Origin of the sequence: Mesorhizobium sp. LNJC405B00, assembly GCF_000502615.1 — a bacterium.
Classification (GTDB): Bacteria; Pseudomonadota; Alphaproteobacteria; order Rhizobiales; family Rhizobiaceae; genus Mesorhizobium.
The window spans coordinates 1-55880 of the sequence record NZ_AYWC01000006.1; the positions used below are offsets into that span (position 1 = coordinate 1).

54 protein-coding genes, 3 tRNA genes and 2 pseudogenes (1 of these 59 running past the window's edge) are annotated in these 55880 nt (G+C 62.5%); 26 read left to right on the plus strand and 33 right to left on the minus strand.

The window, feature by feature from the left end; genetic code table 11:
• A partial coding sequence (locus X756_RS152455) for a GTP-binding protein (protein ID WP_023729782.1) occupies nt 1-611 on the minus strand: 611 nt, incomplete at its 3' end.
• 313 nt (nt 612-924) lie between these two features.
• Here X756_RS152455 and X756_RS152450 point away from each other — a divergent pair.
• Nucleotides 925-1812: a DMT family transporter gene (locus tag X756_RS152450; protein ID WP_023729783.1), complete on the plus strand. Its 888-nt coding sequence runs from the start codon at nt 925-927 to the stop codon at nt 1810-1812.
• 65 nt (nt 1813-1877) lie between these two features.
• Here the strand turns inward: X756_RS152450 and X756_RS152445 are convergent, their stop codons facing one another.
• Complete coding sequence (locus tag X756_RS152445; RefSeq protein WP_023667446.1) at nt 1878-2135, minus strand: GlsB/YeaQ/YmgE family stress response membrane protein; 258 nt, start codon at nt 2133-2135, stop codon at nt 1878-1880.
• 131 nt (nt 2136-2266) lie between these two features.
• Between X756_RS152445 and X756_RS152440 the strand changes: the two genes are divergently transcribed.
• Nucleotides 2267-2743, plus strand: a complete 477-nt coding sequence (locus X756_RS152440; protein ID WP_023681465.1) for a YidB family protein — start codon at nt 2267-2269, stop codon at nt 2741-2743.
• Here X756_RS152440 and X756_RS152435 read toward each other — a convergent pair.
• On the minus strand, nt 2740-3627 hold the full coding sequence (locus X756_RS152435; RefSeq protein WP_023729784.1) for a helix-turn-helix transcriptional regulator: 888 nt from the start codon (nt 3625-3627) through the stop codon (nt 2740-2742). The genes X756_RS152440 and X756_RS152435 overlap by 4 nt on opposite strands.
• Nucleotides 3628-3725: 98 nt before the next feature.
• Between X756_RS152435 and X756_RS152430 the strand changes: the two genes are divergently transcribed.
• Nucleotides 3726-4115 (plus strand): VOC family protein, encoded by a 390-nt coding sequence (locus X756_RS152430; protein ID WP_023688409.1) that lies wholly within the window; start codon nt 3726-3728, stop codon nt 4113-4115.
• A gap of 16 nt (nt 4116-4131) precedes the next feature.
• Here X756_RS152430 and X756_RS152425 read toward each other — a convergent pair.
• Together X756_RS152425 and X756_RS152420 are read right to left on the minus strand one after the other, a co-directional pair.
• Nucleotides 4132-4205: transfer RNA gene (locus tag X756_RS152425), tRNA-Gly, on the minus strand.
• 28 nt (nt 4206-4233) lie between these two features.
• Nucleotides 4234-4318 (minus strand) — tRNA-Tyr (locus X756_RS152420).
• A gap of 210 nt (nt 4319-4528) precedes the next feature.
• On the opposite strand from X756_RS152420, the gene X756_RS152415 reads away from it, so the two are divergent.
• Entirely contained in the window at nt 4529-5380 is an 852-nt protein-coding gene (locus tag X756_RS152415; protein ID WP_023729785.1) for an RNA methyltransferase, read from the plus strand.
• A gap of 52 nt (nt 5381-5432) precedes the next feature.
• On the opposite strand, the gene X756_RS152410 is transcribed toward X756_RS152415, so the two are convergent.
• The 3 genes and pseudogenes from X756_RS152410 to gcl form a co-directional block, all read right to left on the minus strand.
• On the minus strand, nt 5433-6320 hold the full coding sequence (locus X756_RS152410) for a 2-hydroxy-3-oxopropionate reductase (RefSeq protein ID WP_023729786.1): 888 nt from the start codon (nt 6318-6320) through the stop codon (nt 5433-5435).
• A gap of 159 nt (nt 6321-6479) precedes the next feature.
• On the minus strand, nt 6480-7277 hold the full coding sequence (gene otnI / locus X756_RS152405; protein WP_023729787.1) for a 2-oxo-tetronate isomerase: 798 nt from the start codon (nt 7275-7277) through the stop codon (nt 6480-6482).
• Nucleotides 7278-7445: 168 nt separating this feature from the next.
• Nucleotides 7446-9235 (minus strand): annotated as a pseudogene (gcl, locus tag X756_RS01000000165450) (glyoxylate carboligase).
• A 204-nt stretch (nt 9236-9439) separates the two neighbouring features.
• Between gcl and bhcR the strand changes: the two are divergent.
• Together bhcR and X756_RS152395 are read left to right on the plus strand one after the other, a co-directional pair.
• Nucleotides 9440-10258, plus strand: coding sequence for an HTH-type transcriptional regulator BhcR (gene bhcR / locus X756_RS152400; RefSeq protein WP_023729788.1), 819 nt, complete (start codon nt 9440-9442; stop codon nt 10256-10258).
• A complete protein-coding gene (locus tag X756_RS152395; RefSeq protein WP_023729789.1) occupies nt 10258-10668 on the plus strand; it encodes a hypothetical protein in 411 nt (136 codons plus the stop codon). Before bhcR ends, X756_RS152395 begins: the two co-directional genes overlap by 1 nt.
• A gap of 76 nt (nt 10669-10744) precedes the next feature.
• On the opposite strand, the gene X756_RS152390 is transcribed toward X756_RS152395, so the two are convergent.
• Nucleotides 10745-11053: a BA14K family protein gene (locus tag X756_RS152390; RefSeq protein WP_023667455.1), complete on the minus strand. Its 309-nt coding sequence runs from the start codon at nt 11051-11053 to the stop codon at nt 10745-10747.
• Between X756_RS152390 and X756_RS1000000168740 the strand changes: the two genes are divergently transcribed.
• The gene (locus tag X756_RS1000000168740) at nt 11046-11189 is read left to right on the plus strand and encodes a hypothetical protein (protein WP_156941363.1); all 144 of its coding nucleotides are present in this window, start codon (nt 11046-11048) and stop codon (nt 11187-11189) included. The two genes, X756_RS152390 and X756_RS1000000168740, sit on opposite strands and share 8 nt — an antisense overlap.
• 67 nt (nt 11190-11256) lie before the next feature.
• Here X756_RS1000000168740 and X756_RS152385 read toward each other — a convergent pair whose 3' ends face one another.
• Together X756_RS152385 and X756_RS1000000167400 are read right to left on the minus strand one after the other, a co-directional pair.
• Nucleotides 11257-11466, minus strand: coding sequence for a hypothetical protein (locus X756_RS152385; protein WP_023729791.1), 210 nt, complete (start codon nt 11464-11466; stop codon nt 11257-11259).
• A gap of 128 nt (nt 11467-11594) precedes the next feature.
• Nucleotides 11595-11762, minus strand: coding sequence for a hypothetical protein (locus X756_RS1000000167400; protein ID WP_023729792.1), 168 nt, complete (start codon nt 11760-11762; stop codon nt 11595-11597).
• A 158-nt stretch (nt 11763-11920) separates the two neighbouring features.
• Between X756_RS1000000167400 and X756_RS152380 the strand changes: the two genes are divergently transcribed.
• Nucleotides 11921-11996, plus strand: a tRNA-Thr gene (locus tag X756_RS152380).
• A 127-nt stretch (nt 11997-12123) separates the two neighbouring features.
• On the opposite strand, the gene X756_RS152375 is transcribed toward X756_RS152380, so the two are convergent.
• The 4 genes from X756_RS152375 to X756_RS152360 all read right to left on the minus strand — a co-directional run bounded on the left by X756_RS152375 (nt 12124) and on the right by X756_RS152360 (nt 16134).
• The gene (locus X756_RS152375) at nt 12124-12675 is read right to left on the minus strand and encodes a DUF2569 family protein (protein ID WP_023729793.1); all 552 of its coding nucleotides are present in this window, start codon (nt 12673-12675) and stop codon (nt 12124-12126) included.
• A gap of 143 nt (nt 12676-12818) precedes the next feature.
• Nucleotides 12819-13508 (minus strand): TetR/AcrR family transcriptional regulator, encoded by a 690-nt coding sequence (locus tag X756_RS152370; RefSeq protein ID WP_023729794.1) that lies wholly within the window; start codon nt 13506-13508, stop codon nt 12819-12821.
• A 66-nt stretch (nt 13509-13574) separates the two neighbouring features.
• Nucleotides 13575-15002, minus strand: coding sequence for an amidase (locus X756_RS152365; protein WP_023729795.1), 1428 nt, complete (start codon nt 15000-15002; stop codon nt 13575-13577).
• A gap of 97 nt (nt 15003-15099) precedes the next feature.
• Nucleotides 15100-16134 (minus strand): extracellular solute-binding protein, encoded by a 1035-nt coding sequence (locus X756_RS152360; protein ID WP_023667462.1) that lies wholly within the window; start codon nt 16132-16134, stop codon nt 15100-15102.
• A gap of 285 nt (nt 16135-16419) precedes the next feature.
• On the opposite strand from X756_RS152360, the gene X756_RS152355 reads away from it, so the two are divergent.
• The 3 genes from X756_RS152355 (at nt 16420) to X756_RS152345 (ending at nt 22417) form a co-directional block, all read left to right on the plus strand.
• A complete protein-coding gene (locus X756_RS152355; RefSeq protein WP_156941364.1) occupies nt 16420-19395 on the plus strand; it encodes a caspase family protein in 2976 nt (991 codons plus the stop codon).
• A 445-nt stretch (nt 19396-19840) separates the two neighbouring features.
• The gene (locus tag X756_RS152350) at nt 19841-20608 is read left to right on the plus strand and encodes an NAD kinase (RefSeq protein WP_023729798.1); all 768 of its coding nucleotides are present in this window, start codon (nt 19841-19843) and stop codon (nt 20606-20608) included.
• 192 nt (nt 20609-20800) lie between these two features.
• Nucleotides 20801-22417, plus strand: a complete 1617-nt coding sequence (locus X756_RS152345; protein WP_031238396.1) for a DEAD/DEAH box helicase — start codon at nt 20801-20803, stop codon at nt 22415-22417.
• A 167-nt stretch (nt 22418-22584) separates the two neighbouring features.
• On the opposite strand, the gene X756_RS152340 is transcribed toward X756_RS152345, so the two are convergent.
• Nucleotides 22585-23478 carry a LysR family transcriptional regulator gene (locus X756_RS152340; RefSeq protein WP_023729800.1) on the minus strand — a complete coding sequence of 298 codons (894 nt, stop codon included), beginning with the start codon at nt 23476-23478 and terminating at the stop codon, nt 22585-22587.
• A 119-nt stretch (nt 23479-23597) separates the two neighbouring features.
• Between X756_RS152340 and X756_RS1000000169835 the strand changes: the two genes are divergently transcribed.
• The 3 genes from X756_RS1000000169835 to X756_RS152335 are packed head-to-tail and all read left to right on the plus strand — an operon-like array spanning nt 23598 to nt 24801.
• The gene (locus X756_RS1000000169835) at nt 23598-24164 is read left to right on the plus strand and encodes an NmrA family NAD(P)-binding protein (protein ID WP_245264501.1); all 567 of its coding nucleotides are present in this window, start codon (nt 23598-23600) and stop codon (nt 24162-24164) included.
• On the plus strand, nt 24146-24484 hold the full coding sequence (locus tag X756_RS1000000169840) for a hypothetical protein (protein WP_245264502.1): 339 nt from the start codon (nt 24146-24148) through the stop codon (nt 24482-24484). Before X756_RS1000000169835 ends, X756_RS1000000169840 begins: the two co-directional genes overlap by 19 nt.
• 47 nt (nt 24485-24531) lie before the next feature.
• Nucleotides 24532-24801 carry a DUF2798 domain-containing protein gene (locus X756_RS152335; RefSeq protein WP_023729801.1) on the plus strand — a complete coding sequence of 90 codons (270 nt, stop codon included), beginning with the start codon at nt 24532-24534 and terminating at the stop codon, nt 24799-24801.
• A 237-nt stretch (nt 24802-25038) separates the two neighbouring features.
• Here X756_RS152335 and X756_RS152330 read toward each other — a convergent pair whose 3' ends face one another.
• The 4 genes from X756_RS152330 to X756_RS152315 form a co-directional block, all read right to left on the minus strand.
• On the minus strand, nt 25039-25647 hold the full coding sequence (locus tag X756_RS152330; protein ID WP_023702468.1) for a hypothetical protein: 609 nt from the start codon (nt 25645-25647) through the stop codon (nt 25039-25041).
• A 237-nt stretch (nt 25648-25884) separates the two neighbouring features.
• On the minus strand, nt 25885-26535 hold the full coding sequence (locus tag X756_RS152325) for an OmpA family lipoprotein (protein WP_023667470.1): 651 nt from the start codon (nt 26533-26535) through the stop codon (nt 25885-25887).
• A gap of 151 nt (nt 26536-26686) precedes the next feature.
• Nucleotides 26687-27055: a GFA family protein gene (locus tag X756_RS152320; protein WP_023729802.1), complete on the minus strand. Its 369-nt coding sequence runs from the start codon at nt 27053-27055 to the stop codon at nt 26687-26689.
• Between the two features lie 147 nt (nt 27056-27202).
• The gene (locus X756_RS152315; RefSeq protein ID WP_023729803.1) at nt 27203-28093 is read right to left on the minus strand and encodes a LysR family transcriptional regulator; all 891 of its coding nucleotides are present in this window, start codon (nt 28091-28093) and stop codon (nt 27203-27205) included.
• Between the two features lie 103 nt (nt 28094-28196).
• Between X756_RS152315 and X756_RS152310 the strand changes: the two genes are divergently transcribed.
• Nucleotides 28197-29066 carry an NmrA/HSCARG family protein gene (locus tag X756_RS152310; RefSeq protein WP_023729804.1) on the plus strand — a complete coding sequence of 290 codons (870 nt, stop codon included), beginning with the start codon at nt 28197-28199 and terminating at the stop codon, nt 29064-29066.
• 47 nt (nt 29067-29113) lie between these two features.
• On the opposite strand, the gene X756_RS152305 is transcribed toward X756_RS152310, so the two are convergent.
• From X756_RS152305 to X756_RS152285, 5 genes are all read right to left on the minus strand, one after another.
• Nucleotides 29114-29512, minus strand: a complete 399-nt coding sequence (locus tag X756_RS152305) for a hypothetical protein (RefSeq protein ID WP_023729805.1) — start codon at nt 29510-29512, stop codon at nt 29114-29116.
• A gap of 287 nt (nt 29513-29799) precedes the next feature.
• Entirely contained in the window at nt 29800-30219 is a 420-nt protein-coding gene (locus tag X756_RS152300; RefSeq protein ID WP_023667475.1) for a GFA family protein, read from the minus strand.
• A gap of 106 nt (nt 30220-30325) precedes the next feature.
• Nucleotides 30326-31457 (minus strand): peptide chain release factor 2 gene (gene prfB / locus X756_RS152295; protein ID WP_155922402.1). Its coding sequence is split into 2 segments (ribosomal slippage): nt 30326-31390 and nt 31392-31457, totalling 1131 coding nucleotides; the frame shifts between segments, so codons are not numbered across the junction.
• Nucleotides 31458-31587: 130 nt separating this feature from the next.
• A complete protein-coding gene (locus X756_RS152290; protein WP_023667477.1) occupies nt 31588-34044 on the minus strand; it encodes a penicillin-binding protein 1A in 2457 nt (818 codons plus the stop codon).
• 213 nt (nt 34045-34257) lie between these two features.
• Complete coding sequence (locus X756_RS152285; RefSeq protein WP_023688387.1) at nt 34258-35517, minus strand: N-acetylmuramoyl-L-alanine amidase; 1260 nt, start codon at nt 35515-35517, stop codon at nt 34258-34260.
• A gap of 647 nt (nt 35518-36164) precedes the next feature.
• On the opposite strand from X756_RS152285, the gene X756_RS152280 reads away from it, so the two are divergent.
• Nucleotides 36165-39080 carry a ribonuclease E/G gene (locus X756_RS152280; RefSeq protein ID WP_023729806.1) on the plus strand — a complete coding sequence of 972 codons (2916 nt, stop codon included), beginning with the start codon at nt 36165-36167 and terminating at the stop codon, nt 39078-39080.
• A 93-nt stretch (nt 39081-39173) separates the two neighbouring features.
• Here the strand turns inward: X756_RS152280 and X756_RS152275 are convergent, their stop codons facing one another.
• Nucleotides 39174-40103 carry a glutaminase gene (locus X756_RS152275; protein ID WP_023702472.1) on the minus strand — a complete coding sequence of 310 codons (930 nt, stop codon included), beginning with the start codon at nt 40101-40103 and terminating at the stop codon, nt 39174-39176.
• 11 nt (nt 40104-40114) lie between these two features.
• Nucleotides 40115-41273: pseudogene (locus X756_RS01000000165460) on the minus strand (aminotransferase class I/II-fold pyridoxal phosphate-dependent enzyme).
• A 144-nt stretch (nt 41274-41417) separates the two neighbouring features.
• Between X756_RS01000000165460 and X756_RS152270 the strand changes: the two are divergent.
• From X756_RS152270 to aat, 6 genes are all read left to right on the plus strand, one after another.
• Nucleotides 41418-42830, plus strand: a complete 1413-nt coding sequence (locus X756_RS152270) for a M48 family metalloprotease (RefSeq protein WP_023691221.1) — start codon at nt 41418-41420, stop codon at nt 42828-42830.
• Nucleotides 42831-42888: 58 nt separating this feature from the next.
• Nucleotides 42889-43692 carry a DsbA family protein gene (locus X756_RS152265; protein ID WP_023667484.1) on the plus strand — a complete coding sequence of 268 codons (804 nt, stop codon included), beginning with the start codon at nt 42889-42891 and terminating at the stop codon, nt 43690-43692.
• A gap of 147 nt (nt 43693-43839) precedes the next feature.
• The gene (gene aroQ / locus X756_RS152260; RefSeq protein WP_023667485.1) at nt 43840-44274 is read left to right on the plus strand and encodes a type II 3-dehydroquinate dehydratase; all 435 of its coding nucleotides are present in this window, start codon (nt 43840-43842) and stop codon (nt 44272-44274) included.
• A gap of 26 nt (nt 44275-44300) precedes the next feature.
• Nucleotides 44301-44765, plus strand: coding sequence for an acetyl-CoA carboxylase biotin carboxyl carrier protein (gene accB, locus X756_RS152255; RefSeq protein WP_023681496.1), 465 nt, complete (start codon nt 44301-44303; stop codon nt 44763-44765).
• A gap of 10 nt (nt 44766-44775) precedes the next feature.
• Nucleotides 44776-46119 carry an acetyl-CoA carboxylase biotin carboxylase subunit gene (gene accC, locus X756_RS152250; protein ID WP_023681497.1) on the plus strand — a complete coding sequence of 448 codons (1344 nt, stop codon included), beginning with the start codon at nt 44776-44778 and terminating at the stop codon, nt 46117-46119.
• Between the two features lie 27 nt (nt 46120-46146).
• Nucleotides 46147-46764, plus strand: a complete 618-nt coding sequence (aat, locus tag X756_RS152245; protein ID WP_023681498.1) for a leucyl/phenylalanyl-tRNA--protein transferase — start codon at nt 46147-46149, stop codon at nt 46762-46764.
• A 42-nt stretch (nt 46765-46806) separates the two neighbouring features.
• Here the strand turns inward: aat and X756_RS152240 are convergent, their stop codons facing one another.
• The 3 genes from X756_RS152240 to X756_RS152230 all read right to left on the minus strand — a co-directional run bounded on the left by X756_RS152240 (nt 46807) and on the right by X756_RS152230 (nt 48331).
• On the minus strand, nt 46807-47190 hold the full coding sequence (locus tag X756_RS152240) for a hypothetical protein (RefSeq protein WP_023667489.1): 384 nt from the start codon (nt 47188-47190) through the stop codon (nt 46807-46809).
• Between the two features lie 75 nt (nt 47191-47265).
• A complete protein-coding gene (locus tag X756_RS152235) occupies nt 47266-47817 on the minus strand; it encodes a DUF2155 domain-containing protein (protein WP_023681499.1) in 552 nt (183 codons plus the stop codon).
• 115 nt (nt 47818-47932) lie between these two features.
• Nucleotides 47933-48331 carry an NADH:ubiquinone oxidoreductase subunit NDUFA12 gene (locus X756_RS152230; RefSeq protein ID WP_023667491.1) on the minus strand — a complete coding sequence of 133 codons (399 nt, stop codon included), beginning with the start codon at nt 48329-48331 and terminating at the stop codon, nt 47933-47935.
• A gap of 322 nt (nt 48332-48653) precedes the next feature.
• Here X756_RS152230 and panB point away from each other — a divergent pair, with 322 nt between their 5' ends.
• From panB to X756_RS152210, 4 genes are all read left to right on the plus strand, one after another.
• Nucleotides 48654-49484: a 3-methyl-2-oxobutanoate hydroxymethyltransferase gene (panB, locus tag X756_RS152225; protein WP_023715792.1), complete on the plus strand. Its 831-nt coding sequence runs from the start codon at nt 48654-48656 to the stop codon at nt 49482-49484.
• Nucleotides 49485-49495: 11 nt separating this feature from the next.
• Nucleotides 49496-50353: a pantoate--beta-alanine ligase gene (gene panC / locus X756_RS152220; RefSeq protein ID WP_023715793.1), complete on the plus strand. Its 858-nt coding sequence runs from the start codon at nt 49496-49498 to the stop codon at nt 50351-50353.
• Between the two features lie 224 nt (nt 50354-50577).
• On the plus strand, nt 50578-51738 hold the full coding sequence (locus X756_RS152215; protein ID WP_023715794.1) for a helix-turn-helix transcriptional regulator: 1161 nt from the start codon (nt 50578-50580) through the stop codon (nt 51736-51738).
• A gap of 182 nt (nt 51739-51920) precedes the next feature.
• The gene (locus X756_RS152210; RefSeq protein WP_023729807.1) at nt 51921-53321 is read left to right on the plus strand and encodes a glycosyltransferase family 39 protein; all 1401 of its coding nucleotides are present in this window, start codon (nt 51921-51923) and stop codon (nt 53319-53321) included.
• Between the two features lie 16 nt (nt 53322-53337).
• On the opposite strand, the gene X756_RS152205 is transcribed toward X756_RS152210, so the two are convergent.
• The 3 genes from X756_RS152205 to X756_RS152195 form a co-directional block, all read right to left on the minus strand.
• Complete coding sequence (locus X756_RS152205; protein ID WP_023729808.1) at nt 53338-53826, minus strand: GNAT family N-acetyltransferase; 489 nt, start codon at nt 53824-53826, stop codon at nt 53338-53340.
• Nucleotides 53827-53830: 4 nt separating this feature from the next.
• Nucleotides 53831-55330, minus strand: a complete 1500-nt coding sequence (gene gatB / locus X756_RS152200) for an Asp-tRNA(Asn)/Glu-tRNA(Gln) amidotransferase subunit GatB (protein ID WP_023729809.1) — start codon at nt 55328-55330, stop codon at nt 53831-53833.
• 202 nt (nt 55331-55532) lie between these two features.
• Nucleotides 55533-55880: the 3' portion of a CBS domain-containing protein gene (locus X756_RS152195; protein ID WP_023667498.1), read on the minus strand. The gene runs 84 nt beyond the window's last position; only the last 348 of its 432 coding nucleotides appear in the window; its start codon lies beyond the right edge, outside the window; the stop codon is at nt 55533-55535.

The window sequence follows — 55880 nt, forward strand, 5'->3', positions numbered from 1 at the left end:
AGCGGACGAACCGGCGTCGGGATGTAAGCATCGACCGCAGCCATCAGCTCGCGGATCGCGTCTTCGCCGATGGTCTTGTTGGAATCTTCCAGAGCAGCCAGCGCCGAACCCTTGACGATCGGAATGTCGTCGCCGGGGAACTCGTTCTTCGACAGAAGCTCGCGAACCTCGAGCTCGACCAGTTCGAGCAGCTCGGCATCGTCGACCTGGTCGACCTTGTTCAGGAACACCACGATCGACGGCACGCCGACCTGACGGGCAAGCAGGATGTGCTCGCGGGTCTGCGGCATCGGGCCGTCGGCGGCCGACACGACCAGGATCGCGCCGTCCATCTGCGCGGCGCCCGTGATCATGTTCTTCACATAGTCGGCGTGGCCGGGGCAGTCGACATGGGCGTAGTGGCGCGCTGCCGTCTCGTATTCGACGTGCGCCGTCGAAATCGTGATGCCGCGGGCCTTCTCTTCGGGCGCCGCATCGATCTGGTCGTAGCGCTTGTACTCGCCAAAATACTTCGTGATCGCCGCCGTCAGCGACGTCTTGCCATGATCGACGTGGCCAATCGTGCCAATGTTCACATGAGGCTTGTTACGCTCGAATTTACCTTTTGCCATAGTCTCTTTCCTTGGACGGCCTTGACCTTCAGTTCAGTCGAATGCGGGGCGATTAGCGACTACGGCCGAAAAACACAAGTGCCTTGTGGCCGGGTGCGCTGTCCACTCGGTCTCAACCGATGATCCGATTGCGGGGATGTGGCGCTGATATAGGAACGCGCGAGCGGAAATGAAATGGGGGCTGCGGGCTCCAGCACCTGTTTGCTATTCCCGCCCATGTCCTGTCCCGCCCATGTCCTGGCCTTTGCCTGCCGGATTTGCAGCCGGCGCCTGGCCCATTGCCGCTGCGGCGGCGGTCTGATTTGGTTGCCCCATGCAATTCATACCGACCTCCATACGCGGCCCGCTGTTCATGATCGTTTCGACGGGGTCGTACCTCGTCAACGACACGATGATGAAGCTCGCCACAGCGGGATTGCCGTCCTATGAAGTGCTGTTCCTGCGCGGGGTCGCGGCCACGCTATGGGGCATGCCGCTGCTGTTCCTGCTGGGCTATCGCAGGCAGATCCCTTTGATCTTCGACAAACGCGTGCTGCGCCGCAACCTGCTCGAGCTGGCGGCCATCCTTTGCTACGTCGTGGCGCTGGCCAACATGCAGATCGCCGATTCGACCGCGCTCGGGCAGATCACCCCGCTTTTGATGCTGGTCGGCTCCTCCATCCTGTTCGGCGAACGGATCGGCGGCGTGCGCATGGCGCTGATCGGGCTCGGCTTCATCGGTGCGCTTATGGTGGCCCAGCCGACCATGCAGGGCATCTCGGTCTATGCGTTGCTGGCGCTCGGCAACGCGGCATTGGCGGCGGCACGCGATCTTGCCGGCAGGCGGGTCGCGGCCGAGGTGCCGGGCATGGTCGTCGCCATTTCCGCCGTCGTGGTGGTGCTGATCGGCGCGGGCGCCGCGCATCTCGTTTCCGAGCGCTGGGTGATGCCGGAAGCCCGGCACCTGCTGCTCATGGCCGGCGCCGGATTCTTCCTGATCTTCGGCCATTTCTTCATCTTCATGGCCTATCGCGTCGGTCCGACCGGCATCGTGGCGCCGTTCTACTACTGTTTCACCGTCTGGGCGGTCATCTCAGGCGTGCTGGTGTTCGGGCAGTTCCCGAATGCCCTGGCGGTCTGCGGCATCCTGCTGGTGGTCGCGAGCGGGCTGACCATCGTCTCGCTCGATGAACGCAAACGAAGGCTGACCGTCGTCGCCTGACCTTCAAGTCAACGCGTCGAAGCAGGTTCGGCCGGCCTGCGGTCAACCAGTCGGCAGACTGGCGCCTAAAGCGTTCGCTTGCCGGAGAACTGGTGATAGGCCCACAGCACGACCACCGCGCCGATGACGGCGACGATCAGGCTCCAGATGTTGAGGCCGGTCACACCCGTGGCGCCAAAGGCGCTGAAGATCAGCCCTCCGACGATGGCGCCGACAATGCCGAGCACGATATCCATGATCAGGCCCTGGCCGGTCTTGTTGACGATCTTGCTGCCGATAAAGCCGGCGATGACGCCGAGGATGATCCAGCTGATAATGCCCATTTTTCCTCTCCATTCCCCCGCCGGCCGATCATGGTCACATGATTGTCAAAAGCTCAAGCCAACTTGAATTTCCGCCCGCATGCTCCATTGTAGCCGGCGGGACGGGCTTGGTCGTTATGGAGGATTGACCTATGGGACTTTTTGACAACGCCGTACCTGGCGGCAACATCACCAAACCGCTGATGATCGCGCTCGGCGCGCTGCTGGTGGGAAAGATGCTGAGCGGCAGAAGCGCCGAACAGACGAGTGCCGAAGAGACGGGCGAGCCCGCCCAGCCTCAAACGCCAGCCCCCACCGGAACCACGGCCTCAGGGGATGGCGGCCTGCTTGGCGGACTGGGCGGACTGCTCGACAAGCTCAAGACTGCCGGCCAAGGCAATGTCGCTGACTCCTGGGTCGGCACCGGACAGAACCAGCCGATCAACGCCAATGATCTCGGCAAGGCGATCGGCCCGCAGGTCATTCGAGAGATCGCGCAAAGGACCGGACTGGACGAGCAGGAGTTGCTCAAGCAATTGTCCACAGCCCTGCCCGGCATTGTCGACAGACTGACGCCGAACGGACAGGTGCCGCAGCAACACCAGGTCGCGTCCGCCTTCAACAGCTAGACTTCTGCGCCTGCATCACGCGCAAACACGCCCGGCACCGCCTTGCGGCTGTCGGGCGTTGCTGCGACCAGCGCCGCGAACCGCCTGGCAGTCGACGCATCGACCGGCGTGTAGACGGAAACCGAGAAATCACTGTCGCGGCCGCCCGGCTGCAGCGTGGCGAAATCGAACGACATCGCGCCGGCGACAGGGTGCCGGATGGATTTCCGCCAGATCGGTGGCTCGGCGATGTCGCGGCTGTTCCAGCACGTGGCGAACGCTTCGCTTGCCGCTTCCAGTGACGAAACCAGCGCAGCCAGCACCGGATCGCGAGTCATGGCGACAGTGGCAAGCCGGAACTGCGCCGCCGCCGAGCGCGAAACCTCCGGCCAGTCGACAAAGCGCTGCCGCCATTCCAGGTCGAGAAACAGCCGGGCGAGCAGGCTGCCGGACCACTCATCATCCGTCTCGAAATCCCCAAGCAGCACCGCCGCCGGATGGTTACAGGCGACGACCTGCCAGTAGCGATTGACGACATATGCCGGGTGCGGCGCCAGCCCGTCGAGCAGGCTGAGCAACGGCGCGCTGGGCAGGCCTTGCGCGCCGAGCCGGTTTCGCCAATCGAGATTGGGCCGCGCCAATTGGAAGAGATAGGCCTGCTCCGACCGGCTCAGTCTCAGCACCCGCGCCAGCGAGCGAAGCACCTGCGGCGACGCGTTCACCTCCCGTCCCTGCTCGAGCCAGGTGTACCAGGTGGTGCTGATCCCCGCCTCGGCGGCGACCTCTTCGCGCCTGAGGCCCGGCGCCCGGCGGCGGCCATTGGCGCCATCGATCCGCGGCAAGCGGTCCCGCCGCTCGCGCAGGAAGCGGGCAAGCTCATCGTGCCGCGGGCCGTCGTATGGCATGCAGTCACCTCCGATACCAGTATAAGCTATAGTCTTGTACTACTTTAAAGGAAAGCTAGGTTGCGGGCGATCGAACATCAGCCCACGGGACTTCGACAATGAATGCGCTCAATGAAATCCGTCAGATCGACTACACCGTCATCTTCGCCCGCGACATGGCCGCCATGCGGCACTTCTACGGGGATGTGATGGAATTTGATCTGCAGCGCGAACTCGGCGACAGGTGGATCGAATATCGGGTCGGCCCGAACACGCTGGCCTTGACCAGCCTCGGCATGATGTTCAACGACACGCCGCAGCAGCGGGATGCGCTGTCGCTTCAGCTGGCATTCCGGGTGGCGCCGGAGATGGTCGCTGCTTGCGCCGAGGCGCTTCAGGCCAAGGGCGTGCAGCCGGTCCTGCCGCTCACCGACCAGGAATGGGGCCACAGGACAGTGTTCTTCCGCGATCCGGACGGCAACGTTGTCGAGATATTCGCTGAGATCTGATGCGGAGTGGGGAGTTTGGAGCGGGTAGCGGGAATCGAACCCGCATATTCAGCTTGGAAGGCTGCTGCTCTACCACTGAGCTATACCCGCATCGTCCTCAAGGTTCGCGGGCTGGCAGTGGTGGAGAGGGTTGGATTCGAACCAACGTAAGCTAAGCTAACGGATTTACAGTCCGTCCCCTTTAACCACTCGGGCACCTCTCCAGCCTGCCGTCGAAGCCTTGCAACGAGGCATTCTCGCCGATCAGGTCGAAACCAGGGTTTTGTCCGAAATCAGCGAAGCGCCTTATGGCGGCAAGGCCAGTGGGTGTCAACCGCACCCCAAGGCAAAATGCGCTGATTTTGACAGCTCACCCGGCAAGCCGGCTTTCTGCCTGTATCCATGGCCCGGCGACGCGGCTATAGAAGCCGGCCATGAGCAATGACAACACGCCCAAGACCGCCAAAGACACCCACTACGCCAAGCTGCGCCGCGCCCATCGCGACGAGAAGGCCGGCGGCGCGCCTGCCTTCCGGCCGCGCCAGCCGGTGCCGCCGGGCGAGAACGCCGCCGACGGGCTGGTGCGGCTTTATGGCCTGCACACGGTGCGCGCCGCGCTCGACAATCCGCGCCGGCGGATCAGAAAGATGTTGGTGACGCGCAATGCCGCCGAGCGGCTGGCGATCGCCGACCTCGCCGCTTTGCCGTTCAAGGCCGAACTGGTCGAGCCGAAGGACATCGACAAGATCACCGGTTCGGACGCCGTCCACCAGGGCGTGCTGATCGAGGCCGAGCCGCTGAAGCCCAAGCGCCTTGACGCGCTCGGCGATACCAAACTGGTGCTGGTGCTCGACCAGGTCACCGACCCGCACAATGTCGGCGCCATCCTGCGCTCGGCGGTCGCCTTCGGCGCCGGTGCGCTGATCACCACGGCCCGCCACAGCCCGCAGGAATCCGGCGTGCTGGCCAAATCCGCCTCCGGCGCGCTGGAACATATCGACCAGATCGAGGTGAAGAACCTCGCCGACGCGCTGGAACAGCTGCACGAAGCCGGCTTCCAGACCATCGGCCTCGATTCGGACGGGCCGGCCGAACTCGAAACGGGTTTTTCAGGCGAGAAGATCGCGCTGGTGCTTGGCGCCGAAGGCAAGGGCCTGCGCCAGAAGACGCGCGAGACGGTGACCACGCTCGCCCGCCTTGACATGCCCGGCGCCATCCGCTCGCTCAACGTGTCGAATGCGGCGGCGGTGAGCCTTTATGCGGCACGGAAATTCCTTGGAGGGTGAATGGTGAAATAGTGAATGGAAAAGCGTTCTTACCGCCACTATTCACCATTCACTATTCACCCACTTCATGCCCCGCCATCCGCTCCAGCGCACGAACCAGCGCTGAGTGATCCTCTTTTGCCCCGTCATTCGCCGAGCATGAGTTGAACAGCTGCTGCGTCGTCGACGTATTGGGCAGCGAGACACCGAGTGCCTTGGCGCCTTCCAGCGCCAGATTGAGATCCTTCTGGTGCAGTTCGATGCGAAAACCCGGCGCGAAGGTGCGCTTGACCATGCGCTCGCCATGCACTTCGAGGATGCGCGAAGCCGCCAGCCCGCCCATCAGCGCCTGCCTGACCTTGGCCGGGTCGGCGCCGGCCTTCGAGGCAAAGACCAGCGCCTCGGCGACCGCCTCGATGGTCAGCGCGACGACGATCTGGTTGGCGACCTTGGTGGTCTGGCCGACGCCGTTCGGCCCGACAAGCGTGATGTTCTTGCCCATCTTTTCGAAGACGGGTTTTGCGCGCTCAAAGGCTCTTTCCTCGCCGCCGACCATGATGGTCAGCGACGCCGCCTTGGCGCCGACCTCGCCGCCCGACACCGGCGCATCGAGATAGTCGCAGCCGAGATCGTTGATTTTCTTGGCGAAGACCTTGGTCTCGATCGGCGAGATCGAGCTCATGTCGATGACCAGCTTGCCTTTGGCGAGGCCGGCGGCAAGGCCGTTGTCGCCAAACAGGACGTCGGCCACTTGCGGCGTGTCGGGGACCATCAGGATGATGATGTCGGCGGCCTTCGCCACGGCGGTATGGCCGCTGACGGTCTCCAGTCCCTTAGCGACGAGATCGGCCGGCGGCTTCGAACGGTGGTCGCTGGCGATGACGGTGTAGCCGGCATCGAGCAGATGCCCCGCCATCGGCGCGCCCATGATGCCGAGGCCGATGAAGCCGATGGTTTCCATAGTTTTTCTCCAAATGACTGCGTGAAACGCCCCCTCATCCGACCGCTACGCGGCCACCTTCTCCCCGTTGGGGAGAAGAGGCTGACGCCAACCTCGGCGATCTCTTCTCCCCAACGGGGAGAAGGTGGCCCGAAGGGCCGGATGAGGGGGCTGCGACGACTAAGCCGCAGCACTCCCCTGCCCGTTGAACTCCCGGAACCACCCCAGCCCAGCCTCAGTCCCCGCCTTCGGCTTGTACTCAGCCCCCACCCAGCCGGCATACCCAATCCGGTCGATATGCTCGTACAGAAACGGATAATTGATCTCGCCCGTCCCCGGCTCGTGACGGCCGGGATTGTCCGCAAGCTGGATATGCGCGATGCGGCCGAGGTTGGCCTCGATGGTACGGGCGAGATCCCCCTCCATGATCTGCATGTGATAGATGTCGTATTGCAGGAACAGGTTCTTCGAGCCGACGCGCTCGATCAGCGCCAGCGCCTGCTCCGAATAGTTCAGGAAGAAGCCCGGGATGTCACGCGTGTTGATCGGCTCGATCAAAAGCCGGATGCCGGCCTGCTCCAGTTTCTCGGCCGCAAACGCCAGGTTCTCGGCAAAGGTGTTTTCCAGCACCGAACGATCCGCGCCCTGCGGTGCGATGCCGGCGAGGCAATTGACCTGCTCGCAGCCCAGCGCATGGGCATAGCTGATCGCCTTGGCGATGCCTTGCCGGAATTCCGGCACGCGGTCGGGCAAAACGGCGATGCCGCGCTCGCCCTTGCCCCAGTCGCCGGCCGGCAGGTTGAAAAGCACCTGGTTCAGGCCGTTCTTCTTCAGCCGCGCCGCAACGATCTCGGGCGCATGATCATAGGGGCCGATATATTCGACGCCCTTGAAGCCGGCGCGGGCGGCGGCATCGAAACGGTCGAGGAAATCGTGCTCGCCAAAGAGCATCGACAGATTGGCTGAAAAACGCGGCATTCTTTTTCTCCATCTTCTGCTTGGCCCTAGGCGTGTTGAGATTCAGGTCAGGCAGAGTCGAAAACGGTGACTTTCGAGAACCGGAGCGGAACGTACTTTCTGTACGTGAGCACCGGAAGCGCAGGAAGGCGCCGTTTGTAGGCCTGTCTCACCTGAATATCGGCGCGCCTAATCGAGCAACACAATCGCCGTCGGCGCATCCTCATGGCTTTCGGCAAGGTCCTCGAATTCGGTGATCTTGTCGATTTCCGTGCCCATGGAAATGTTGGTGACGCGCTCGAGGATGAATTCGAGCACCACCGGCACCTGGTATTCCTTCATCAGCCGCTGCGCTTCCTTGAACGCGCCGGCGAACTCTTCCGGTTTGCGCACCCGGACCGCCTTGCAGCCCATCGCTTCTGCGACCGCGACATGGTCGACGCCGTAGCCGGCCTCCGGATCGTTGGCGCGGTTGACGTTCTCGAAGGCCAGGCTCACCTCGAAATCCATCGCAAAACCGCGCTGCGCCTGGCGGATCAGGCCGAGATAGGCATTGTTCACGACGACATGGATATACGGCAGTTTGTGCTGTGCGCCGGCCGCCAGTTCCTCGATCATGAACTGGAAGTCGTAGTCGCCCGACAGCGCCACGATGGTGCGATCCGGATCGGCGGCGCGCACGCCAAGCGCTGCCGGCAGCGTCCAGCCGAGCGGGCCGGCCTGGCCGCAATTGATCCAGTTGCGCGGCTTGTAGACATGCAGGAACTGCGCCCCGGCGATCTGCGAGAGGCCGATCGTGGTGACGTAGGTGGTGTCACGGCCGAACGCCTTGTTCATCTCCTCATAGACGCGCTGCGGCTTCAGCGGCACCTGCTCGAAATGCGTCTTGCGCTTCATCGTCTTCTTGCGGGTCTGGNGGTCTGGCATTCCTTCGCCCAGCCCGACCAGTCGCGCAGCTTTCCTGCCGTCTTCCATTCGGTGGCGACGTCGAGCAGCATCTTTAATGCCGCACCGGCGTCCGAGACGACGCCGAGATCCGGCGCGAACACCCGGCCGATCTGGGTCGGTTCGATGTCGACATGGATGAATTTCTTGCCCTTGGTGTAGACATCGACCGAACCGGTGTGGCGGTTGGCCCAGCGATTGCCGATGCCAAAGACGAAATCGGCTTCCAACATCGTCGCATTGCCATAGCGATGCGAGGTCTGCAGCCCGCACATGCCGGCCATCAGCCGGTGGTCGTCGGGGATCGCGCCCCAGCCCATTAGCGTCGGGATGACCGGCACGCCCGTTATCTCGGCGAATTCGATCAACAGATCCGACGCATCGGCGTTGATGATGCCGCCGCCGGCGACGATCAGCGGCTTTTCCGCGGCATTGAGCATCGCCAAGGCCTTTTCGGCCTGGGCGCGCGACATTGCCGGCTTGAACGGGACCAGCGGTTCATAGGCATCGATATCGAATTCGATCTCGGCCACTTGCACGTCGACCGGCAGGTCGATGAGCACCGGGCCCGGTCGCGACGAGCGCATCAGGTGAAATGCCTTCTGCAGCGCCATCGGCACGAGATAGGGCTCCATGACCGTGACCGCCAATTTGGCGACGGGTGCGGCTATGGCGGCGATATCGACCGCCTGGAAATCCTCCTTGTTGAGCCGTGCCCGCGGCGCCTGACCAGTGATGCACAGGATCGGGATGGAGTCCGCCGCCGCCGAATAGAGCCCGGTGACCATGTCGGTGCCGGCCGGGCCCGACGTGCCGATGCACAGCCCGATATTGCCTGATTTGGCTCTCGTGTAGCCTTCGGCCATATGCGAGGCCGCCTCGACATGGCGCGCCAGGATGTGGCGGATCGAGCCCCTCGCCTTCAGCGCCGAATAGAACGGATTGATCGCCGCGCCCGGCACGCCGAAGCCGCAGGAAACGCCTTCCTTTTCGAGAACGAGAACCGCTGCATCGACAGCGCGCATCCTGGCCATGTCCAGCCTCCTCAAGATTGTTGGTTGGTTGACAATGCCAGTGTCGTTTTCATTTTTCAATTTTTTCAGAATAATTTTTCATTTCGAGAAAACCGCTTCTATACACTGATTCGCCTGGCTTCTTCGTTTTCCATAAATCCGGCCATCAAAATCGATGAAAAAGTTTTTCATTGCGATTTCGGCGAAACCGGCGACAATGCCGCCATGGAAACCAGCGAAAAACGCCAGCGCGGCCGGCCGCGCGCTTTCAACGGTCCGTCCGAGGCCGGTTCTGTACAGTCGCTGGACCGGGCCTTGCGCATCCTGGCCATCGTCGCTGAAGGCAGTGGCCTGTCGCTGAGCGAGATTTCGGCGCGTAGCGAGCTCGCGGCGTCCACCGCCTACCGCATGCTGACGACGCTGCAGAACCACGGCATGGTCGAGTTCGATACATCGGACCAGCTGTGGTCGATCGGCGTCGAGACCTACCGCATGGGTGCCGCCTTCCTGCGCCGCCGCAAGCTTGTCGACCGGGCCCGCGTGGTCATGCAGGAATTGATGGAGAAGACCGGTGAAACCGCCAATCTCGGCGTCGCCGAGGACGATTGCGTCGTTTTCGTCAGCCAGGTCGAGACCCATCAGGCGATCCGCGCCTTCTTCCGCCCGGGCACGCGCAGTTCCTTCCATGCCTCGGGCATCGGCAAGGCGGTGCTGGCGCAGCTCGAGCCGGAACGCGTCGCCGCCATCCTGCGCAAGTCGGGCCTGCAGCGCTTCACCGACAAGACACTGTCCGACATTTCGGCCCTCGCTCATGACCTCGCTGTCATCAAGCACCGCGGCTGGTCGGTCGATGACGAGGAGCGGCATCCCGGCATGCGCTGCGTGGCCGCCGCCATCTTCAACGAATTCGGCGAGCCGATCGGCGGTATTTCCGTGTCCGGCCCGACGGTGCGGGTGACGCCGGAGCGGCTGGACGAGATCGGGCCGCTGGTGCGTGATGCCGCAGTTGAGGTGACCAAGATGATCGGCGGGATCCGGTCATAATGAGGAAAACGCTTGCGCTTTTGCTCACCGCTTCACTGTGCGGATGCGTGGCGACAGCGCCCGAGCCCGAGCCTGTCCCTCAGCAAGTCAACGAGATTCCGATCTCGCTTGCTTTGGAGGAGACAATCACGATCGGCATTCGTCAGCATTTGCAGGATCCTGCGTTCGCCAAATTCGGCACGATGCGTGCCGGCGAGCGAACGCTCGACGGCCGCCGCGAAATCCTGGTCTGCGGCCATGTCGCTGCAAAGACGTCGTCCGGTGGTCATACAACAGACCAACCGTTCGCCGCCAAGATCTATCCGGATGAAGGAAGCAGCTTCGAACTCATCGCCATGGGGGATCAATCGCAGAATGCGAGTGTTGCCAGCATCTGCCGTGCAGCGGGATTGCCGATCTCCAAACCGTAGCCCGCACCGCGGCGCGCTCAAATCAGGAAGGAGGGGCTGCGTACAGCCCCTCCTTTCCGTGTGGGCGTGCCTCCTCTTAAAGGCGGCAATAGTGGCGGTAGCCGTCATAGCCGACATAGGTGTCGGAGTACGGATCGTAACTGGCGTAGCGGTTGGCGCAGCGGCGGACGTGCCAGGAGCCACCCTCGTCGTCGACATAGACGGTGCGGGGCTGCTGGTTGAGCAGGCTGCCGAGCACGAACCCGCCGACGCCGGCGGCGATGCCGATGCCGATTTCGCGGTTGTGGTGATGGCTGTGGGCGGCCGACGGCTGGACGGTGCCGACCAGCGAGGTGGCGGCGACGGTGCTGGCGATGAGGGCAGAAGCGATTTTGCGCGTGAACATGACGATCTCCTTGTTTCGTTGCGAGAGGCGATCCATCCGCCTCTTGATCATCTGTCGTTTCGGCGCGGAAAAAGGTTCGAAAGAAATTTGGGATTTTCTTGAAGGCTGGAATCAGCCGATGGAAACCATGATCTGATCGATCGAGAGCTCAACGCAAAAAAGGGCGGCTGAAGCCGCCCTTTCCGCGAGGCAGGTCGTCTCGCTCAAAGGAAGATGATCACCTTCCCGTGGTGATGATGATGCTTGTGGTGATGATGCTTGTGGTGATGGTTCCACCACCACCAGGGCTTGTCGTGGTGCTTGTGATGGTGGTGATGATGGCCGTGAGCGGAGGACGACTGGACGGTACCGGCGAGCGCGCCGTTGGCGAGGAAGATGGCGACCAGGCCCGAAGTAAGAGTGCGCTTCAACATGATGATCTCCTTGATCGAGGCGATCATTCGCCTCTGGAGATCAGTTGCGGTGACGTGGTGAAAGGTTCGAAGGCTTTGGGTGAATTGTGAATAGTCAATGGTCCGAAAGGCGTTTGCCCATTCACCATTCATCCCATCCCAGTCACATGCCGCAGCCAAAACGCCATCGCGATAAAACCGACGATGGCGGCGATGCCGGTCCAGTCGACATTGGCGGCCTTCACGTCCCTGATGAGCTTCACCGCAAGCAGCCAGGCAATGACGACAAGCGGCAGGATGATGACAAGTCTGATCATGCGACACCCCGTTCGATGCGTTTGCACCTGAGAGATATGTAGGGATCGCATTGGCGGTTTTCAGCATGGCGGCCCGCCCACCTCGGCGGCGTCCATCAGCGATCGAAAACGGAGTTTTGTCTTTACTGGCGCACCAAATATGCTAACCGGAGCGCCGTGCCCTTGTAGCTCAGCTGGTAGAGCAGCGGTTTTGTAAACCGAAGGTCGGCGGTTCGATTCCGTCCGGGGGCACCACCCCTTCGCTCTTCGAGCTTCGGGTGGCAGGCCACCCAAAGCTCGTTAGACGAAGGAGGACTGCCGACGGTTCTATTCGGCGGAGCTGGCAGCACGACATCAGGCCAACTCGCAGCCGTCGGACCTTCTAGGAAAATGTCGCGGCCTGTATGGCCGCCGTATCGCCGAACGTGTTTCTCACCCTGACCGACCTGTATACATAGGCGGCCCAGATCCCTGTGACTATGAAGGATGCCAAAGGTGTAACCAGAGCCCCTCCGGCAAGCAAACGGTTTACCGGGACACCAAGCACAATCGATATCCAAACTGCGTCCAGTATGAACAAGAGAGGGATCGCAAACCACAGACATATGAACAGCTGCGGGAAGCGGTGGCTTCGCCGCAGCATCGAAACAAGCACGACCAGCTGAAGCACCAGAAATGCCAGATTGAGGGCTGCCTCGCCATAGATGGCCAAGGCCCCGTTGGGCACTGTAACAAGCTGTTGGTAGGTTTTGACCAGACTGGCCATATCGACAAGTGTGCGCAACGGCGAAAGGGACAGACTGATCGCCAGCAGGATCAGCCAGCCGCCGAACCCCACGAGGTCATCTGGGCTCTGTGAGGATTTGCGCGACGACCGGACGGCGAAGAAAACCGGCACACCAATCAGCAACAGAAGTATCAGCCATTGCCACATCTACCCACCCTCGAATGCATCCTTAGGTTGTTTAAATCGCACCTCTGGATTGTGCAAGCATTTTTACAGAGATCAAGGCATCGTAGAGATTTTCGGGTTTAGGTTTGCAGAGGACGCTTTCCGTCGCTCGCAATGGCCGCATCTCACCCCAGGTAAAAATGCCGCGGAAAGGCTTGGTGCAGCAGGAGCAGCATGGTCTTGCGCAGCACGTCGGTGTCGCGGCTGGACGGGTTGAGATGGTCCCAATACCAGGCGCCGTGAACCAGATAATTCAGGCTCTCCGACAGCGTGTCTATGTCGACGCCGGTGTAACCGCCGCTGCGCGAAATCTCGATCAGCAGTTCGCGCGCTTCGGCCGTGTAGGCGAGATCGCTCGGCAGGCCGATTTCATTGTAGATCTGCATGCTCTTGCGGTCGCTGGAAAAGACGACGAAGACCGAAACCCATTTTGGATGCTGCCGGGCAAAGCGCTGCGCGCAATCGACCGCGCCCAAGACCCGCTCGACCGGCGACAGGCCGGGCGCCCGCACCAGCGTCAGCCACAGCGCGTCATATTGGTCGCTGAGATATTGCAGGACGGCCCGGAACAGGTTCTCCTTGCTGCGAAAATGAAAGACCACCAGTGCGTTGGACGAGCCGACATGCCCGGCAATGCGCTGCATGGTGACGCTGGCCAGCCCCTCCTCCGCGATGAGCTCGATGGTGGCGTCGATGATGCGCTGGACGCTCGCTTCGCCGCGCTCGCGCCGGCGGTCCTTGGGCGCGGCGTCGTTCGCCGCACCCTTGGCCGCCTTGCTTTTTCCCGCATCCGGAGTGGCTATGCGTTGCGCCATTGTCAGGCCTTTCCCCGGCAGCCGAAACATCCCGCCGCTGCCTTGGCATGCCGGCGCCCTGCGGACTCACAGCGCCGGGCGTGTCCCGGCATTCGTGTACCACTGACCACGAGCCGTCTCATAGGCCATACCCGCCCGGAACACGTCAGCGTCGCTATAGGTGCGGCCGACAATCTGGATGCCTGTCGGCACGCCGTTGGCGGCGCGGCCCGACGGGATCGACAGAACCGGGCAGCGGCTCAGCATGTTGAACGGCGTCGTCATCACCCAGCCCAGCGACGGGTTCACCTCTCGTCCATTGATCTCGACCTTGCCTTTGGTCTGATCGAATTCCGCCGGCACTGCGGGAAGCGCATTGGTCGGGCAGATCAGCACATCGTATTTTTCCAGCAACGGCCCCAGCGTCTGGTACATCCTGGCCGCCACGTCCAAAGTTGCGACAAAGTCCGTGGCCTTCGACTTCTGGCCGTCCTGCGCAAACTGCCTGGCATAGCTGGTCATGTCCTTGCCGTGCTTGGCGAGCAGCGGCGACAGCGAGGCGCCGAAGAGATGTTCGAGATAGGCCATGCCGGCCTTGAGCACCTCGTCGCCCCAGCCGAGGTCCACCTCCTCGACGGTGGCGCCGAGCGAGCGGAACACATCGCAGGCAGCGAGCGTGTTCTTGCGCACGTCCGCATCCACCTCGAAGGACCCGAGATCCATGGAGAATGCGATCTTCCAACCCTTGATCGGCTTGTAGTCGAGCGGCAGGCGCAGTTTCGGGCGCAGCGTGGCGATGTCGAGCGGGCTCGGCCCGGCCATGACGTTCTGCAGCAGGATCGCATCCCCGACGTTTCGGGCCAAGGGCCCGGTGTGGCAGTAGAAATCGAGATTGAACGGCGGCTCATCGGGATTGCGGCCGTAAGGCGGCTTGAAGCCGACCAGGCCGCAGGCCGAGGCAGGGATGCGGATTGAGCCCGCTATGTCCGAGCCGGTTGCGATCGACGACGTGCCGGAGGCCAGCGTTGCCGCCGAACCGCCCGACGAACCGCCCGGCGTGAAATCCGGGTTCCAGGGGTTGCGCGTGACGCCCCAGCGCTTCGACCAGGTATAGCCGGCGCAGCTGAATTCGGGCGTCGCGGTGCGGGCGTGCACGATACCACCCGCCTTCATGACACGCTCGTTCATCGTCGAGGTATGGCCGCCAATGGCATCCTTCGACAGCAGCGAGCCATGCGAGGTCGGCTTGCCCTTGATGTAGCTCTCATCCTTGATGCCGATCGGCAGGCCCTCGAGCGCGCCGGTCCTGGCGCCTCTGGCGTATTTCGCCTCGGCTTTTCCGGCGAGATCCATCGCCTCGTCGAAATGCGTGAAGGTGAGGCAGTTGATCGTCGCCTTGGTTGCCTCGGCGCGGCGGATGGTGGCCTGCATCAGTTCCAGAGGCGACAGTTTCTTCGCCTTGAACAGCCGCAACGCCTCGCTGGCCGGCATGTAGCAAAGGTCGAGATCGGACATAAAAAATCTCCCGCGGCGGCTTTACGGCATCTGGCATTGGGGATGGCCGAGCCGCGATGCGCGGCCCGATGTTGGTCAGCTTCGGCCGGCGGCGCTGCTATTTCTGCAGATCGGTCCAGATCCTGGTGTAGAGCGCCTGGACGTCTGCGGGACAGGCCGACATGAATTGGCCCTTGTCGGCAAATTCGGCCGGAACATCCACTTCGGGCGCGCCCTTCATATCGGCCGGCAGGAAGGGCTCGGAGCCCTTGATGCCATTGGCGTAGTGCGCGAAGGCCGAGATCATCGCTGCATTCCTGGGGTCCATGATGAAATTCTGGAAGAGCTTGGCGTTCTCGACGTTCTTGGCATCCTTGAGCACCGCGACATTGTCCATCCAGATTGGAAAGCCCTCCTTGGGATAGCCGTAGACGATCTTGTCGTTCTCCAGCCGCTCGCGCAGCGATATGCCGTTCCAGTTGACGCCGGCGGCAATGTCGCCCCTGCCGAGACCGTCGACGGCCGCATAGTCGAGCGACAGCCATTTCGCTTTCGCCTCGATGAGCTTGTCATGCACCTTCTTCAAAAGCACCTTGTCGTCGGTGCAGTACTTACCGCCCTCATAGGCAATGGCGAGGAACATGATGTCTCCCATTTCGGGCACGACATTGATCTTGCCCACGAGTTCCGGCGGCGGATCGAGGAAAATCGCCGAGGTGTTCGGATCGCCCGCATAGACCGATTTGTTGACCGAGATGCCGGTCGTGCCCCATTGCCACGGCACCGAATATTTGCGGCCGGGGTCGAACGGCACGTCGACCCATCTCGGATCGACGTTTCTAAAGTTCTCCATCGTGTTGGGATCGGTTTCCAAGAGCAGGCCTTCGCTGATCCAGATCGGCATCACGCTGGCCGATGGAACGACGATGTCATAGCCGGAAGCGCCCTGGCGGACCTTGGCCAGAGCCGTATCGTTGGAGTCGTAGTCGGTGACGGTAACCTTGACCTTGTAGCTTTCCTCGAACTTCTTGATCAGGTCCGGGCTGGTGTAGTTGCCCCAATTGTAGATTTGGAGTTCGCCCTCGGCGCGGGCAATGCCGGTCATCGCCAGCAGCGACAGGCCGAGCGCCGTGGCGGTCGATTTCAACTGCATGCTTGTGTCTCCCATTGTTGGGACCGGCGGGATTGCGCCTCGAGTCCCTAAGTTCCCTTCGTCCTGGTGATCATTCACCGGCGAATGCCGGCTGACCAACTCGGTATCTCGGGCAACGGTATTAATTACTAAACATACAGTCAATATCTTTTAGCGACACAACTGCATCATCGGCACCGGCAGTGCGCCGGCGAAGCCGACATGATATGGTCAAGGTTGGGCCATTGATGAATTGGGGCAAGCCGTGGCGTGAGCGCCGCAGCCTGCAGGGCTTGGATCACGGTCATGCGCCTTTTTCTGGCGGTCGTGCTGCTGATGACCATGGCGCTCTTCTCCGCTGCGCGCGGCGAAGAGCGGATAGCGCTGGTTGTCGCCAATCCGGCCTCTGAGGGCTCACCGGCAATCGCCAACGCCGACCTCAGTGCCGAACTCGTTGCAGCGACACTACGATCGCTTGGCTTCACCGTCCGGCAGGTGTCGGATGGCGACCGCGCCGATGTCGCGCGCGCCATGCATGATTTCGCCCAATCCCTGGCCAATCCGGACTCCGTCGGCATCTTCTACTATGTCGGCCACACCGCGCAGGCCAACGGCAGGAACTATTTACTGACGCGCGGCACCCGGATCGATTCAAAGGAAACGGTCGACCAGACGGCATTGCCCCTCGATCTGTTCATGCAGGCGCTCGAGGCAACCCCGACATTGAAGGTGGTTCTGCTCGACAATCCCGGCGATGGCCACAACCCTACTTCCGGCGTGATGCAGGGTCTGGCGGCGGTCGATCCCCTCACCCACGCCATCGTCGCTCTGTCGGCCAAACCCGGAACCGTTGCACTGGACGAAGCCCGCCCCGTCACCGTATTTGCCGATGCGCTCACCGCTGCGCTGGTCAAGCGCGGCGCGGACATAGCCATCATCCTCGCCTCGGTCAGGCAAACCACTATCGACAAAACGTCAGGCGCCCAGTGGCCATGGATGGCATATGGCCGCTCGGCAGACGCTGCCTTTGTGCTGACGCCGGACCAGGTGGCCGGCGCGTCACCGGCGCTGCCGCTTGTACCGGAACCGGCACCGCCGGCGATGGCGAGCGGCGGCTACATCTCCGGGAGTGGCGGTTGGGAGCCTGATGGCAGCGACTACGCCGATGGCAGCGGTCAGGAGCCCTACCCCATGGACGTTGCCCCGGGCTCCGGCAGTCCCGATGCCGCGATGGGCGACAGCGCCAAGGAGGCGGCGCTCTACGAGGAATACAAACGCCAGGAACAGCAGCGCCAATTGCAGGAAGAGCAGGCTCGGCAACGATACGAAGAGGAAAAGCAACGTCTTGAAGACGCAGCTGCGGCCGCTGCCCAGAACAATCTCGGCGGGACCTATCCGCAGGATGGCGGAGCCACCGGCGCCGAACCGCCCCCCGATAAGGCAGGGATCCCCCCTGAGGACGGCATGACATCGGCCCCGCCACCCGCGACCGGCGCCGAAAGTCCGCCGGAGGCGCAGGCGCCACCGAAACCAGCGCCGCCGCCCATCGACCAGGCGCAAAGCCCTCCTTCCGGCGGCGCCCTTCCACAACCCGAGACGGGCGCTGTCGAGGTGGTGCGCCATCCAACCATCGATGCGCCGGATGAGATTGTCGCCGGCGAGACGGTGACCGTTTCGATCGCCCTTACCGAAGAGCAATTCACGCCCGAAGTGAAGGTGAAGGCAGCGCCGGGCTCGTCGGTGACGGAAGATGGCGCCCTGGCCATGGCGATGCCGGCGGGAACCGAGCAATGGCCGATCGATATCGATCTGTTCGCCTCCGGCTTCGATCTCGCTGACGGCGGCAAATGGAGCCGACGGACGACGCTCTACCGCCAGGGCGACAGCGACTTCGTCCGCTTCGACGTCAAGGCGCGGCCGATCGCCAAGGACAGCAAGCCGGCCCAGTTCATCGCGCGCATCTACAGCGCCGGGAGGTTCCTGGGATCGGCATCGCGGTCGGTTATCATTCGCCGCACCGCGCCTGTCGAGGCAGCCGCTCTGAGCGCCACAGCCGAACGCTCCGCAGCACCTGCCATGCTGATGCTGGCCGCAGCGGCGCCGCAGCCGGCGGTAACTGGCAATGTGACGCTCGGCGGCGCAGCCGGCGATGACGTCCCCGATCTCGACGTGACCATCCTCTATGACGATCCGAGCGGGCTGGGTTCGGGGCAGATCATCATCCATTCGCCGCATCTGGCCGGTCCGGTGACCGATACGTTCTCGACGCCACCTGAGATGGCGGCATGGCTGGACTCCGAATACCGCCGCCTGCTGCAGCTCGGATTGAGCCTGCGCGGCGCCGTTTCGCTGCAGCAGCCTGCCGCAAGCAGCGATACGGGGGCGCAAAAGCGCTTTGTCACGCTCGCCGCCGAAGGTTTTGGCGATGCGCTCTACCGCGACTATGTGCCGAAACCGTTCAAGGACGTGTTCTGGTCGCTGCGCGGCAAAGGCGAACTCCATTCGATCCAGATCACCTCGAACAGCCCGACGCTGCCCTGGGAATTGATCCGCCCGCGCAGCGTCGACGGCGCTATAGCCGACGGTTTTCTCGGCATGGGCTACCGGCTGGCCCGCTGGGCTCCGCGCAGCAGTGCCTCACAGGTCGACAACCCGCTCGACCGCATGACCTTCACCGGCGTCGCGGCCGTCGCGCCCTCCTATGTCGACAAGCGCTCGCTGCGCTTTCAGCAGGACGAGATCGCGGCACTGAGCAAGCTTGCCGGCTACCGCCGCTTCGATGGCGATTTCATCTCTTTCGAGAAACTGGTCGGCGAAGTCTCGACCGGTTTCATTCATTTCTCCGGCCATGGCGAGGTCAACCAGCCGAGCAGCGGCCGGCCGGTCTTTGCCATCGATCTCGTCGATCAGTCGCTCGACCCCGATACATGGGCCGCGCTGGTCGCGACCGCGCATGGCAAGGGCAATCCGTTCTACTTCTTCAACGCCTGCGACACCGGCCGTTCGCAGATGCTCGGCGGCTTCGTGCAGGGCTGGGGTCCGGCAGTGCTGGCGGGCGGCGCTTCCGGCTTCATCGGCGGCATGTGGCCACTGACCGACCGCGCGGCAGCGGCCTTCTCGACCGATTTCTATGGCGGCATCAGCACGCGGATCAAGGACGGGCCGGTCTATCTGGCCGAGATCCTGCAGGATGTCCGCAGAGAATTCTACCAGACCGGCGATCCGACCTATCTCGCCTACACATTCTACGGCAACGCCAATCTGAGGATTATCGCGCAGTAGGCGACGGATCGTCGTTGGCAGATTGGCTTCAGCCTACAACGCGTTTTGCGGGCATGGCACGCCGGCGTCGCCGCAGCGTGAGGCCATCGGCCTGGAGCTCATGTCTTCGGACTGCCGCACAAGCTCCGCAAAGAGAAGGGCGAAACTTCCCATCACAAGGAAGACGATAATCAGGCGTGTCACCGGCAATAGACAGGTCTCGACTGGCTAGCCCCCCAGCCACCCATCCTCTGTCGGCTAACATGATCGATCAGGCTTTACGAGTGTTTAAGCTCGCTCTTAACCATCACATTCGCCGTTCCGGCGACATGAAGCGCGAGCCGCCGATTTCGTTTCGCCGCGGCCGCAACTGCGCCGGACGATGCCTCCCTTTGCAGATGCGCTTGCCCATGCTACCCCACGCAACCGCCGCCGACCGCCATCGGCCGACCGCCATCGGAATGTCATGAGCAAAGCCAATCTCGCCTTCGTCTCCTCCGACACTGCCGATGCCAAGGCGGCGATGGAGAGCCTGTCGGCCCGCTATGGCCAGGCATCCTTCGACGACGCCCAGGTGGTGGTGGCGCTGGGTGGCGACGGCTTCCTGCTGCAGACCTTGCGCGACACGATGAGCACGGGAAAGAAGGTCTACGGCATGAACCGTGGCACCATCGGCTTCCTGATGAACGAGTACCGCGTCGGGGGCCTCACCGAGCGCATCGCGGCCGCCGTCGCCGAAACGATCCGCCCGCTGGAAATGCTGGCGTTGACGCATGAGGGCGAGACGGTTTCGGCACTCGCCATCAACGAGGTGGCGCTGTGGCGTCAGTCCTACCAGACGGCAAAGATCCGCATCACCGTCGACGACCAGGTCCGCATCGAGGAACTGAACTGCGACGGCGTGATGATCGCGACGCCGGCCGGCTCCACCGCGTACAATCTTTCGGCGCACGGGCCGATCCTGCCGCTGGATGCGCCGTTGCTCGCGCTGACCCCGGTCAGCCCGTTCCGGCCGCGCCGTTGGCGGGGTGCCTTGTTGTCAAACAAGGCGACCGTACGCTTCGATATTCTGGAGTCGGAAAAGCGCCCGGTGAACACCGCCGCCGACCACACCGAGGTCAAGGCGGTGGCTTCCGTAACGGTCCGCGAATCGCCGACTGCGACGGCAACGCTGCTGTTTGATCCCAACCATTCGTGGAACGAACGCATTCTCGCCGAGCAGTTTCGCTATTGAGCCGGCGCAAAGAGTGACTACCTAATTAAGCATCGCGATTAAGCTTACGTTTTCACAATCGTGCCAATCCCGCCCGTTTCTGTTGACAAATCGCGGGCTTGCGCCTAATCGCAATACCAATCTTGCAGGCACGCTGTGCTTGCCGCGACGGATGCCGTTGCGCTTCCCCGAACCAGCCAAAGACAGCAACTCTTGTCCTCAGACACCACGACCGCTCTAGAAGCGTTGACCTTTTCAGACCTCGGCCTGTCGCCCAAGGTCCTTTCCGCAGTCACCGATGCGGGCTACACCGTGCCGACGCCGATCCAGGCTGGCGCCATCCCGCATGCCTTGCTCGGCAAGGATATTCTGGGCATAGCACAGACCGGCACCGGCAAGACGGCTTCCTTCGTGCTGCCGATGCTGACCCGCCTCGAAAAAGGCAGGGCCCGTGCCCGCATGCCGCGCACGCTGATCCTCGAGCCGACGCGCGAGCTCGCCGCGCAGGTCGAAGAGAATTTCATCAGATACGGCAAGAACCACAAGCTCAACATCGCGCTGCTGATCGGCGGCGTCTCCTTCGACGAGCAGGACAAGAAGCTGGAGCGCGGCGCCGACGTGCTGATCGCCACGCCCGGCCGTCTGCTCGATCACCGCGAGCGCGGCAAGCTGTTGCTCAACGGCGTCGAGATCCTCGTCATCGACGAGGCCGACCGCATGCTGGACATGGGCTTCATCCCCGACATCGAGCGCATCTGCGAGATGATCCCGTTCACCAGGCAGACGCTGTTCTTCTCAGCGACCATGCCGCCGGAGATCACCAAGCTCACCGAGAAATTCCTGCATGCGCCGGTGCGCGTCGAGGTGTCCAAGGCGGCATCCGCTGCCACCAACATCATCCAGCGCCTGGTCAAGTCCGGCTCCAAGCCGTGGGACAAGCGCGAGACGCTACGCAATCTGATAAAGGCCGAAGACGCCGAGCTGAAGAACGCTATCATTTTCTGCAACCGCAAGGTCGAGGTCGCGGAGCTGTTCCGCTCGCTGTTGAAGTATGACTTCGACGCCGGCGCCCTGCATGGCGACATGGACCAGCGCGCCCGCATGCAGATGCTGGCCAATTTCCGCGATGGCAAATTGCGCTATCTCGTGGCGTCCGACGTCGCCGCGCGCGGCCTCGACATTCCCGACGTCAGCCACGTCTTCAACTACGACGTGCCGATCCACGCCGAAGACTATGTCCACCGCATCGGCCGCACCGGCCGCGCCGGACGCTCGGGCAAATCCTTCACCATCGCCACCAAGTCCGACACCAAATACATCGACGCCATCGAGCGGCTGATCGGCAACAAGATCGAGTGGCATGACGGCGACCTGTCGACCGTGGTCGCCAGCGAAGGCGGCGAGGACGAAGCGCCCCGCCGTGGCCGTGGCGCTCCGCGCCGCGCCGGCCGCAAGGACGAGGACCGCAAGCCCCATGATCGCAAGGACGGTGGCGAGCGCAAGCCGCGCGAACGCCATGCCAAGCGCAGCGACGACGCGACGGCGGCAGATACCGCACGCGAGGAACAGCCGATGGTAGCCGAGGCCGCGGTCGCCGACATCGGCGAACGGCATCAGCGCAAGGAAGCGATCCGCTCCGAAAACAGCGATCGCAAGGTCTCCGACCGCAACAACGAGAACCGCGCCCCGGAACGCGGCGACACAAGGCCGCAGCGCGCCAGCGGCAACAGCCGCCCTGCCCGCGGCAACAACCGCGGTGAAGACAATGACGGCACCGTCGGCTTCGGCGACGACATGCCGGCCTTCATGAAGATCGTCGCCAAGGTCTGATCCCATGAGCCGCGGCGTCCCGAGGACGCGCGGCTTGCCTGGACGCGACGGGGATGTGAGATCTGGAGCCCGCTCCAGGATCAGTCGGCGCCATGCGCGGTAATCGCAAGACAGGCTCGATCTACCCGATCGCTTCCGGCCTGGAGGGCTTAAATAGCCCGTCGATGCTACAGGCTTTTCAGTTCCAGGCGGGATGCCAATAAATCCAGAAATGCCCGAACCTTGGCCGAAGATGACCGGCCTTCCTGCCACAAGGCATGGATCGGCACCGGTGCCGGCTCGAATTCCGTCAAAACCAGTTCGACGAGACCGTCGTCGACCAAATGTCTTATCTGCCACAGAGGCGAGAAGCCCAAACCCAGTCCGTGGATTGCGGCGGCATAGACCGAGGTCATCAGATTGGAGCGAAAAGCGCCTGCGACCTTCACGGTCCGGGGTTTCCCGTCGATCTGAAACGTCCATTCACCTGGACGCTCGTTAGCGGTTCTGATGATGCAACTGTGCTCACTCAGCTGGAAGGGATGGGCCGGCCGGCCGCACCGCGCGAAATAGGAAGGCGCGCCGAACGCAACGCGCCGCAACGCCCCCAGGCGTTTGGCTTTCAAGTTGGAATCCGGCAAATCGCCGATGCGTATTGCCAGGTCGAGACCTTCGGCGCCAAGATCGGCAAATCCATCGGAAAGTTGAAGATCGACCTCGACCCGGGGATATGTCCGCATGTATTCCGCGATGACAGGCATCAGGACGTTTGGGCCAAACAGAACCGGCGCCCCGATGCGCAGGACGCCTGCCGGCTCCGATCGTCGATTGATCGCCTGAAGTTTTGCGTCGTTTATTTCGTCGACAGCGGGTTTGATCCGGTTGAAAAAGGCTGCTCCGACTTCACTCGGTGTCGAGCGACGCGTTGTCCTGTGGATCAACTCGACGCCGACTGATTGCTCCAGTACCGCCAGGGACCGGCTGACCGACTGCAGCGAGCGGTTCAGCCGATGTGCGGCCGTCGTCAGACTTCCATGCTCGACGATCGCGATGAAAGCCTCGAAATCGTCCATCCGGCTCATGTATTCTCCCGATCTTCGACATAATATATCGCAAAAACGGGTAATTGTAACGACAAGTGCGACGTCGTACCTCTCTGCAAGTTGTCCCGCGAGGACAGGCTTGATGGAAGGGAATCGTCATGCAAGTAGCCAATCCAACTGTTCTGGTTGTTGGTGCCACAGGCCGAGTTGCGGGACTTGTCGTGCCTGAACTTGTCCGCCGCAATGCCAATGTTCGAGCGCTCGTTCGCGACCCTGCGAATGCCGAAAAGGCCCGGAAGCTGGGGGCATCCGAGGTAGCGACAGGAGATTTGCGAAATCGTCAGAGCCTCGAAAGGGCGGTCGAGGGCGTCGACGGCGTCTTTCACATTGGGCCGGCTTTTGCTCCCGATGAAGCAGCCATGGGCGTTGCCATGGTTGAGGCCGCCACGCGAGCAGGAGTTCGAAAGTTCGTCTTCTCGTCGGTGATCCAGCCTACCAATACGCGACTGAAGAACCATGCCAGCAAGGTGCCTGTCGAGGCTGCTCTCTACTCGACAACGATGGAATATACGATTCTGCACCCTGCCAATTTCATGCAGAACCTCGCAGCGGCCTGGCCGTCCGTCGTTGAACACATGGTGTTTTCTCGGAACCGTTTCCAAAGACGGCGAAGCTGGCCCGCGTCGACTACCGCGATGTCGCTGAGGTGGCGGCGATCGCCCTAACCGAAGCGCGATTGTCCTACGCGACCCTCGATCTGTGCGCTGACGGCATGCACAGCCGGGAAGACATCGTTGCGATGATGAGTGAGGAACTTGGCCGACCCATCTCTTCTGGTGAGCCGACATTTGGCGAGTGGGCGGCCGAGGCACGCCTTCCCTACAATGAGCGCCAAATGCAGGTGCTGGCCAAAATATACGCCCACTACGCCCACTATGGCCTTGGTGGGAACAGTCTGACATTGCGCGCCGCCCTGGGCCGCGAACCGCGTTCGTTGCGCGGCTTTATTCGAAACCTTGCCCAGCAAATGGCGCAGGCCGCCTGACTGCGCCCAGCCGCGCATACTTCCACTCTTCGAGAAGGTGATATTTGATGCGACCGTCATCCCACAAGGTTTTGAAATCGAGGAAGCTACCGGCCTCTTACAATGTGCTGGTAATGCCATTCGTACTTTCCATCCTGATGTCGTGCATTGTTTCCGCGGTAGCGACGCTGATCAATGCGGGCTGGACAACCGGTTTCGTGGCGACCTGGCCGTATGCATGGGGAGCATCATGGCTAGTGGGCTTTCCAAGTCTGCTGCTGGTCTTGCCGATCGTGCGCCGTATCGTTGCGGCAATTGTCGATCAGCCGACCTCGTAGGCCTTGATTACAGAGTCCGACATGCCAAACAAAAACGGCCCTTGCGGGCCGCTTTTACCTTCGACTGACGGCTCGCAGCGCCATTGTCGGCTTCCGCGACCAGATACCCGTCTTCAAGCGGGCAGCCTTCATGCGCGCCGGCCCTCATGCCGATCGTCGTCCGAGCCTGATCCCGAGCGCTCTCAAATGCAGCCGGCCAGCTTGCACTCTTGGTACGCTCCTATCCTGGCCCGTCCGTCACATCGGGCCGGGCATCATCTTGGTCGGTTTTTCCAGCATCGGAAACTCTGCCTTGCTGCATTTCACGTTCGGGTTGGTCGGACTGAACATGCCGTTCGGATTGTCTCTGAACAGCCAAGCATGAAGGTCGTAGTGGACGAACTCCCTCGGAATGAGCGGATAGTGCCCTTCCATCGGTCCCATGAAGGTCTGGCCAAATAGTTTTGGAGGTTCCTTGGTGTCTGGCGTCAGGGGCACCAGCCATTCCACGCCAACCAATCTCAAGCCTTTCTTGGTCGGCTCGTAGATCAGCACATTGGGGCGCATCGGATCGAGTTTCTGACCGACACTCGGGACGTTGACGAAATGGATGCCCATAGCGCCCTTCGGATAGTCCATTGCGCCCTCGATCCTGTCCCCGCTGTAATAGACACACCCGACAGTCGACAGATAAAGGTCGCGGACGGCGACCGTGTAGTCCTCATATTTGGCGAGCGATTTCTTCAAAGCTTCGATGTCGGCTTTGTTGGCGTCCTCGGCTCGAGCCGTGGCGGCTGCGCACCAAGCTGAGGCCAGACCTGTCAAAATGAGGACGCCGCAGCGCCCAAGACGAGCTGTTCTTGTCATGCATTCCTCCCAGATTTCCTTATCTGGCCGTGCAGGACCGGGGCCGACTAAGTGACTGCGCGGCCGTTTGTATCGCCCCATCCCCTCTGGAACCGCGCCAATGCTAATCCCTTCAAAGGTCTCCGGAAAGGGATTATTAGAAATCTCTAATGCATTAGACCTTTTGGCGGACCACAGGAGCCCAAAAAGAAAGCGGCCCCTTGCGGGGGCCGCCTTCGCATTTCGATGCCGAACAATTCAGGTCAGCGGCGAAAGCTGGATCTCGACGCGCCGGTTCTGCGCACGGCCGGCCGCCGTTCCATTGGACGCGATCGGACGGGTCTTGCCGAAACCGGTGACGGCGAAGCGGCGCGAATCGACACCTTGGCCCGAGAGATAGTTGGCGACCGCCAATGCACGGCGCTGCGACAGATCGAAATTGTGTTCGTCGCCACCGGTCGAATCGGTATGGCCGAACACGTCGACCGTGGTCTGCTTGAACTTCTTCAGCACCAGCGCAACCGAGTTCAGCACCTGGTAGAAGCCGGGCTTCACCGCATCCTGGTCGACGTTGAAAGTAATGTCGGACGGCATGTTGAGGATGATCTGGTCGCCGGTGCGGGTGACGCTGACGCCGGTGCCTTCGAGTTGGCGGCGCAGTTCAGCCTCGTTCTGGTCCATGGTCGCGCCGATGGCGCCGCCGGCCAGCGCGCCGATACCGGCGCCGATCAGCGCGTTGCGGCGGTCATTGCCGCCGGCAAGCAGGCCGAGGCCCGCACCCGCCAGGGCACCAAGGCCGGCGCCGGCTGCGGTGTTCGAAACCTTCTGCTCGCCGGTGTACGGATCGGTCGTGGTGCAGGCACTCACCAGCACAGCCGTCGCAACGGCGACGAGCACAGTCTTTTTCATAAGGATCGTCCCTCTCCAAATCGCGGCCTTTGCGGCTCGCGCATATAAGCCCTTCTCCGGTCTTGTAACATGAAATGCGGCGAAAAACCGAGCGGCGAAAGCGGCTTTTCCCCGCTCGCGCCACTCTTCCGCTTCGGCGGTTGGCGCTGGCCTACCAGAGGTTCTTGCCGTCAATGACGACCACTTCGACCTTGTCGAGGTCGAAATCATCGAACAGCCGCGAATTGACTGATATCTTGGGATTGTCGAAGTCCGGTTTGCCGGTCGACCAGTCCGGCGTTTCGGTGAAGGTGCCGCAGCCGCAAATGGCGCAAAACCCGTGTTTGACGGTCTTCGATCCCCATTGATAGAAGGAAACGTTTTCCGGCGAGCTGGTGAGCTTGAATTGCGACGGAACGTAGTAAGCCCACAGCGAACCGCGCTTGGAGCAGAACGAGCAGGTGCATTGTGTTACCGTCTCGGGCGCCTCCGAAACCTCGAACGTCGTCGCCTTGCAATGACAGCTGGCCTTGATGGTCATGAAAAGCCTTCCTCTCCGTTGCCCGCCACCCATGCGGCAAGGCACCATAAAGGAAGGCTCCTGACAACTGTCTGTCAGCAGGCTCCGGTCGACCGAGCCGACCGGCGCTCTGGCTAAAGCGGGCCCGTCGTCACCTCCCAATTGTCGTCACCTGCCGATATAGGCGGCCAGTTCGTCCGGCGTCCCGTTTGGGAAAGCCTGTTTCAGAAAATCCAGGAACGCCGACACGCGCGCGCTGAGCAGCCGCCGCGAGGGGTAGAGCGTCCATAGAGAAATTTCGGGGCCGTCGATATCCCCCCAATTCACCAGTGTGCCGTCAGCCAGGTCGTGGGCCACCAACGAAATGGGAAGCCGTCCTGCGCCGACGCCGGCTCGCACCGCATCGCGGACCATGATGAGCGTCGACAAGGCGAGGACCGGCTCGATTCTAAGTGTTGCCCAGCCACCTGGTGTCTTCACCTGCCATGTTTGCCGCTCGCCTGTCCCGCGCGCAACGCCAGGAGCGGCGAGCCCATCGGCCGGGCGAGGAAGGTCCGGGCTCGCGACAACGACCAGGCGGTCGCGGAGAAACGCCCGTCCGACCAGGCTTTCATCGGGATCCGGATTGACCCGGATTACCAGATCGTAGCCTTCCTCGATCATGTCGACATGCCGGTCTTCGGTGGTCACTTCAAGCCTCACCTCAGGATACCTCAGGGCAAATCCCGCAGCGACCCTCCCCATTGCAGTCTGCGAAAAATGCAAAGGCGCGCTGATCCGCAATCTGCCCTTGGGTCTCTGACCGCCCGAGGCAATCGCCGATGCCGTCTCGTCCAGCTCGGCAAGCAACGCCCCCGTCCGCTCGAAGAGCGCCCGTCCTTCTTCGGTCAGCTTCAGGTTACGCGCACCCCGTTCGAACAGACGCAGATCGAGACTGCTTTCCAATTCGCCAACGCGCCGGGACAACGTTGCCTTGGGTCGGCCGGTGGACCTTGCCGCTTTGCCGAAGCCGCCATGGCGAGCCACGAGGTTAAAATCGGCAAGGGCTAAAAGATCCATGACTGTCCCACCAGTGAGACGACGTGTCTAAAATTGCCGTCTACTGGGCTCTTTGTGAGCCACACATATTGGGGCTGTCAAGCAACCCAACAGGAGAAAATCCATGACCATTCTCGTTACCGGCGCCACAGGCAATATCGGCCGCCAAGTCGTCGAACAGCTCGCCAAGCGCGGCGCCGATGTGCGTGCTCTCGTGCGCGATCCGTCGAAAGCCAGTTTTCCGGCAGGCGTATCCGTCGCGCAAGGCGACTTTCTCGATGTCGATTCGCTGCGCAAAGCCATGTCTGGCGTTTCCACGCTGTTTCTCTTGAACGCCGTGGTGCCGGACGAATTCACCCAGGCTTTGATCGCCTTGAACGTCGCCCGATCGGCCGGCATCGAGCGGATCGTCTATCTCTCGGTGATCCACGCTGACGTCTATGTGAACGTGCCGCATTTCGCGGGCAAGTTCGGCGTCGAGCGAATGATCGAGCAGATGGACTTCAAAGCTACGGTCTTGCGCCCGGCCTACTTCATCCAGAACGATCTGACGGTCGAAGACGTCATCACCGGCTACGGCACCTACCCAATGCCGATCGGCCCCAAGGGTCTCGCCATGATCGACGCCCGCGATATCGCCGAGATCGCCGCCCTTGAGCTGCTGCGTCGCGAACAGTCCAAGGAGCCGCTTGCGTTCGAGAGGATCAACCTCGTCGGTCCGCAGACACTGACCGGGACGGACATTGCCGCAATCTGGTCAGACGTACTCGCCCGTCCGATCAGCTACAGCGGCGACAATACGGAGGGTTTTGAGCAAAATCTCAAGCAGTTCCTGCCCGCCTGGATGGCCTACGACATGCGCCTGATGGGCGAGCGTTTCTTTACCGACGGGATGCTGCCCGAGACCGGCGACGTCGAGCGCCTGACGGCACTTCTGGGTCGCCCACTGCGGCCGTATCGCGACTTCGCCTCAGCACTCGCTGCTGCCGTCTGACGCAAGCGCCTTCAGCACCAAGGTCCGATGAGAACTGCCAACAGAACTCAGTAGGAACGCGGTGGCACGAACAGGCAGATCGTCTTGCCTGCGTCGAGGCCGGCCTGGTGCGCGCACCAGTGGAAATCGCCGTCGGGTGAGTCCTTGACCCGCTTGTCGCTCATCGGAACGACCTCCCCCGTTCCGGCGATGACATAGCCCTCCGGCTTTTCCAGCACCTCGCCGGTATGGGTGGTGCGGCAGTCGTAGTTTGCACAGCAGGCGAAGGGATAACTCCAGCCTTGCGGCTTCGCCGCCGTGGGCTTGGCGTCATGGGCGAAGGCGGGTGCGGTCAGCACCGCCATCGCAAGCATCGCGATGGCAAAGATCGGGGTCACGAACATTGAAAACAGGAGTCGGCCAGCCGGTTGAACGGCTCTGGCCGATCGGAGAGTGGCAGCAGACATGGAAGCGTTCCTTTCAAACGAGCATCAAGCGTTTCGCTTGCCCGTTCCCGGAACGTGTCTTCCCAGTGGCCGGATCGTCAGGTCGCAGATATGCCGCGTCCGGCCATAAATGCTTTTTCTCTTCCAGCCCTCGGATGCTGGGCTGATTCCTTGGCCGGCGCAAGAAGTTGCTGCGCGAGGCCGCACATCTACGCCGCTATCTGCAACCGCTGACGAGATCCAAGGCCAGGCTCAAATCCCGGCAGACGGGCAACGAAACAACGGGATTGGCCGTATGTGGTTCCAGCCTATACTTCGCCTGGACCGGCGACCACATGCCCTTCATATTGCGGCAAGTCGTCGGCGATGGTGAACCATGGCGCTTTGGAGCCGACGAAGATGTGCGCGGTCGGCCGGATCGTCGGATCGTCGACCAGCGTGCCCATGGCGACATGGACATAGGCGCCGTCGCGGACCAGCGAATACAGCAACGAGCCGCAGCGGCTGCAATGCGCATCGTGGCCGCTGTCATCGCCGAAATGGATGAGCCCGTGATGCCCTTCGGCAAGGGCAAGTTTCTCGCGCTCGATGCCGGCGAAGGGCTTGAAGGCGGAACCTGTGGTGCGCCGGCAGTTCGAACAATGGCAGATCGCGGCATAGACGAACTCGTCCGCCACTTCATACTGAACCGTGCCGCAAAAGCATTTGCCGGTGAGCCTGCGAGTCATGGTTCCTCCTTCGCTCCCCCGCCAAGGGATGTTCTTATTCAAGAAAGTGGCGGAAGCGCAGGTATCATCCATTCGCAGGCCGGCCTCAGCTGAATATGAACATATCCTAGTCGAGGTCGGCCACGGCTTCACCGGCACCGCCCTCGATGCGCTGCGACAACGAGGCTTCCATGAAGTCGTCGAGGTCGCCGTCGAGCACGCTCGACGGGCTGGTGCTCTCGACGCCGGTGCGCAGGTCCTTCACCAACTGGTAGGGCTGCAGCACATAGGAACGAATCTGGTGACCCCAGCCGATGTCGCTCTTCGACGCTTCTGTGGCATTGGCCACCGCTTCGCGCTTCTTCAGCTCTTCCTCGTAAAGGCGCGAGCGCAGCATTTCCCAGGCCTTCGCCTTGTTCTTGTGCTGCGAGCGTTCGGCCTGGCAGGCAACCGCGATGCCGGTGGCGATATGGGTGATGCGAACCGCCGAGTCCGTGGTGTTGACGTGCTGGCCGCCCGAACCGGATGAGCGGTAGGTGTCGATGCGTACATCGGATTCCGAGACGTCGATCTCGATCCTGTCATCGACGACCGGGTAGACCCAGACGCTGGAGAAGGACGTGTGGCGGCGCGCATTGCTGTCATAGGGTGAAATGCGGACCAGGCGATGAACGCCCGACTCGGTCTTCAGCCAGCCATAGGCATTGTGGCCCTTGATCAGGAGCGTGGCGGACTTGATGCCGGCCTCTTCGCCGTCATGGACTTCCAGCACTTCGACCTTGAAACGGCGACGCTCGGCCCAGCGCGTGTACATGCGCAGAAGCATCGAGGCCCAGTCCTGGCTCTCGGTGCCGCCGGCGCCGGCATGGACTTCGAGATAGGTGTCGTTGGCGTCGGCCTCGCCCGACAGCAGCGTCTCGACCTGGCGGGCCTTGGCCTCGCCCTGCATCGAGCGGAGGGCTGCTTCCGCCTCGGCGATCACGCTCTGGTCGCCCTCTTCCTCACCCAGTTCGATCAGGCCGATATTGTCTTCCAGCGCCTGAGTCAGGCTTTTGACGCCGGCGATCCCGTCTTCGAGGCCCTGGCGCTCGCGCATCAGCTTTTGCGCTTCCAGCGGATCATTCCAGAGGCTGGAATCCTCGGCGCGCACGTTCAGGTATTCAAGCCGCTTTATAGCCTGATCCCAGTCAAAGATGCCTCCTCAGCAGGGTGATCGCCTGCCTGATCTCGTCGACAATATTCTGCGTTTCCGCGCGCATGGCTGGTTGTTCTGTCCTGTTTTTGAAGTGGCGCTTGGGTCGGCGCGATACATAGGCACGGCATTGCTGCCTGTAAAGCGAAATGGGCCGGCTCAACAAGCCAGCCCACTCGACGTAAAAAATCAGGTCGTCAGTAGAGTCCGCCGCCGGGTGCCTGGATGGCTTCCGTAGCCTGCGGCGATAGCGGTCCGCCGGCGCCGTTGGACCCGTCGGCGCCCATGCCGATCACCCAATAGCTGTCGGCTGGGCCGGTGCCGGGCTTGAAGGCTTCGATGATGGTGCCGGGATCGCCCGACGCGGCACGCATGCCGGTCTTGCGGTTGATCGCGACCAGGTTCATGCCTTCCGGCACCTTGAAGTCGACATTGGGCGTGCCGTCCAGCGCAACGCGCATGAAGTCCTTGAAGATAGGCGCCGCCAGACCACCGCCGGTGGCGCCATGGCCGAGACCGCGTGGCGTGTCGTAACCCATGTAGAGGCCGACGACGAGGTTCGGCGTATAGCCGATGAACCAGGCGTCTTTCTCGTCATTGGTCGTTCCGGTCTTGCCGGCGATGTGGCGGCCAAGCTCGGCGATGGTGGCGCCGGTGCCGCGCTGGACGACGCCTTCCATCATCGAGGTGATCTGGTAGGCGGTCATCGGATCGAGCACCTGCTCGGAATTGTCGACCAGTTCCGGTTCGGGCTGGTTGTTCCATTCGGGCGCATTGCAACCTTCGCAGCCGCGCTCGTCCTGCTTGAACACGGTCTTGCCGTAGCGGTCCTGGATGCGGTCGATGAGCGAGGGTTTGATCGACTTGCCGCCATTGGCCATGATCGAATAGGCCGACACCATGCGCATCACCGTCGTCTCGCCGGAACCCAGCGCCATCGGCAGATACGGCGCCAGATGGTCGTAGACGCCGAACCTCTCGGCATATTCCACCACCAGCTTCATGCCCATGTCGTTGGCGAGCCGCACCGTCATCAAATTCCGCGACTTTTCGATGCCGGAACGCAAGGTCGCGGGACCGGCCACCGTGCCGTCATAGTTCTTCGGCGTCCAGGTCGTGGTGCCGCTCTGGATGGTGATCGGTCCGTCCATGATCACCGAGGCCGGCGTATAGCCATTGTCGAGCGCGGCCGAATAGACGATCGGCTTGAAGGACGATCCCGGCTGGCGCATCGCCTGCGTGGCGCGGTTGAACTCCGACTGCGCATAGGAGAAGCCGCCGACCATGGCCAGCACGCGGCCGGTATGTGGATCCATGGCGATCAGGCCGCCCTCCACTTCCGGCACCTGGCGCAACGTGTAGGCGCCTTCCGACCCTTCGTTCTTCTGCACGAAGATGACGTCGCCGGGCTGCAGTACATCGGCCGGAGACTTGGCCTTGACCGTCTTGCCATCGACCACATGGCGCATGGCAAAGCTCATGTCTTCCTTGCTGACGGCGCCTTCGACGCGTTCCTTGACGATGTCGCCTGATATCTGCCGCGTCGGCTGCAGGCCGATGGAAAGGCCGGTCGCCGAGCTGTCGAGCACGACGGCAAGCGACCATTCCGGCACGTCTTCCAGCCCCTTGACGTTGCCCAGCGCCACGCCCCAGTCGCCGGAAGCATCGATATGCGTCACCGGTCCGCGATAGCCGCGCAGCGTGTCGTATTTGAGCAAGCCGTTCTGCATCGACTTGCGGGCGATGAGCTGGATCTTCGGATCGAGCGTCGTGCGCACCGAAAGGCCGCCCTCATAGAGCGCGTTCTCGCCATAGCGCGAGATGATCTGGCGGCGCACTTCCTCGGTGAAATATTCACCCGCAAACAGATAGGAGCCATTGCGGCGCGGCGTCACGCCAAGCGGCTCGGCCTTGGCCTTGTCGCCTTCCTCGCGCGTCACGTAGCCGTTCTCGACCATCTGGTCGATGACCCAGTTGCGGCGCTCGATGGCGCGGTCGGCATGCTTGAAGGGATGGTAGTTGTTGGGCCCCTTCGGCAGCGACGCCAGATAAGCGGCTTCCGCGACGGTGAGTTCGTTGACCGACTTGTCGAAATAGGTCAGTGCCGCGCCCGCAACGCCATAGGCGCCGAAACCGAAGAAGATTTCGTTGAGATAGAGCTCAAGGATGCGGTCCTTCGAATAAGCCTGCTCGATGCGGAAGGCCAGGATCATCTCCTTGATCTTGCGCTCGTAGGTCTGGTCCGAGGACAAGAGGAAGTTCTTCGCCACCTGCTGGGTGATGGTCGAGGCGCCGACCTGGCGCCTGCCCGAACCCAGATTCTGCAGGTTGACGTAGATGGCGCGGCCAAGCCCGGTGATGTCGATGCCGGGATGGTTGTAGAAATTCTTGTCCTCGGCCGACAGGAACGCCGCCTTGACCCGGTCCGGAACCGCCTGGATCGGTAGATAGAGCCGCCGTTCGCGCGCATATTCGGCCATCAGCGAGCCGTCGGAAGCATGGATGCGGGTCGTCACTGGCGGCTCGTACTTGGCCAGAACCTCGTAGTCGGGCAGGTCTTTCGATAGATGGCTGATGTATATCGCCACGCCCGCGGCGACGATAAGCGCCAGCGTCGTGCCGATACCAAAGAAATAGCCGATAAGACGAATCATGCCCGCTCCAGTCCGAGGTCCGGGAATTTCCTAGACGAAGCCGCCTTTCGCGCAAGCCTTCGCAACTGTCCCGATCCGTGATGGAAAACCCATGTCGCCACCATGTGGGCAAAATACGGCAGTGCCCGGTTTAGGCATCCCCCACCTGAAATAAAAGCGCCTGGTGTTGTCGTCGTGCAACGCTGCCTCCGGTCGTGGGCGGCGGCGACCATCTCAGCCTCCGGTTCCCGTTCCCATCTTGGCGGAGGCAAACAGGGCGACGGCGTTGGTGATGCTCTCCGCCGCCTTGCCGCGCCAGTCGGCGTCGAGCAGTTGCGCTTCATCCTTGGCGTTGGAGAGATAGCCGAGTTCCACCAGCACCGACGGCACATCGGGCGCTTTCAGCACTTTGAAACCGGCCGAACGCTGCGGATTGTTGATCAGGCCGACGCTGGTGGACAACTGGCCGACCAGAGTGTGGGCAAAGCTCATCGAGAAATTATGCGTCTCGCGGCGGATCAGGTCGATCAGTATGTCGGTGACTTCCTTGTTGTCGTCCTTGATCACCATGCCGGCGAACTGGTCGGAGAGGTTTTCACGGTCGGCAAGCGCCTGCGCTTGCGGATCGGACGCTTTGTCGGAGACGGTATAGACGGTGGCGCCTCTGATACCCTTGACGCTGATCGTGTCGGCATGGATCGAGATCAAAAGGTCGGCCTCGTGCTGACGGGCGATGCGCACGCGGTCATCGAGCCGCAGGAACTCGTCGGAATCGCGCGTCATGAACACGTCGTAGTTGCCGACGGCGGCGAGCTTGTCGCGCAGTTCGGTGGCGAAGGCCAGCGTCACGTTCTTCTCGATGGTGCCGTTGAGGCCTTCGGCGCCACCGTCGATGCCGCCATGGCCGGGATCGATGACGATGGTGAAGCGATGCCCGGGATTGGAGATCGGCCCTGTGCCGACCCTGGAGCCCTTGTCGGTGGAGACGGTCGAGCCGGTGGTCAGCGCCTGGTTGGCAAGGGCTTCGTCGAACTCGCGGTCGGAGGCTGCCGACACGTCGATGGCGATGCGATAGCCTGCGCCGTCCTCGTTCTTGAGCACCTCGAGCTTGTCGACCGAGAACGGCCCCTTGCCGGTCAGGATCAGCCGCGATCCCTCGCCCTGATCGCCATAACGCACCGCTTTGACCAGGCCGCGGGCCTTGGCGTCCTTCGCGCCAATGGCGAATCGGGTGCGCGGCAGGTCCACGACCAGCCGGTTGGGGCCGCGCAGCAGGAACCATTTGATGTCGGGCTCGCGGTCGAAATCGATGACGATGCGCATCTTGGTTGCGTCGCCGGCCATCTTGTAGGCGGTGGCGCCGAGTGGCGCATCGGCGGCGCGTGAAACCGGCGCAAAAGCAAGGCAAAGCGCCAGCAGCAACAGCACACCGGCAGCGCGCAGGAAACGGCCTGCACGGCCATGGCCCTTGTCTGTGGTGCCCGCCAGTCCCATTTCTTTGCAGTCGCTCCCGGTTTGGCGCCTTGCGCCCGCGTGGTTGGTCGAAATGCCGGTCAGGCCGCAGACTCGATTAACGATTGGTATCCAGAGAAGGTTAACCAAGCCTTTTCATTGAGGATTAAGGCCTGTGCTTCCGTTACGGCACTGCTTTTTGCCGGCATCCGAAATCGGGGTTGCCTTCCACCCCGTCAAATCATAAAAGCGATGGTGGATCACTGCAATCCTGGAACCGCTTCTCCCGCAGCTTCCTGCTACAGGTCAGATGAAAGGCGGCTCCTTTCGCTCCAGCGAAAAGGCTTAGGTGATCGCGACGAATTTCGCAGGTGTGCGCCCGTGGCGGGGGAATCGCCTGCGTGAGGAAAACGGCCGGGTTTGTTCCCGTGCCGGCTCTGTATGAGCAAACAAGCTGGTCCGGTTCGTCCGGGCTTTGGTTCAAAAGGTTCTGCTGGTGACGATGGCTTCAAGCGCAATCATGGAAAGGTCCGCATCAAACCGCGCCATTGTGGCTGCGGGCGGCACCGCCATGGCGCTCAAGCGGCGTCCGGCGGACATTCAGACATCCGGCACCCACATCCCAGACACGCAGCAGCGGGCTTTGCCTCGCAAGCTGCGGCTGACGGCTGCCGGGAGGAAACGAAATAATGCCCAACAAAATGCTGATAGACGCCTCCCACCCGGAGGAAACACGCGTTGTCGTTATCCGCGGTAACCGTATTGAAGAATTCGACTTTGAATCCCAGGACAAGAAGCAGCTCAAAGGAAACATCTATCTCGCCCGCGTAACGCGCGTCGAACCTTCCCTTCAGGCAGCCTTTGTCGAATATGGCGGCAACCGTCACGGTTTCCTCGCCTTCAGTGAAATTCACCCCGACTATTACCAGATCCCGGTCGCCGATCGTCAGGCTTTGCTGCGCGCTGAAGCGCAGGAAGCCGAGGACGAGGAGAACGAGGACAATGACGGCGACGACCGCCAGAGCCGCGATCGCGGCCGGCGCGGCCGCCGGCGCGGCGGCAAGGGTCGTGAGCGCGGCGAACACAAGCGCGACGCCGGCGCCGATGATGAGAACGGCGAACATGGCGATGCCGGCAGCGATGCCGTCTCCGAAGAGCCTGCTTCCGAGCATGCCGCGGCCGATACCGCCGGGCATGACGATCATGCCGGGCATGGCGACAGCGAAGCTTCCGACGCCGAGACATCCGGGAGCGAACCGTCGGAAGGCGGCCCGACATCGATTGCGGCAAGCGTCGAAGCGGATGTGATCTCCGAAGCTGTCCCTGCGGCGGAGCCGGGTGACGAAAGGTCGTCCAGCGAGGCAAGCGGCGAAGCCACCTCCGGGGACAATGACCGCGGCATGCTGGAAGAGGTGCAGTCCTCGCATCCGGACGACCACGAGATCGAATCCGTAGGCGCCGAGGATGCGCTGGAAGAGGTGCGCAGCCGCCGCAAGCCGGTGCGCCGCCAGTACAAGATTCAGGAAGTCATCAAGCGCCGGCAGATCCTGCTGGTGCAGGTGGTCAAGGAAGAGCGCGGCAACAAGGGCGCTGCACTCACCACCTATCTGTCGCTTGCCGGCCGCTATTCCGTGCTGATGCCCAACACCGCACGCGGCGGCGGCATTTCGCGCAAGATCACCAGTGCGGTCGACCGCAAGCGCCTCAAGGAGGTCGTTGCCGATCTCGAAGTGCCGCAGGGCATGGGCGTCATCCTGCGCACCGCCGGCGAAAGCCGCACCAAGGCGGAAATCAAGCGCGACTACGAATATCTGATGCGGCTTTGGGAAAACGTCCGCAATCTGACGCTGCAATCCACCGCCCCTGCCCTCGTCTATGAGGAAGGCAGCCTGATCAAGCGCTCGGTGCGCGACCTCTACAACAAGGATATTGACGAGATTCTTGTCTCCGGCGAGGAAGGCTACCGCGAGGCCAAGGATTTCATGCGCATGCTGATGCCGAGCCACGCCAAGGTCGTTCAGCCGTTCCGCGACACGACGCCGATCTTCGTGCGCAACGGGATCGAGGCGCAGCTCGACCGCATGCTGCAGCCGCAGGTGACGCTGAAGAGCGGCGGCTACATCATCATCAACCAGACCGAGGCGCTGGTCGCCATCGACGTCAATTCGGGCCGCTCCACCAAGGAGCACTCGATCGAGGACACCGCTCTCCACACCAACCTTGAAGCGGCGGAAGAAGTCGCCAGGCAATTAAGGCTGCGCGATCTCGCCGGCCTGATCGTCATCGACTTCATCGACATGGAGGAGAACCGCAACAACCGCTCCGTCGAGAAGCGGCTGAAGGATCACCTCAAGAACGACCGAGCCCGCATCCAAGTCGGCCGCATCTCGCATTTCGGCCTGATGGAGATGTCGCGCCAGCGCATCCGCGCCAGCGTGCTGGAATCAACCATGAAGCCGTGCCCTCATTGCGGCGGCACTGGCCATGTGCGCTCCGATTCGTCGGTGGCGCTGATGGTGGTGCGGGCGATCGAGGAATTCCTGCTCAAGGATTCGCGCAGCCACATCACGGTGCGGACTCCGGCGGCGACCGCTCTCTATGTGCTCAACCACAAGCGCGGCACGCTGGTGGAACTCGAAAGCCGCTTTGGCCTGACCATCACCGTCGAGGCCGATGATACGGTCGGTGTGCAGCACTACGCGATCTTCCGCGGCGCCATTGCCGAAAAGCCGGAAGGCTTTGTCGAAGCGCGAACCTTCCCGGCCTATGTCGAGCCGGAAGAGCCCGAGGACGAGATCGTCATCGAGGAGGAAGACGACGAGGTTGTGGTACAGGCCGAGCAGCCGCGCCAGGCGCAGCCGCAATCGCAGCAGCAGCCGAGATCGGCTGAGGACGGCGAAGGCCGCGACCGCAAGCGTCGCAAGCGCCGCAGGCGGCGCGGCGGCAAGGATCGCGAACGCGAACATGGCGATCGCGAGCATGGCGCCGAAGGTGCTTCGGTTTCGGCGGCAAGCGACGACTTTGCCGCTGAACCAGGCGATGACGATGCAACACAGCAAGACGAAGCCCAGGTTGGCGCCGTCGAAACGGTGGAAGCATCAGATGACGCCCAGGGCAAGAAGCGCCGTCGCGGCAAGCGCGGCGGCAAGCGCAATCGTCGCGAAGACGGCACGGAGACCGAAGCCGGCGAAACCGCCTCGGTGGCCGAGGCCGCTGAAGTCGGAACGGCCGCAAGCGAGCCCGTAGCAGCCGTAGCGGTTGAAGAAGCAGCGGCTCCCGCCGCGGCGAACGACGACGCTCCAGCCGAAAAGCCGAAGAAGAAGCGCGCTTCAAGGGCAAAGAAGGCTGTGGTGGAAGTCGCCGATGAGACGGCGGCCGAGGCTGCACCGGAAGCTGCCGTCGAAGCAGCCGCCCCCGCTGCGGCCGATGCCGCCACGGAAACGACCGTCGACGACGAGCCCGCCAAGGCTCGCCCGTCACGGCGCAAAGCCGTGGCCGCGGATACCTCCGCGGTGCCGGTGGTTTCCTCCAGCGTTGCCGACGAGGCAAAGGCCGAGGAAAAGCCGAAGCGCGCCGGCTGGTGGCAGCGGAAGGGCTTTTTCTAAGCTATTCAGCCGATTAAGATAGGTTCCTGACAAAAATCCCGCGCCGTTCAAACCACGGCGCGGGATTTTTGCATGCGCGAATGACGGAAGGCGTCAGGGGGCGAAAATCGACCAGTTCATCATCCTGGCCAGTTTTTCCAAGGCGATCGACCCCAGCTTGGAATTGCCGTTGGCGTTCAAGCCCGGCGACCATACGGCGAGCGAAGCAACACCCGGCACGATCCCCAATATGCCACCGCCGACGCCGCTTTTGCCGGGAATGCCGACACGGAAGGCGAAATCGCCGGAACCGTCATAGTGGCCGCAGGTCAGCATCATGGCGCCGATGCGCCGCGCCCGCTCGGCAGACACCACGGAGTGCCCGGTTGCCGGGTTTCTGCCGCCATTGGCGAGGAAGCGGCCGGCCAGCGCCAATTGCCGGCAGTTCATGGCGATGGCGCAATGGTGGAAGTACACGCCCAGCGCCAGCTCCGGTGCATGGTTGAGATTGCCGAAGGATTTCATGTAGTTGGCAAGCGCGAAGTTGCGATAGCCGGTGGCGCGTTCGGAAGCCGCGACCTCGCGGTCGATGATGATGGTTTCGTCATCGGCAAGGAACTGGATGAAGCGCAGGATTTCGCCGATCGCCTCGCGCGGCTGGTGGCCGGCAAGCAGTATGTCGGACACGACGATGGCGCCGGCATTGATGAACGGATTGCGCGGAATGCCGTTCTCATGCTCGAGTTGCACGATCGAGTTGAACGGATTGCCCGACGGCTCGCGTCCGACACGCTGCCACAGCGCGTCGCCGACATTGCCGAGCGCCAACGTAAGCGTAAACACCTTGGAGATGGACTGGATCGAAAACGCCTGGTCGGCGTCGCCGGCGACCAGCACGCGGCCGTCATTGGTCACGGCGGCAATGCCGAATTTCTTCGGATCGACCTTGCCGAGCTGCGGAATGTAGGTGGCGACGTCACCGCGATCGGTGCGCTCGGCCATCTCGGCGGCGACATCGGCCAGCGCTTGTTCAAGATCCGGCATGCTCGTCCCCGCTATTTCAGCCAGCGCTCGATGCGCACCATCGCCTCGACCATGTCGTCATGGCTGCCGGCATAGGAAAAGCGCATCGTGCGGTGGCCCTGAAGTGGATCGAAATCGCGGCCGGGCGTAGCCGCCACATGCGCCTCGGCTAGCATCTTGCGCGCAAAGGCCATGCTGTCATTGGTATGCCGGGTAACATCGCAGAAAGCGTAGAAGGCGCCGTCCATCGGCGCCGCCAAGGGAAATCCGAGTTCCGGCAGGCGCCGCATCAACAGCTCGCGGTTCCAGGCGTAGCGCGCCTTTACCGCTTCCAGCTCTTGCGTCGCCTTGAAGGCTTCGATCGCCGCGATCTGCGACAGTTCCGGCGGCGAGATGTAGAGGCTCTGGGCGATGCGCTCGATCGGCCTCACCAGAGCTTCCGGCAGCACCATCCAGCCAATGCGCCAGCCGGTCATGCAATAATATTTCGAGAAGGAATTGATCACCGTCACGCCTGAGCCATGGGCCAGCGCAGTGGTGTCGGGCGCGGCATAGGCCAGCCGATGATAGATTTCGTCCGATATCACCGCGATGCCGAGTTCTTCGGCTGTCCTCACCAGTGCGGACAACTCGTCGACGGGAATGACCGCACCTGTCGGATTGGCCGGGCTGGCGAACAACACGCCCTTCAGCGGTTTTTCCTGGTGCGCCGATTTCAAATGCTCGGCGTGCAGGTAGGCGTCCGTGCCGAGCTCGATCTCNCTCGATCTCGACGATCTCGATGCCGAGCGCGGCCATGATGTTGCGGTAGGCCGGATAGCCGGGTGATGCGATGGCGACGCGGTCGCCGGGATCGAACATCGCCAGGAAGGCCAGATTGAAGGCGGCCGACGATCCCGTGGTCACGGCGATCCGGTTCGGCGAGACATCGATCCCGTAATGGTCGCCATAATGCGCGGCGATCGCCTTGCGCAGATCCGCCAGACCGAGCGTGTCGGTATAGCCGATGCGTCCGATCCTCAGCGCATTTGCGGCTGCTTCCCTCGCGCCCACGGGCGCCGGATCGGATGGCTGGCCGACGGCCATGGAGACGACAGGCACGCCCGTCGCCTTCAGCCGGTTGGCTTCGGCCAGAATGTCCATGGCGTGAAACGGCTCGACTTCACCGCGGCGCGACAGCGAAACTACCATTTGACCTCCGTCCGGCCCGCCGCTCGAAGCCATGAACCGGCGGCAGCGCCGCACAAATGCCCGATTGATGTGAGGATCACAAGTTCGCCTAGTTTCGGTGCCGTGACTTTTCATCGTTCGCCCGCTCGTTTACCAGTGGACCTCATGCTGAGCCGACCCAAATCGACGATGTCCAAATCTTCCATCGGGAAGACAGCGCGCGGCTTCGCGACGCTTTTGCTTGCCGCCGCCGTCGCTGTCACCGGCTCGGTGACGGCCTTCGCGCAGGCGGTGCCGGTCGTGCGCGATGCCGAGATCGAGGCGCTGGTGCGCGACTATGCGCGGCCGATCTTCAAGGCGGCCGGTCTTGCCAATGACGGTGTCGATATCGTTCTGGTCAACGATCAGAGCTTCAACGCCTTCGTTACCGGGCGCCGGCTGTTCATCAACACCGGCGCGCTGATGCAGGCCGAAACGCCCAACGAGATCATCGGCGTCATCGCCCACGAGGCCGGCCACATCGCCGGCGGCCATCAGCAGAAATTGCGCGACCAGCTCGAGCGCGCCAAGACCATGGCCATCATCGCCACGCTGCTTGGCGCCGGCGCCATCGTTGCCGGCGCCACCACCAACAGCCGCGGCCTTGCCGGCGCCGGCATGGGCGTGGCTGCGGGCGGCGGCGAGATGGCGCAGCGCAGCATTCTTGCCTACCAGCGCACCGAAGAGTCGACCGCCGACCGCTCTGCCATCACCTATCTCAATGCCACCGGCCAGTCCGGCATGGGCATGCTGAAGACCTTCGCCCGCTTCCAGAGCGCGCTGTCGCTTTCCGGCACGCAGGTCGATCCCTACCGCATCAGCCACCCGATGCCGCAGGAGCGCATCGCCAATCTCGAAGTGCTGGTCAAGCAGAGCCCTAACGTCGACAAGGTCGATCCGCCGGCACTGCAGCAGCGGCACGACATGATGCGCATCAAGATCGCCGCCTATATGGGCGGCCAGGCCGCCGCCACGCGGCTGATCCGCAAGGCCCCGGGCAGCCTCGCCTCGCGCTATGGCGAAGCGCAGATGGCCTATCTCTACGGCAATCTGGGTGCAGCACTGACCAAGGCCAATGCATTGATCAAGGAACAGCCGAAGAACCCCTACTTCCAGGAAATGCGCGGCGACATACTGATGAAGGCCAACAAGCCCAAGGACGCCGCGGACGCCTATGCCAAGGCGGTCAGCCTCGATCCGGTGAGGTCGGGCCTGTTGCCCGTTTCCCTCGGCCAGGCGCTGATGGCCATCGGCACGCCCGACTCGCTGAAGAAGGCGGTGGTGCAGATCAACAACGGTCTCGGGCGCGACAAGGAAAACACGGTCGGATACCGCTATCTCGCCCAGGCCTATGGCGAGCTTGGCAACATTCCGGCGGCGGAACTCGCCACCGCCGAGGGCCACTTTTATTCCGGCGATTACACGAATGCGAAAATTTTCGCCATGCGCGCGCAAAAAGACTTGAAGCGCGGCGAGCCCGGCTGGATTCGGGCGCAGGACATCATAAACTACAACCCTTCAGGCAAACTCAAGAAATGAACCTTCCGGTCGCCCGCGGCGACTAGGATAGACCGGAACCGGTAAAGAGGATGAGACGATGAACAAGGCAATATTGCTCGGCACGACGGGAGTGGCGGCTGCTCTTGCCATGCTCGCTTTCGGGTTCGTCGCCGGCAGTCCGCAGGTGGCCAAGGCCGGCACGGCGCAGACCGTGCAGACCGCCTCTGCCGACACCAAGATCGATCGCACTGAGGTCGAGGGCATTATCCGCGACTATCTCCTGAAGAACCCCGAAGTGCTGCTCGAAGTGCAGGAGGCGCTCGAGGCCAAGCAGAAGGAAGAGCAGCGCATAGCCAGCCTCGGCGTCATCGAGAAGGCCAAGTCCGAGATTTTCAACTCGACCTTCGACGGCGTCGTCGGCAATCCGAAGGGCAAGGTCACCATCGTCGAATTCTACGACTACAATTGCGGCTTCTGCAAACGCGCCATCGACGACATGCAGGCTCTGACAAAGGCTGATCCGGAGCTGCGCTTCGTGCTCAAGGAATTCCCGATCCTCGGGCCGGATTCGCAAAAGGCCAGCGTCGTCTCGATGGCTTTCCACCTGATGCATCCGGAGAAATACGGCGAGTTCCACAACGCCCTGCTCGGCGGCCAGGGCCGCGCCACCGAGGCGGCGGCCATCAAGGTTGCGCTGTCGCTAGGCGCCGATGAGGCGAAATTGCGCGAGAAGATGAAGGACCCGACCATCACCGAGGCCTTCTCCAAGACCTTCGACCTCGCCAACAAGCTGGCCATCACCGGAACGCCGTCCTATGTCGTCGGCAATGAAGTGGTGTTCGGCGCGCTCGGCCAGGAAGTGCTGGCCGAAAAGATCGAGGCGGCGAAAGCCGCGCTCTGATCTTGCACGCGAGCCTTCTCACGGGCACATTTCCGCCTGTTGTGGACAGTGAAAGATCGCACTTGTGCTCTTTCCGCGGGCGGCTATGCCCATTATAGAAGGCCCTGCGCGCCGGCTTGAGGCCGGCGTCGGAAAAGGTCGGCATTTTTGAAAACGATTTTCGTCCTGAACGGCCCCAACCTGAACGCGCTCGGCAAGCGCGAGCCGGGCATCTATGGCGGCAAGACGCTTGCCGCGATCGCCGACGACTGTAAGCAGGCGGGCGCCGCCCTTGGCCTCGAGATTGATTTTCGCCAGTCGAACCATGAGGGCGACCTCGTCGACTGGATCCAGGAAGCCGGCGACAAGGCAGCCGGCATCGTCATCAATCCGGGTGCCTACAGCCACACCTCGATTGCCATTCACGACGCCATCCGCGCTGTCGCGCCGCTGCCCGTCGCCGAAGTTCACCTCTCCAACATCCACGCGCGGGAACCATTCCGCCACGTCTCCATGGTCGCGCCGGTCGCTGTCGGCATGATCTGCGGGTTCGGGCCGCTTGGCTACTCGCTGGCGCTGCAGGCGCTGGCGGCACGCCTATGACCGGCCCACAAACAGAAGGCTCGAAAATGTCGATAAAGAAGACCGGTGTTGACCAGCAACTGATCCGCGATCTCGCGGGCATACTGAACGACACCAATCTCACCGAGATCGAAGTCGAGCTCGGCGACCTGAAGGTGCGCGTGTCGCGCCAGGCGCCGGCCGTCCACGCCATCGCCGCCCCGCAGGCCGGTTATGCTCCGGCAGCGCAGCAGCCCGCGGCGGGCGCGGCTGCCGCACCAGCAGTGGCCGACCCGTCCAAGAACGCGGTCCCCTCGCCGATGGTCGGCACCGCCTATCTCGCGCCCTCGCCCGACGCCAAGGCCTTCATCGAAGTCGGCCAGAAGGTCAAGGAAGGCCAGACGCTGCTGATCATCGAAGCGATGAAGACGATGAACCAGATCCCTTCGCCGCGCGCCGGCACGGTGACGGCGATCCTGTTCGAGGACGGCCAGCCGGTCGAGTACGGCATGCCGCTCGTCGTGATCGAGTAGAGCGGGCCGGATGTTCCAGAAGATCCTCATCGCCAACCGCGGCGAAATCGCGCTTCGGGTGCTGCGCGCCTGCAAGGAACTCGGCATCCAGACCGTGGTCGTGCATTCGACCGCCGACGCTGACGCCATGCATGTCAGGCTCGCCGACGAAAGCGTGTGCATCGGTCCGCCGCCGTCGCGCGACAGCTATCTCAACATCCACCAGATCGTCGCAGCCTGCGAGATCACAGGCGCCGATGCCGTGCATCCGGGCTATGGCTTCCTGTCGGAAAACGCCAAGTTCGCCGACATTCTCGCCGCCCACAACATCACCTTCATCGGTCCGTCGGGCGACCATATCCGCATCATGGGCGACAAGATCGAGGCCAAGCGCACGGCAAAGCGGCTCGGCATTCCGGTTGTGCCGGGCTCCGACGGCGCCGTCACCGACCAGAAGGAAGCCAGGCGCATTGCCGCCGAGATCGGCTATCCCGTGATCATCAAGGCTTCGGCAGGCGGTGGCGGGCGCGGTATGAAGGTCGCCCTTACCGAAGCCGATCTCGAGATCGCCTTGCAGACAGCCAGCACGGAGGCCGGCGCGGCCTTCGGCGACGATGCCGTCTACATCGAGAAATACCTGGAAAAGCCGCGCCACATCGAGGTGCAGGTATTCGGCGACGGCGCCGGCCGCGGCGTGCATTTCGGCGAGCGCGACTGTTCGCTGCAACGCCGCCACCAGAAAGTCTGGGAAGAGGCGCCCTCGCCGGCCCTCAACGCCGAGGAGCGCGCCCGCATCGGCAATATCTGTGCCAAGGCCATCGCCGACCTCGGCTACTCCGGCGCAGGCACCATCGAATTCCTGTACGAGAATGGCGAGTTCTACTTCATCGAGATGAACACGCGGCTGCAGGTCGAGCATCCGGTAACGGAGGCGATCACCGGCATCGATCTCGTCCACGAACAGATCCGCGTCGCCTCCGGCGGCGGGCTTTCGGTGCGCCAGGAGGACATCAAGTTCAACGGCCACGCCATAGAATGCCGCATTAATGCCGAGGACCCGCGCACCTTCACGCCTTCGCCCGGCACGATTACGCATTTCCATACGCCTGGCGGTCTCGGCATCCGCGTCGATTCCGGTGTCTATTCCGGCTACAAGATCCCGCCCTATTATGACAGCCTGATCGGCAAGCTGATCGTGCACGGCCGCAACCGCGTCGAATGCATGATGCGGCTGCGCCGGGCGCTCGACGAGTTCGTCGTCGACGGCATCAAGACGACGCTGCCGCTGTTTCGCGACCTGGTCGGCAATGCCGATATCGCCAATGGCGACTACGACATCCACTGGCTGGAAAAGTATCTGGCCAAAGAGGAATAGCGCCCGACTTGCCGCTATGATGCCGCGATGACCCGTCCTTACGCTCCCGGCTATCGCATTCCGACCGACCTGTTGCTCAAGGCCTATGCCTCGGGCGTCTTCCCGATGGCCGAGAGCGCTTCCGACCCGGAAGTGTTCTGGGTGCGGCCGGAGACGCGCGGCATCATACCGCTCGATGGCTTCCACACGCCGAAGAGCTTGCGGAAGACAATTCGCAAGCACCCGTTCGACATCCGCTTCGATTTCGATTTCGAGGCGACGATCGACGGCTGCGCCGAAAAGCGCGAGGAGCGCCGCTCGACCTGGATCAACGCGCCGATCCGCGAAGCCTATATCGAACTGCACCGTCTGGGGCACTGCCATTCGGTCGAGGCATGGCGCGAGGAACGGCTGGTCGGCGGCCTCTATGGCGTCTCGCTCGGTCGCGTGTTCTTCGGCGAAAGCATGTTCGCCCGGGAAACCGACGCGTCCAAGACCTGCCTGTATCATCTGGTCGAGCGGCTGAAGGCGCGCGGCTTTGCCCTGCTCGACACGCAATTCACCACTGAGCATCTCAAACGCTTCGGCGCGGTCGACGTGCCGCGCGTCAAATACGAGAAGATGTTGGCCGACGCGCTGAAGGGCGAAGCCGTTTTTTATCCCTGATCGGAGACCGAGCGGCCGAGCCGGCTCGACCGGTGAAAGGGGTCAGCCCTTCGCGGTTTCCATCGGCGTCTGCGAATGGAACATCATCTTCCAGCCGTTGACACGGTGGACATAGCCAGTGCTGACCAGCGCGGCGTAGGGCTCGCCGTTTTCTCGTGTCGCATGAGCCTCATAGGTCAGCATGATAATGTCGCTGCCGGGCTCGATGATACCCTTGAGGTCGATCTGAAGGTCGCGCCAGCGGTTGGGCTTGGTCGCGGTCTTGGCCAGATCGGCATTGTCCATTGCCTGTGCCATCTCAGGAAATGCCACCAGGCATTCTGTGTCGACATTGGCGGCGTAGTAAGCTTCGTCGCCCGTCCAGAACCCCTTTTCGAGTTCGAGCAGGTCGTCTTTGCTGGCCGTGATCCGTTTGCTGTCCGACATCAGAATATCCTCCAAGCACGCAAATGCGCGGTCGTCCATGGCCCAACGCATGGTGGCCATGACGGTTCCGGAGGATCAGTTGGTGTTGGTCGCGTCAGGCTCCGTGGGGTCCGGCTGTTCGGCGGCCGGAGCAGCGGCGGGCTTTGGCTTGGACGTGTCGACCTTGGGCGTCTCGGCATTGGCCGCGTCGGGCGGCGGCACATCCGACTTCTGCTTGCAGCCCTTTAGCCAGACGTCATAGACGGCGTGCTCGACGGCGTTTAGGCCGGGGCTCTCGGCGAACATCCAGCCGGTGAAGATGCGGCGGATCTTGCGGTCGAGCGTGATTTCGTCGACTTCGACGAAGGAATCGGTCTTCGGCTCTTCATTCTCCGGCCGCGAATAGCAGATGCGCGGCGTCACCTGCAAAGCGCCGAACTGCACGGTTTCGTCGATGTAGACATCGAAGGTGATGATACGGCCGGTGATCTTGTCGATGCCGGCAAATTCGGCGACCGGATTGGTGATGCGATCGGAGATTGCGGGTGCTGCCGCAGGCGCCTGCGCCGCGGCAAACGCTGTCGGGAACATGGCGACAGCGCCAATTGCCGCCAGTCCGGCCATCGATGTCAGGCTGAAAATGTTCATGCGGAGATACCGGTGGTTTGGGCCCGGGTGATTCTGTCACGCCCAAGGCTATTCGCCGTTGTCATATCAGCAAGCAGCTAAACGCCAATTGTGGCGACAAAGGACCGGCCGGCGGTCAAGAACCAGGCGTCCACGCATCGTAGTCGCCCGTCACCTGCGGACGGTGCTGATTGGTGAGCACGGAACCCTTTGGGCGATAAGCCGCCGGTGTTCCCGTGAGGTTCGGCTCATGCGCCTTTTCCCATTCGCGCGGCCGATAGTCGTCGCTTGGCGGCGCCACATCGACGCGGTGATGCATCCAGCCGTGCCAGCCCGGGGGGATCGCCGACGCCTCCGAATAATTGGCGTAGATGACCCAGCGGCGGGTGCGGCCTTCCGAATCGACGCCGCCTTCGTAGTAGACGTTGCCGGCCCCATCCTGGCCGACCTTGTTGCCGTGGCGCCAGGTGTGAAAACGGGTTCCCAGCGTCTGGCGGTTCCACCAGGTGAAAAACTGCAGAAGGAAAGTTTTCATTCAGATCCTCGCGGGCGCGCGGCGGTGGCTGTCCCTGCTTATGGCGTCAGGCCTTGGCGAAGGCAAGGGTTTTGCGGCGCCTGCGGCACTGACGGCATGCCGAAACGCTCGGTGATTGGCCGATCCATTTCGCACCTGCGAACCGACGCTTGCCAAGCCGGCTGCGTCTTCCTAAAGCTCTCATCGCCCGGCGCTGCCGCATGACCCCGAAAATCGAAATCGATTTTCGGAAAGGATCATGCGCAAACCCAAGTGCTACAGCGTCCTTTGCGCGTCCACGGGGCGCGGCGCTGTAGTCAACGCCGGCTGCGGGAGGTGAGGAATGGCCTTAGCTGTCGCCAGGATCAGTGCGGAGACAATACGCGCCCGCAAGGGCGGCGTGCCGATCGTATGCCTTACCGCTTACACCTATCCCGTCGCCCGCCTGCTCGACGATCATGTCGACCTTCTCCTGGTCGGCGACAGCGTTGCCATGGTGCTGCATGGCCACAAGACCACGCTCGGCGCCTCGCTGGAGATGATGATCGCCCATGGCCAGGCCGTGATGCGCGGTTCATCAAAGGCCTGCGTGGTGGTCGATATGCCGGCCGGCAGCTACGAGACTTCGGCCGCGCAAGCCCTTGCCTCGGCGCGCCGCATCTCTGAGGAAACCGGCTGCCAGGCGGTGAAGCTGGAAGGCGGCGTCGACGTCGCCCTCCAGATCGCGGCAATCGTCGCGGCCGGCATTCCAGTGATGGGCCATATCGGCTTGCAGCCGCAATCGGTGGAAAAGGACGGTGGCTACAAGATCAAGGGCCGCACGCCGGAGAATGTGGCCGCGCTCATGCGCGACGCCGACGCGGTCGCAAAGGCCGGCGCGTTTTCGCTGGTTATCGAGGGCACGGTCGAGACTGTTGCCGCCGACCTCACCCGGCGCATTGCCATTCCAACCATCGGCATCGGCGCCAGCCGCGATTGCGACGGCCAGATCCTGGTCATCGACGACATGGTCGGCCTGACGGTCGACCGGGTGCCGAAATTCGTCAAGGAATACGCCGATTTGCGCAGCGTGGTCGCCGATGCCGCAGCGCGCTACGCAGCGGAGGTGCGCAGCCGCACCTTCCCTGGGCCGGGCCACGTCTTTTCAGCCGCGAGCGACAAGGACAAGGCATGAACCGGCCCCCCATCCGCCAGCCGCTCGTCGTCGACACCGTGCCCGGCCTTCGCGCGCAGATCCGCGAATGGCGGCGCGAAGGCCTGAGCGTCGCCATGGTGCCGACCATGGGCGCTTTGCATGACGGCCATATCTCGCTGGTCGGGGCCGCGCTCGCAACGGCCGATCGCTGCGTCGTCTCGATCTTCGTCAACCCGGCCCAGTTCGCCCCCACTGAAGATCTCGACAAGTATCCGCGTCAGCTGGCCCGCGATCTCGACCGGCTGACCGAGGCCGGCGCACAGCTTGCCTTCACGCCTACGGTTTCCGAGATGTATCCGGCAGGCTTTGCGACGAAGATTTCGGTCGGCGGCCCGTCTTCTGGCCTGGAATCGGATTTCAGGCCGACCTTCTTCGAGGGCGTCGCCACGGTCGTGGCCAAGCTCTTTCTGCAAGCCCTGCCCGACTACGCCATCTTCGGCGAAAAAGACTACCAGCAGCTTTGCGTCGTCCGAAAGCTCTGCCGCGATCTTGACCTTCCGGTGGAAATCGTCGGCGCGCCAACCGTGCGCGATGCGCACGGCCTGGCAATGTCGTCGCGCAACGCCTATCTCGACGCCGCCGAACTCGACGTCGCGCGACAGCTCAATGTCATCTTGCGCCAGACGGCGGCAGCGCTCGCGGCCGGTGCCGATGAAAACGGCGTTACCGGTAAAGCCACTGCCGCGCTTCTCGAGGCAGGCTTCGACAGCGTCGACTATGTCGCCGCGCGCGAGGGCCTGACGCTCACCTCGTGGCGGCGTGACGGCGATGGCCGCCTGCTTGCCGCGGCGTGGCTTGGCAGAACCAGGTTGATCGACAATGTGGAAGTTTCCTCATTTATTCCCTGAGAAATTCCAATTCCGTTCACTTTGATTTGTATCGCAGACCGGCCCGAGCGCTCTTAGACAACGGCTCATCAGGCATGTTCTGGCCAGCCCGTAAGCGCTCACAATACATCGAACGCCGCTGTGAGACGTTTCACAGACGTAACCAGCCCGGCTATGTTGTGTGCGACCCCAGGCGGAGACAGTGTGTGACCTGCCACTACGCTGCAATACTTACGAGGCTCTACGTGTCTATCCAGGCCAACATATTCGGTCGCGCCCTGCCGCAGATCGTCGAAGCGATCTATGATTCGATTGTCGATGTCGGCCGTTGGCCATCGACGCTTGAATCAATCTGCAAATTGGCGTTCGGCCGGCTTGCCATGCTGGCGGTCGTCGATACGGCGAGCAACTCGGCCCGGTTTTCGACTTCCTGCGGCGATCCGGTCCTGCTTGAACCGCTGCAGCGCGATTACGCCTGCGAGGTGCCCTTTTTCAAGGCGGTGCCGAAGATGGAAGTCGACATACCGTTGACCGTCGACAGCGTCTACGCCCTGCAAGGCCCTGACGCCCGCCAGAACTGGCTCGAAAGCCGCATCGTGCGCGAGTGGGTGGAACCCAACCGTCTCGACGATTTCTTCTGGGTGGCGCTGATGAAGCAGCCGGCGCGCACCGGCACGCTGATGGTGGTTACCGACAAGGACAGGCCCCAGATTTCAGCCAGGGATATCGACCTGATGTCCAGGCTCGCCCCCCATGTCCGGCGTGCGGTGACCATCGGCGACCTGTTCGAGGCCGAGCGGCGCAAGGCCGACGTCTTTCGCTCCATCCTCGAGAGCCTCGACCATCCGGTGCTGATCGTCGCCGACGATATGCAGATCATTTTCGCCAATCGGGCAGCCGAAGCCCTGCTCACCGAAACCGCCTCAGTGTCCTCGGTGCGCGGCCAGCTGTCCTTCGCTTATGCCAACGCCAACACCGCCATCGGCCGCGCCGTCCAGCTCGGCACGCGCGACGAATTCGCGCTCGGACCGTCCGGCATCAACATTCCGCTGGTGAAGGCCATGTCTCCGGCGGTGGCGCATGTCATGCCTCTGGCGCGACGCGACATTTCGGCCCGCATGTCGCCGCGCGCCGCCGCGGCCATCTTCATTGCCGCCGCCGGCGCCGCATCAGTGCCGGCGCTGGAAGCGATCGCTGCGCTGTTCGGACTGACCGCAGCGGAAAAGCGTGTCGCCGGCCATGTCGCCGCCGGGCTGACACGGCGTGAAATCGCGGCTGCCAGCGGCGTCTCGGACGGCACCGTCAAATCACAGCTGGCAACCATCTTCGACAAGACCGCCACCGGCGACCAGCGAGAGCTGGAACTCCTGATGCGCGAATTGACGCCGCCGCTGCGCTCGGCCTGAAGCCATACTCGGAGCCAATCGTCAAATTTTTCAACTATTTGCCGGTACGCAGGCGTAATCCACAATACCAAGCCGGCATCGTTGCAATTCGGCCAAAATCATGGTGCGGTTCTGCTCCGGTCCGGAGACGGTGCATCATGCACGACCGGACGTGGAAACCATTTCCTGGGCGGTCCCCGAACTTGATACCGACACGAATTGAACGGCTGCTGCCTTACCTCTTCCTGCTGGCCCTGCTTTGCATCGCGCTCGCTTTTCGTCCGCTACTGCCGGTCGATGAGACGCGCTATCTCAGCGTCGCCTGGGAGATGTATCTCGGTGGACATGTCTTCGTACCGACGATGAACTTTGCGCCCTATCTGCAGAAGCCGCCGCTGTTGTTCTGGCTCATCGATCTCGTCTGGAACATCTTCGGTGTGAGCCGCGCGGCGGCGATGCTCGTCATCTTCGCCGCCTCGTCGCTGGTCATCTGGCTGACGACGCTTCTGGCCAAAACCCTGTTTCCCGAGCGCCAGGACATCGCCAGCCGCATCCCCTGGCTGGTGGCCGGCAGCACCGTCTTTGTCATCTATTCGACCCTGATCCTGTTCGACATGCTTTTGACGGCCTGCGTGGTCGCCGCACTGCTGTCGTTGCTGGCCTTCGCCAGGACCGGCAACCGGTGGCAGGCGGTGCTGGCGGGTCTGTTCATCGGGCTCGGCGTGCTGGCCAAAGGCCCGGTCGTGCTCATTCACATCGGCGCGCCCGTCCTGCTCTATCCCCTCTGGCGTGACCGGCGAGCCGGCCTTGCCCCTTTGCAGTTCTTTGCCGGAGCCGGCCTGGCAATTCTCGCCGCCCTTGTCCCGGTCGCCATATGGCTGGCGCCCGCGACCATCCTGACCAAGGGCAGTTTCGTCTACGATCTCGTCTGGAACCAGTCGGCAGGTCGGGTTACCGGAAGCCTGCACAATTCGCATGGCCGGCCGTTTTACTTTTACCTGATGCTGTTGCCGCTCATGTTCGTGCCCTGGGCCTTTATCCCCCCGGTGTGGCGGCTGAGGCCGGTTGCCCGGATACGCAGCCTGATCGACACCAAATCCCCGGATCTGCGTGCCCTGCGCCTGCTGTCGTTCTCGTTCATTGCGGTGCTGCTGGTCTTCAGCGCCATATCCGGCAAGCAGCCGCACTATGTCGTGCCGGCACTACCGTTCGCGACCATTCTGCTGGGCTACTTCATGGCCGAGATTTCAGTCGCCAGGCTGAGGGCGACGGCCTTTGTCATGCTTGCCCTTTTCGCCATCGGCCACGCCGCCGCCTCGGCGACCGTGTTCAAACGCTACGATCTCACGCCGCTGGCGAGCTTCATCGTCGAACGAAAGGACGCCGACTGGGCCGTCGCTTACGACTATCAGGGCGAGGTCGGTTTCCTTGGGCGAATAGAGAAGCCATTCGAGAACGCCGACAAGCCTGAGGAATGGCTCAAGTCTCATCCCGGCGGCTACGTCATCGAAAAGCAATCGAAAGATCCGGGCACATCCGAACAGATCGCCTTCCGGCAGCCGGTGGAACGCGGCTATCTGGTCGTCCTGAAGGGACAGCACTGAACGTTTCGTCGGACGCCTATCCCAGCGGTTTCTCGAAGATCAGCGCCGGCAACCCCGAACCGCCGCCGCAATCGGCTGTGCTGCCGACCGGCAAAAATCCCTTCGAACGGTAGAAGGCGATGGCCGGCACGTTGGCCTCTTCCACCTCGACCCGCAACCTGTTCGCCTCGGGAAAGCTGGCTTCGACCTCGTCCAGCAAGGCCTGGCCGATGCCTTGCCGCTGGCAGGCCGGCAGTACATAGAGCTGGTTCAGCAACACGATCTTCGCATCCGCCGTTGCGGCGGCAAAAGCCATGCCGCCGATACGCTTGCCGTCATCGGCGACCAGGAATTCCGAGTTCGGCCTTGTCAGCCGCGCCTTGAGCGAGGCGATCGAATGCCAGTCGTCGGTAATTTCGATCACCCGCTGGGCGCCATAGATCGCGTCGTAGGTTGCGTGCCAGGTTTCGACCAGCAGCGCGCGGACGGCGGCAAGGTCACGTTCGCTGGCGGTGCGGACGAACATTGTTCTATTCGATACCGAGCTTGGCCTTGACCAGATCGTTGACCGCCTGCGGGTTGGCCTTGCCGCCGGTGGCTTTCATCACCTGGCCGACGAACCAGCCGGCCATGGTCGGCTTGGCGCGAGCCTGCTCGACCTTGTCGGGGTTGGCAGCGATCACCTCGTCGACCGCTTTCTCAATGGCGCCGGTGTCGGTGACCTGCTTCATGCCGCGGCTTTCGACCAGCTGGCGCGGATCACCGCCCTCGTTCCAGACGATCTCGAACAGATCCTTGGCGATCTTGCCGGAGATGGTGCCTTCCTTGATCAGGTCGATCACGGCACCGAGCTGCTCCGGTGTTACAGGAGCATTTTCAATGTCCTTGCCGGCCTTGTTAAGCTGGCCGAGCAGGTCATTGATGACCCAGTTGGCGGCAAGCTTGCCGTCGCGGCCCGAGGCCACCTGCTCGAAATAGTCGGCGATCGGCTTTTCCGACACCAGGATCGAGGCGTCGTAGGTCGACAGGCCAAGTGAAGAGATCAGCCGCGCCTTCTTGTCGTCGGGCAGCTCCGGCAACTCCTTGGCCAGCGCGTCGACATAGGCCTGATCGAATTCCAGCGGCAAAAGGTCGGGATCGGGGAAGTAGCGGTAGTCATGCGCCTCTTCCTTGCTGCGCATCGAGCGCGTCTCGCCTTTGACGGCGTCGAACAGCCTGGTTTCCTGATCGATCTTGCCGCCATCCTCGAGGATGGCGATCTGGCGGCGCGCCTCGAACTCGATGGCCTGGCCGATGAAGCGGATCGAGTTGACGTTCTTGATCTCACAGCGCGTACCGAATTCGCCGCCGGGCTTGCGAACGGAGACGTTGACGTCGGCGCGCATCGAGCCTTCGTCCATGTTGCCGTCGCAAGTGCCGAGATAGCGCACGATGGTGCGCAGCTTGGTGACATACGCCTTGGCCTCGTCGGCGGAGCGCATGTCCGGCTTGGAGACAATCTCCATCAGCGCCACGCCGGAGCGGTTGAGATCGACATAGGACATGGTCGGATGCTGGTCGTGCATCGACTTGCCGGCGTCCTGCTCCAGGTGCAGGCGCTCGATGCCGATCTCGATGTCCTCGAAGTCGCCCTGCCGGTCGGGACCGACCGAAATGACGATCGTGCCTTCGCCAACGATCGGCTGCTTGAACTGCGATATCTGGTAGCCCTGCGGCAGGTCGGGATAGAAATAGTTTTTCCGGTCGAACACCGACTTGTGGTTGATCTGCGCCTTCAATCCGAGGCCGGTGCGGATCGCCTGCTTGACGCATTCCTCATTGATGACCGGCAGCATGCCGGGCATGGCCGCGTCGACCAGGCTGACATTGGCGTTGGGCGCCGCGCCGAAAGTCGTCGACGCCCCGGAAAACAGCTTTGCTTCCGAGGTTACCTGCGCATGGACCTCGAGGCCGATGATGATCTCCCAATCGCCGGTAGCGCCGGGAATAAAACGTTTGGCATCGGGCGTGCGGGTATCGATAAGGGTCATGGTGGCCTGCGCTTTTGGCTCGCGAAAACTGCGATTTTCGCGAATTTGGGTATCGGTCTTCGCTAGTGCAAACCGCTTCGCGAGACAAGCGCCCAAAGCAGCGCAGAGCAGTGGGCTGGCCTTTTCAGCCCCTTTCGGCCGCTCGGCAACCGATAGAATGAACGCCGCCGGCCGGTATTCGGACGGCGGTTTCTTCGTCAGGTCAGGCCGTTGCGATATAGGCCCTGATTTCGTCGGCCTCGCGCTCGACATCCTCGATGCGGCGCTTGACCACGTCGCCGATCGACACGATCCCGTCGAGCAGCCCATCCTTTTCCACCGGCAGATGGCGGAAACGGCCTTTGGTCATGATCTCCATCACCTCGTTGACCGTGTGGTTCTCGTTGCAGATCTTCACTTTCGGCGTCATCGCCGAGCGTACCGTTATATCAAGTGCGGCAGCGCCTTCCCTGGCAACGACCCGCACGATGTCACGCTCGGAAAGGATGCCGACGATCTTGCGATCGCCGTTGGTGATGACCAGTGCACCGATCTTGTGGTCGGCCAGGAT

Excerpts from the sequence above, each read along its gene's own strand:
- X756_RS152450 (WP_023729783.1), top strand. The coding sequence starts at position 925 with ATGCAATTCATACCGACCTCCATACGCGGCCCGCTGTTCATGATCGTT.
- X756_RS152445 (WP_023667446.1), bottom strand. The coding sequence starts at position 2,135 with ATGGGCATTATCAGCTGGATCATCCTCGGCGTCATCGCCGGCTTTATC.
- X756_RS152440 (WP_023681465.1), top strand. The coding sequence starts at position 2,267 with ATGGGACTTTTTGACAACGCCGTACCTGGCGGCAACATCACCAAACCG.
- X756_RS152435 (WP_023729784.1), bottom strand. The coding sequence starts at position 3,627 with ATGCCATACGACGGCCCGCGGCACGATGAGCTTGCCCGCTTCCTGCGC.
- X756_RS152430 (WP_023688409.1), top strand. The coding sequence starts at position 3,726 with ATGAATGCGCTCAATGAAATCCGTCAGATCGACTACACCGTCATCTTC.
- X756_RS152415 (WP_023729785.1), top strand. The coding sequence starts at position 4,529 with ATGAGCAATGACAACACGCCCAAGACCGCCAAAGACACCCACTACGCC.
- X756_RS152410 (WP_023729786.1), bottom strand. The coding sequence starts at position 6,320 with ATGGAAACCATCGGCTTCATCGGCCTCGGCATCATGGGCGCGCCGATG.
- otnI (WP_023729787.1), bottom strand. The coding sequence starts at position 7,277 with ATGCCGCGTTTTTCAGCCAATCTGTCGATGCTCTTTGGCGAGCACGAT.
- bhcR (WP_023729788.1), top strand. The coding sequence starts at position 9,440 with ATGGAAACCAGCGAAAAACGCCAGCGCGGCCGGCCGCGCGCTTTCAAC.
- X756_RS152395 (WP_023729789.1), top strand. The coding sequence starts at position 10,258 with ATGAGGAAAACGCTTGCGCTTTTGCTCACCGCTTCACTGTGCGGATGC.
- X756_RS152390 (WP_023667455.1), bottom strand. The coding sequence starts at position 11,053 with ATGTTCACGCGCAAAATCGCTTCTGCCCTCATCGCCAGCACCGTCGCC.
- X756_RS152385 (WP_023729791.1), bottom strand. The coding sequence starts at position 11,466 with ATGTTGAAGCGCACTCTTACTTCGGGCCTGGTCGCCATCTTCCTCGCC.
- X756_RS1000000167400 (WP_023729792.1), bottom strand. The coding sequence starts at position 11,762 with ATGATCAGACTTGTCATCATCCTGCCGCTTGTCGTCATTGCCTGGCTG.
- X756_RS152375 (WP_023729793.1), bottom strand. The coding sequence starts at position 12,675 with ATGTGGCAATGGCTGATACTTCTGTTGCTGATTGGTGTGCCGGTTTTC.
- X756_RS152370 (WP_023729794.1), bottom strand. The coding sequence starts at position 13,508 with ATGGCGCAACGCATAGCCACTCCGGATGCGGGAAAAAGCAAGGCGGCC.
- X756_RS152365 (WP_023729795.1), bottom strand. The coding sequence starts at position 15,002 with ATGTCCGATCTCGACCTTTGCTACATGCCGGCCAGCGAGGCGTTGCGG.
- X756_RS152360 (WP_023667462.1), bottom strand. The coding sequence starts at position 16,134 with ATGCAGTTGAAATCGACCGCCACGGCGCTCGGCCTGTCGCTGCTGGCG.
- X756_RS152355 (WP_156941364.1), top strand. The coding sequence starts at position 16,420 with ATGCGCCTTTTTCTGGCGGTCGTGCTGCTGATGACCATGGCGCTCTTC.
- X756_RS152350 (WP_023729798.1), top strand. The coding sequence starts at position 19,841 with ATGAGCAAAGCCAATCTCGCCTTCGTCTCCTCCGACACTGCCGATGCC.
- X756_RS152340 (WP_023729800.1), bottom strand. The coding sequence starts at position 23,478 with ATGAGCCGGATGGACGATTTCGAGGCTTTCATCGCGATCGTCGAGCAT.
- X756_RS1000000169835 (WP_245264501.1), top strand. The coding sequence starts at position 23,598 with ATGCAAGTAGCCAATCCAACTGTTCTGGTTGTTGGTGCCACAGGCCGA.
- X756_RS152335 (WP_023729801.1), top strand. The coding sequence starts at position 24,532 with ATGCGACCGTCATCCCACAAGGTTTTGAAATCGAGGAAGCTACCGGCC.
- X756_RS152330 (WP_023702468.1), bottom strand. The coding sequence starts at position 25,647 with ATGACAAGAACAGCTCGTCTTGGGCGCTGCGGCGTCCTCATTTTGACA.
- X756_RS152325 (WP_023667470.1), bottom strand. The coding sequence starts at position 26,535 with ATGAAAAAGACTGTGCTCGTCGCCGTTGCGACGGCTGTGCTGGTGAGT.
- X756_RS152320 (WP_023729802.1), bottom strand. The coding sequence starts at position 27,055 with ATGACCATCAAGGCCAGCTGTCATTGCAAGGCGACGACGTTCGAGGTT.
- X756_RS152315 (WP_023729803.1), bottom strand. The coding sequence starts at position 28,093 with ATGGATCTTTTAGCCCTTGCCGATTTTAACCTCGTGGCTCGCCATGGC.
- X756_RS152310 (WP_023729804.1), top strand. The coding sequence starts at position 28,197 with ATGACCATTCTCGTTACCGGCGCCACAGGCAATATCGGCCGCCAAGTC.
- X756_RS152305 (WP_023729805.1), bottom strand. The coding sequence starts at position 29,512 with ATGTCTGCTGCCACTCTCCGATCGGCCAGAGCCGTTCAACCGGCTGGC.
- X756_RS152300 (WP_023667475.1), bottom strand. The coding sequence starts at position 30,219 with ATGACTCGCAGGCTCACCGGCAAATGCTTTTGCGGCACGGTTCAGTAT.
- X756_RS152290 (WP_023667477.1), bottom strand. The coding sequence starts at position 34,044 with ATGATTCGTCTTATCGGCTATTTCTTTGGTATCGGCACGACGCTGGCG.
- X756_RS152285 (WP_023688387.1), bottom strand. The coding sequence starts at position 35,517 with ATGGGACTGGCGGGCACCACAGACAAGGGCCATGGCCGTGCAGGCCGT.
- X756_RS152280 (WP_023729806.1), top strand. The coding sequence starts at position 36,165 with ATGCCCAACAAAATGCTGATAGACGCCTCCCACCCGGAGGAAACACGC.
- X756_RS152275 (WP_023702472.1), bottom strand. The coding sequence starts at position 40,103 with ATGCCGGATCTTGAACAAGCGCTGGCCGATGTCGCCGCCGAGATGGCC.
- X756_RS152270 (WP_023691221.1), top strand. The coding sequence starts at position 41,418 with ATGCTGAGCCGACCCAAATCGACGATGTCCAAATCTTCCATCGGGAAG.
- X756_RS152265 (WP_023667484.1), top strand. The coding sequence starts at position 42,889 with ATGAACAAGGCAATATTGCTCGGCACGACGGGAGTGGCGGCTGCTCTT.
- accB (WP_023681496.1), top strand. The coding sequence starts at position 44,301 with ATGTCGATAAAGAAGACCGGTGTTGACCAGCAACTGATCCGCGATCTC.
- accC (WP_023681497.1), top strand. The coding sequence starts at position 44,776 with ATGTTCCAGAAGATCCTCATCGCCAACCGCGGCGAAATCGCGCTTCGG.
- aat (WP_023681498.1), top strand. The coding sequence starts at position 46,147 with ATGACCCGTCCTTACGCTCCCGGCTATCGCATTCCGACCGACCTGTTG.
- X756_RS152240 (WP_023667489.1), bottom strand. The coding sequence starts at position 47,190 with ATGTCGGACAGCAAACGGATCACGGCCAGCAAAGACGACCTGCTCGAA.
- X756_RS152235 (WP_023681499.1), bottom strand. The coding sequence starts at position 47,817 with ATGAACATTTTCAGCCTGACATCGATGGCCGGACTGGCGGCAATTGGC.
- X756_RS152230 (WP_023667491.1), bottom strand. The coding sequence starts at position 48,331 with ATGAAAACTTTCCTTCTGCAGTTTTTCACCTGGTGGAACCGCCAGACG.
- panB (WP_023715792.1), top strand. The coding sequence starts at position 48,654 with ATGGCCTTAGCTGTCGCCAGGATCAGTGCGGAGACAATACGCGCCCGC.
- X756_RS152205 (WP_023729808.1), bottom strand. The coding sequence starts at position 53,826 with ATGTTCGTCCGCACCGCCAGCGAACGTGACCTTGCCGCCGTCCGCGCG.
- gatB (WP_023729809.1), bottom strand. The coding sequence starts at position 55,330 with ATGACCCTTATCGATACCCGCACGCCCGATGCCAAACGTTTTATTCCC.